Below are 57,671 nucleotides of genomic sequence, written 5' to 3'. Positions count from 1 at the left end.
CTTTCGCCTTCATATATCGGTTCCTCCTATATCAATAAATGTTATACTTATTGTTTTTTTCCTGTGATTAGTATAACATAATTAATTTTTAATGGAACAATAAAATAGGCATTTATAAAAGTTTAATTTTTCTGAATTGTACAAGCTTTAATTGCTAGTTTTCCCATATAAAGGTTACGATAAATAAAAAATGCGGACTCGAGTAAATCGAGTCCGCTCTCTCATTATGGAACGAGCTTCCAGTTATCAATCAACTGGCTTAACTGCCGCTCTGTTTCTTCAATTGAACCATTGTTATCAATAACCCAGTCTGCTCTTTTCGCCTTTTCAATTAATGCCATTTGTGAGGCAATACGCGCTTTAGCCGCCCTCTCATCAAGCGCATTTCGGTTCATTAATCGTTGGAGCTGCGTTTCTTCGTCAATGAAGACAACAATCACTTTTTCCACCATCCACAATAGATCACTTTCAAATAAAAGCGGAATATCCATAATCACTGTCTGATGTCCGCTTTCAATCGCTGTATCTTTTGCCTCAAGCATAAATGTCCGAACAGCTGGATGCACAATACCGTTCAATACTTTCCGCTTATCTTCCTGATGAAAAATAATTTCTCCTAATTTCCCCCGGTCAAGTGACCCGTCACCTAAGAGCACCTCTTGACCAAACTCTTCCACAATCTTTTGAAGTGCCGGCGTTCCGGGTTCAACTGCGGCACGTGCCGCTACATCTGCATCTACGATAACATATCCACGTTCAGCAAGCAGCGCACTGACCGTACTTTTGCCGCTCGCAATTCCACCTGTGAGTCCAATAATTGCTGCCATAAGTGATACCTGCCTTAATTAAAATTTCATCATTCCGATCACAATTAATAAGATTCCAGGAAAAAATGCCATTCGCTGCATCCATTTTACATGGGCGAACACACGGCCGCACCACAGTCCCCCGCTGACAAAAAGCAAATTCATGATAGCCACCGCTGAAGCAAGCAATAGGGGTGAGTAGCCGAGCATTGCAGCACCGATACCTGCACCAAATGCGTCGAGAGACAGGGCAAGACCTAAGAGTAATGCTTCAATCCCCGTTATCGTTCCTGATGAGTCCAAATCAGCATCCGCTGGTCTTTTTAATATTTGAATAACGACACCTAAACTTTTAATCTCTAATTGAATAAGACGCTTTTCTTCCATCGTTTTCTCTTGCTTGCCTTCATGAAAAAACTGCCATAGCACCCATACACCTAGCGCAATTAAGATAAAGCCGCCTAACCGTTCTGCAAAGCTTTCATCTAAAAAGCGGCTAATCAAATGCCCTGCTGCCATCGCTATAAGCAGAGAGCCTGCTGAGCAGAGAGAAAGAATAACGGAAGATTTAACAGGCAGCTTTAATTTCTTAAATCCGTAAGCAAGACCTGTACTGAAGCTATCAAGGCTGACAGCTGCAGCAAGCATGAATAATGAAGGGTACACACTCATACAACTGCTCCTTCCTTACCTATCTAATTACGATAGTATATGGAAGATTCTGCAGAGTGTTCTCTGATCATGCTTTAAGTCAAAGGCTGGCAAGACGGGCACACATGCGTGCCTCTTCCTGCAGCTTTCATCTTTTCGATCGGCTGTCCGCAAATTTTGCAAGGTTCTCCCGTCCGGCCATATACAAACAGAGCTTCTTGAAACGTCCCGATTTGCCCTTGGCCGTTTAGATAGGATCGGATCGTGCTTCCGCCTTTTTCTACAGCCTCCAAAAGAGTCGCCACTACCTCTTTGTGCAGGCGGACAAGTTCTTCAGGATGAAGTGAATTAGCTTTTTTGAGAGGGTGAATACCTGAGCGGAACAAGGCTTCATCCACATATATATTGCCGAGACCGACAAATACGGTTTGATCTAATAAAACAGCTTTGATTGGTCGCTGGGTTTTCATCAGCTTTTCTTGCATATACTCAACTGTGAACTCTTCTGAGAATGGTTCGGGTCCAAGCTGGGACAAAGGAAGCGAACCCAGCTCTTCGCCGCTCAAAAATAAATGCATGGTGCCGAACTTGCGCACGTCCCGATACCTTAGTTCCGTTCCATCACTAAACTTGAAGATGACATGGGTATGCGGCTCTTCTTCCTCTCCTTGATCATGAACTCTGTATTTTCCCTCCATTCGCAGATGGGAGACCAAGTTATAACGATCAAGTTCAAAAATTAAAAATTTCCCTCTTCTTTGCACTCCGCGGATCGTCTCGCCTATTAGAGCATCGGTAAATTGATCAGTCGGTTCGGGCTTTTTAATTATATTCGGCCATCGAATCTCCACGCCAGCAACCGTCTTTCCGATGACTAGCTGTTCGAGCGTCCGGCGAACCGTTTCAACCTCTGGCAGTTCCGGCATGAATGTCCCTCCTTTTACTTTGCATCATACCAAGTCGGGCCGAATGAGTAATCTACTTTTAATGGAACCTTTAATTCAACAGCTTGTTCCATCACTTCTGGCACCAGCTTTTTCATGATCTCAATTTCTTCTTCTGGCACTTCAAATATTAATTCATCGTGCACTTGCAGAAGCAAAGTCGACTGCAGATTCTCCTGCTCTAACCGTTCAGCAGCATCGATCATCGCCTTCTTAATAATATCTGCCGCACTTCCCTGAATCGGCGTATTCATTGCTGTTCTTTCTCCAAATCCCCTTAAGTTGAAATTACGGCTTGTGATTTCAGGAATATAGCGTCTCCGCTGCAGCAATGTTGTGACGTATCCTTTTTGTTTTGCTTCTTGAATAATGTCATCCATATATTCTTTTACACCCGGATAGGACTCTAAGTATCGTTCGATAAACTTACCGGCATCTTTTCTTGTAATCCCAAGGCTTTGGGACAGCCCATAGTCACTGATTCCATATACGATTCCAAAGTTGACCGCTTTCGCTTGACGCCGCATATTCGCTGTCACTTCTTCCTTTGACACATGGAACACATCCATTGCCGTCGCTGTATGAATATCGAGATCCTGGTGAAAGGCATCGATTAGCTTAGCATCGTCTGAGATATGAGCAAGAACACGCAATTCAATTTGAGAATAATCTGCCGCGAATATGACCGAACCCTCTTTAGATGGCACGAACGCTTGGCGGATTTTCCGTCCCTCTTCAAGACGAATCGGGATATTTTGCAAGTTAGGTTCAATAGAACTTAAACGTCCCGTCTGCGTGAGCACTTGATTAAAACGGGTATGAATCTTATGAGTATCTTGATCGACCACTTTTAATAATCCTTCGATATAGGTGGACTGAAGCTTTCCTAATTGGCGGTAGTGCAGAATATGTTCCACAATTTCGTGCTGCGGAGCCAGCTTTTCCAGTACATCCGCAGAAGTGGAGAATCCTGTCTTCGTCTTCTTAACCGGCGGCAGTCCAAGCTTCTCAAATAAAATAACCCCTAACTGCTTTGGTGAATTAATATTAAATTCTTCTCCAGCTAGTTCATGAATGGTTTTTTCAATGACGGAGAGCTGTTTCTTCAACTCCTCGCCCATCTGTTTCAGCCTTTCTACGTCCACACTTACGCCCACAGATTCCATATCAGCTAAGATGATGGCAAGCGGAAGTTCGAGTTCATTAAAAAGTTCTAACTGCCCGTTTTCCTCGAGTTCTTTTAAGCAAGTTTCTTTTAAAGACTGCAAGGCCTGGGCTTTGGCAGAGATATGTTCTGCATAAATAGCTTCTTCCGGCAGTTTCCGTTTGGCGCCTTTCGCATAAACAGCTTCATCAGACTGAATATTTCGCACTCCGTGAAGCTTAGCAACTGCTGAGAAATCTTCTGGAGATTCCGATGGGTTAATTAAATAAGAAGCAAGCAATAGGTCAAAGTCAATTCCTTGAAGTTCAATGCCTTGTCTTCTAAGCCCGACGATGGTCCGCTTCGCATCATAAACCGATTTTTTCATATCAGGGTTCTCTGCCCATGCCTTAAAGGCAGGACTTTGAAAAGCACTTTCCGCCGAAACGAAAAAAGTTTTCTCTTCAGTAGAAATGGCTACCCCCGGAACATCGGCCTGATGATAGTTGTCTGCAATCATTTCTAAATAGAAGCTTGAATGAGCAGGAAGCATAGAGTCGTCCAGTTCTGACACAGTCTCGTATTCCACTGCGGTATGCGCTTCTTCGACTTCTCCTTCAGGCTTCTCCATTTTATCCAGCAGAGAATTAAACCCAAGCTCTTTAAACAGATGGTAGACCTTGTCTTGATCAGGACCATCATAAGCCAGACTGTCGACAGTCATATCCATCGGCACTTCACGCAAAATCGTTGCCAGTTCTTTACTTAATACTGCTTGATCTTTAAACTCTTCCAGCTTCTCTTTTAATTTCTTGCCGCTGACTTCATCAATCGATTCCAGCAATGTTTCAAGCGTGGAAAATTGTTTCAGCAGTTTAATGGCTGTTTTTTCTCCTACACCGGGAACGCCAGGAATATTATCTGAGGAATCCCCCATCAGTCCTTTCATATCAATGATCTGCGAGGGGGTGAGTCCGTATTTTTCTTGAATATGTTCAGGTGTATAAACTTCGATATCTGTAATTCCTTTACGAGTAATACACACAGTCGTCGTCTCAGAACTCAATTGGGTTAAATCCTTATCACCGGAGAACACCTTCACTTCATAGCCTTCCTGTTCAGCCTGTAAAGCAAGCGTTCCGATAATATCATCCGCTTCATAGTTCTCAAGTTCAAATTGAGGAATGCGATAGTTTTTCAATAACTCTCGAATATAAGGAAATTGTTCTGATAGTTCAGGTGGAGTTTTTTGGCGTCCGCCTTTATATTCTTTAAATGTCTGGTGTCGAAAAGTCGTTTTCCCTGCATCAAAAGCGACAAGTAAATGGGTTGGCTTTTCCTCTTCCATGACTTTCATTAACATCATCGTAAAACCGTACACTGCGTTCGTATGAACACCCTTTTCATTATTTAATAAAGGTAAGGCAAAAAAGGCCCGATACGCAATGCTATTTCCATCAATTAACACTAATTTTTTCTTCAATGACAACATCTCCCCTTGGAGTGGTAATAAAAAAGCCGCTATTTTCTTTATCTATTCTAACACGCTTAGAATGGAAAAAGAAAATAACGGCCTTGCTTATCCTCTGCAGCAATGGTTTTAAAAAAAGGGAGGGGCAAACATTGCCCCTCTGCTAAAACAGCTGAAGAAGTAAGGGGTTGATGCTTACTATCTTATATGAAGATTATAAAGGCAGTATTAAGGAAACATAAATAGTTTGTAAACATACCACCTTTACACTTTTCAACTAGATTTTTCTAGTTCTTTTCTCAATTTCACGACAAATGTCGTCCCTTCATTTAACTGGCTGCGGACGTATATTTTTCCGCGGTGAGCTTCGATAATGTGTTTGACAATGGCCAAACCAAGGCCTGTACCGCCAGAGTTTCTGCTTCTCGCTTTATCCACGCGATAAAACCGTTCAAAGATTCTTGGCACCTCTTCTTCAGCTATACCAATTCCATTGTCTGAGACTTCAATCACTGCATAGCCTTTTTCTTCGTAACCGGTTATGCGAATGCTTCCTTCCTGCTGCGTATAAAGGATCGCATTGGTGATTAAGTTTAAAAACACTTGTTTTAACCTGTAAAGATCCCCTGTAATTGTGAGGTCACCCTTAAGATCTACAGTTACATTCATCCGCTTATTCTCCAGCCTCTTCTCCAAGGTTGGAAGAATATCTTCAATCAATTCCTCTATATTTACTTGATTGAGGGAGAGCACCATGCCTTTTTGTTCAATCTTCGACAATTCCAATAAATCCATCACGAGCGTTTCCATTCGTTCACTTTCTTTAGAAATGATCGTCAAAAACATTTCTAATGCTTCTGGGTCCGCCTTCGCTCCATCAAGCAGGGTTTCCGTAAATCCTTTAATAGAAGTAATCGGCGTTTTCAGCTCGTGCGAGACATTTGCCACAAAGTCTTTCCGCATTTGTTCAAGGTGTTTGATTTCAGTGATATCATGAAAGACAATTAATATCCCCTTCCACTCATCGTTCGTGCCAATAATGGGAGCTCCTGATATTTCAAAATGCTTTCGCTCAATAGATAAAGGCAGCACAAGCTGTTTACGGACATTGTTCTCTGTCATAAATACTTCTTCGATAATTTCAATTACTTCCTTATGCCGTAAAACTTCATGATATCGCTTTTTTATCAGACGTTCATTCTTAACATGGAAGAGATTCTTTAGCGACTGATTGACCATAACAATAAATCCGCGATCATCGATGAGCAAAAGGCCACTCTCAATATTTTCAATAATGGTTGTCAGACGGTTGTGATGAACTTCTTGCGCCTGCATCATTTCTTGAAGATTTCGGGCTAAAATATTAATCGACGTGTTCAGCACACCCACTTCATCCGGCGGAATTTCATATGTTCTCGCCTTGTAATTGCCTTTTGCGAGTTCAATGGCTACTTTGGTCGCTGACTCGATGGGCCTCGTATAGCGATTGGTAATTTTCGTACCGAACAAAATAATTAAAATAAGAGAAGCCCCAAGAGACAGCAGCAAGATCATCCATATTTGACTATATATATGATCAAGCACTTTAACCCTCGTACTGATGATTAAGAAACCCTCTTCCCCTTTTTGAGATGTGATAATTTTTTTCCAATGATATTGAACATCGAGCTTAGCGGCAAGTGAACTTTGATAGTTAGACGGTTTATCTAAGGCAGCAATTCTTTTCACAATTGTTTCATGGTTATAAACATTAGAATTCTCTGTTGCCCCGCTATCCATCACTATATTTCCAGCGGAATCCGCAATGGACATTCGAACGTTCAGCTCTTTGCTCCAATCAAGCAGCAGCTGATCGTTCAGCTTTTCAATTCCGCCTGTAAGACTGATTTGTTTAGCAAGAACGGTTGTCTCTTTATCCAAACGGTCATTTAACGCATTTAAATAGTACCCTTTAAATAGCTGGCCTAATAATATGCCCAGTGCAATTAGCACCATGACAATGAGTGAGATTAAGGCAAGGACTAGCCGAGTACGAAACTTGATCATAGCTGTTTTGGTTCCTCTAATTTATAGCCCAAGCCTCTGATGGTTTTTATGTATAAAGGCTTTCTCGTATTTAATTCTATTTTTTCCCGAAGGTGGCTAATATGCACATCGACAATGCGTGTATCGCCTGCAAAATCATATTTCCAAACCGCGCTTAATAATTGATCTCTTGTTAATACCCGTCCCTTGTTTTCAACCAAATACAACAGCAATTCAAATTCCTTCGGTGTCAACTCAAGCAAGTTGGATTGGAAATAAGCTTCATACTGTTCTGGAAAAATCTTTAACTCAGCTACTTCTACAAACTTTTCTTCAGGAAGTTCCACTTCTTCTTTTGGGATATTCTGAAGTCTGCGCAGAATCGCTTTCACCCGAGCAATCAATTCCCGAGGACTAAAAGGCTTCGTCATATAGTCATCCGCACCAAGTTCAAGTCCAAGTACTTTATCGAATTCTTCATCTTTAGCTGTCAGCATTAAGATCGGCGTACTGACTTTTCTCTGTCTTAATTCTTTGCATACTTCCATACCGTCGAGTCCTGGCAGCATCCAATCAAGTATGATCAGATCCGGAGATTCCTCCACCGCTTTATGCAAGCCTTCTTCCCCATCAACAGCAGAAATCACCTGATAACCTGCTTGCTCCAAGTTATATTTAATTAACGTAACGATGGATTGTTCATCATCCACAACAAGAATAGTCTTACTCATAAAGAGCCTCCCAAAAAAATAGATTCATCAACCCTTTTCCTATTATATAAAAAACAATGACCTATGGGAAAGAAAAGGAGGCGGAAAATGGCGAACCGGGTCAAAAATAAAAAAAACATCAGGCTATTTCTTATAAATAGCCTGATGTTTTGAGTTAAAATGATCGATGCTAAGCAAGAACGTTCATCACTTGACGGACGGAATCAGCAGACTTTTGAAGAGCTGCTTTTTCATCTTCCGTCAGTTCCAGCTCGATAATTTGTTCGATACCGTCTGCTCCAAGGATCGTTGGCACCCCGAGATAAATTCCTTCATACCCATACTCACCTTCAAGATAAGCGATAGCAGGAAGAACTCTGCGCTGGTCTTTAAGAATGGCTTCTGCCATTTCCACAAGAGATGCAGCCGGCGCGTAGTACGCAGACCCATTCCCAAGGAGAGCAACAATTTCTCCTCCGCCTTTACGAGTACGTTCAACAATGGCGTCAAGACGCTCCTTTGGAATAAGTGTTTCCAAAGGGATGCCTCCCGCATAAGAGTAGCGCACTAAAGGAACCATGTCATCTCCATGCCCGCCAAGAACAAAGCCCGTTATATCTTTAACCGACATGTTTAATTCTTGCGCGATAAAAGTACGGAACCGGGCAGAATCAAGCACACCGGACTGTCCAATGACTCGATTTTTCGGAAACCCTGATTCTTTAAATACGGTGTATGTCATTGCATCTACCGGGTTAGTTAATACTAAGATGTAGCAATCAGGAGAATATTTTACGACTTCTGAAGTAACAGACTTCATGACTTTTTGATTCGTTTGAACAAGGTCATCACGGCTCATGCCAGGCTTGCGTGCAATACCTGCTGTAATAATAACGATATCAGAGTCTTTTGTATCTTCATAGCTGGAGGTGCCTGTAATGTTTGCATCAAATCCTTGGACAGGACCTGCTTCAAGCATATCAAGCGCTTTGCCTTTTGTCGGGTCTTCTGCTTGAGGAATATCAACAAGCACTACATCTCCAAGCTCCTTTTGAGCTAGAAGGAATGCTGTTGTTGCTCCAGTAAATCCGCCGCCGATTACAGAAATCTTTTTGCGTTTTAAAGCCATTGTAAAACCCCTCCTGATTATTAGTAAATAAATTAGGTAAGACCGCCCCTCTATACGAGGAACGGTCAATGTAAATTAAAGGTTTTTAATTAATTCGTCAGCAAACTCAGAAGTTTTCACTTCAGTTGCACCATCCATTAGACGGGCAAAGTCGTAAGTAACAACTTTAGAAGCAATTGTTTTCTCAACTGATTTTGTAATCATTTGTGCCGCTTCATTCCATCCTAAGTGCTCAAGCAATAATACGCCTGATAATAGAACAGATGATGGGTTTACTTTATCTAAACCTGCATATTTTGGAGCTGTACCATGAGTCGCTTCAAAAATAGCATGTCCAGTTTCGTAGTTAATATTAGCTCCTGGTGCAATACCGATTCCGCCAACTTGAGCAGCTAATGCATCAGAGATATAGTCACCATTTAAGTTCATTGTAGCTACTACATCGAACTCACGTGGACGAGTTAAGATTTGTTGTAAGAAGATATCAGCAATAGAATCTTTTACGATGATCTTGCCAGCAGCTTCAGCATCAGCTTGCGCTTTGTTTGCCGCTTCTGCGCCTTGCTCGTCTTTAATTTTGTCATACTGTGCCCAAGTAAATACTTTGTCACCGAACTCTTGCTCAGCAAGCTCGTAACCCCAGTTTTTAAATGCACCCTCAGTATATTTCATGATGTTGCCTTTATGTACTAAAGTAACGGATTTACGTCCTTCTTTAATAGCATAATTGATCGCTGCACGCACCAAGCGGGAAGTTCCTTCTTTTGAAACCGGTTTGATACCGATACCAGAAGTTTCTGGGAAGCGGATTTTGTCTACTCCCATTTCATTGCGAAGGAAATCAAGTACTTTTTTCACTTCATCTGAACCTTCTGCATACTCGATACCTGCATAAATATCTTCAGTGTTTTCACGGAAAATAACCATGTCAGTATCTTCAGGACGCTTGATTGGTGAAGGTACACCATCAAAGTAACGAACTGGACGAAGACATACGAATAAATCCAATTCTTGACGCAGTGCAACGTTTAGAGAACGAATACCTCCGCCAACTGGAGTTGTTAAAGGACCTTTGATAGCGATTAAGTATTCACGAATTTGGTTAAGTGTTTCTTCCGGAAGCCATTCACCTGTTTTGTTGAATGCCTTTTCTCCAGCATAGACTTCTTTCCATTCGATTTTTTTCTCGCCGTTGTATGCTTTTTCAACCGCTGCATCTAGAACGCGGGAAGCTGCTGCCCAAATATCAGGACCAATTCCATCTCCCTCGATGAAAGGAATAACCGGGTTGTTAGGTACGTTTAATACGCCGTTTTGTACAGAAATTTTTTCGCCTTGTGTCATAATCCAATTCCTCCAATTTCAGAATCAAAGGTTAGATGGCAATCGCCTCTAACCTTTCGCTTACTATATTATTACACCAATTTTATTGCAATTTGTAAATATCAGAATTTATCCGCGCTTACTGATTGGTACATATTTTTGCATATCAGGACCGATATATTCCGCACGAGGACGGATCAAACGGTTATTTGAATACTGCTCTAAAATATGCGCCAGCCAGCCAGATACACGGCTAACTGCAAAGATCGGTGTGAATAAATCATGTTCAATGCCTAAGCTATGGTATACAGAAGCCGAGTAGAAATCAACGTTTGGCGGCAAGTTCTTTTGAGATGTTACAAGATCTTCAATTTGAGTGGACATTTCATACCACTGAGGCTCGCCTGTTATTTCAGTTAACTTCTTAGACATTTCTCTTAAGTGCTTTGCACGCGGATCACCTTTACGGTATACACGGTGGCCGAAGCCCATAATTTTTTCTTTGTTATTTAATTTGTTTAAGATGTACGGCTCAGCATTTTCAGGAGTGCCGATTTCAGACAGCATTTTCATAACTTGCTCATTTGCTCCGCCGTGAAGAGGACCTTTAAGAGCGCCGATTGCTGCTGTAACACCAGAATAAACATCAGATAAGGTAGCTACACAAACACGTGCCGTAAATGTAGATGCATTTAGCTCGTGATCCGCATGAAGGACAAGCGCTTTGTTAAATGCTTCTACTTCAATTTCTTCTGGCTCTTTGCCGGAAAGCATGTACAAGAAATTAGCAGCTAAGCTGTAATCTTTGCGTGGTGCAACCGGTTCCAAACCCTTACGGATGCGCGCAAATGCTGTTACGACCGCAGGAATTTGTGCTTGTAAGCGGATTGCTTTACGGTAATTAGCTTCTTCTGTCATTACATCCGCTTCTTCGTCATACAATCCTAGAAACGACACAGCCGTGCGGAGTGCAGCCATCGGATGTACTTTATCAATTGGATACATTTTGAAATGGTTGATAACCTCTTGAGGAATTTCATAGCTTTCTGCTAACTGCTCTCTTAGTTCATCCAGTTGCGCTTGAGTAGGTAGAGTGCGGTGCCAAAGTAAATAAATGACTTCTTCGAAGCTAGCGTTTACCGCTAAATCATCGATATCAAAACCTGCATATGTAAGAGTATCATCAATAATTGAACTGACTGATGATGTTGTTGCAACTACTCCTTCTAAACCGCGAGTTGTTGTCATAAAATTTTTCTCTCCTTTGCCTTTAGAATATCCCCGTTACCCCACTTTTTATCGTCTATTGACTTCTTAATGAGCGGTTGCTCAGTAAACGATAAAATAAAAAGGTTGTCCTGCTGTGAAAAGTTTGCGCTTTCATTTCCTATTATAAACAATTATCAGACTTTTGTGAATCAAAATGTCTTAAAAAATTCAAAAATTATTTATTCAGCAAATAAAAAACACAATCATTCATGTGGTATAATAATAAATTCTTTTATTCCACTACCTTTTATTATACAGGAAAATGAATATTGTTACTATTAAAACCACTCAAAAACTTTCATGGCCATGTAGGCAATGCCTGCTCCTATTAATGGCCCTACTGCCACACCATTAAATAAAGCGACGGCAGCTACTGTGCCTAATACAAGTGCAGTCGTTATATGGGGATCTTCTGCTAATAAAACAACTCCGCCTTTAGCCAGTAATGCGACAAACATCCCCGACACAATGGCGATCCATGCATAGGGCGATTTAAGTGCGCCACCCAATTCCTTAAATCCTATCTCTCCTGTGGCAATCGGAACTAAGACGGCGACAGTGATAATGGTTACACCCCAATTAATTCCTTTCGACTGAATAACAGAAAACAGCTTTCCGTCGAGTCCGAGTAATTTTATAAAAAGTAATGCAGCAACCGCTATAAGCAGCGACTGATTTTTAGCCATCAGACTGATGCCTAATAATAGCAGTAAAAATAAATATGGCTGTAACATGTTATTTCCCTTCAATTCGATTATTTTTTTAAACATTGCGAGATTTGTCAATATTCTTCTCTCGCTACTTGCTTTTATTTCCAGCCTCAACAAGTTACAATTTCAATTATATATGTGAAGCAAGGAGGCAAATGAATGAATCCTATTACTCGCGGCCGGCTAGTACGTCTTTTTATGATTATCGTTTCTGCCCTGCTGCTGATCATCTCACTTTATTATATTGCATCAGTGACTTATCCATTTATTATTGGACTAGCTGTCGCCTTTCTTATGAACCCATTCGTTCTTTTTTTAGAAAAGAATCTCAAGCTGCCAAGGGCGGCAGCTGTGGTTATTTCTATCTTTTTTATTCTCGCATTTTTGGCCGGTGTGATCACCCTGTTAATTGCCGAGATCGTGTCAGGAGCCGATTATTTAGCTTCTGTAGTACCTAAACATATTGATACAACTATCAGTTATATCGAACTGATGATTGCCGCTCAGGTGATTCCTCTATACGAGCAAGGATCAAGTTTATTCAAATCTCTCGGTTCAGGCCAGCAGGAAAGCATCCTTGAAAATATCCAAGAAACCGGACAGAAAATCGCTTCGTCAGCCGGCGACTTTCTGCAGAACTTCTTTTTAAGTCTGCCCCATCTTATTTCCTGGATTCCTAACTTCGCCACAGTGCTGATTTTTTCATTACTGGCCGCTTTTTTTATCAGCAAAGACTGGGAGCGGCTGCAGCAGCGGACCATTGCTTATTTGCCAGTGAAAGCCGCTCTTAGCTTACGGAAGGTCTTTAACTCTTTAAAGAAAGCATTATTCGGCTTTATGCGCGCCCAGCTGACACTGATTTCCATTACCACAGTGATTGTATTAATTGGCCTCTTAATCCTTCGCGTCAATTATGCGATTACCATTGCGCTTGTCACTGGCCTTGTAGATATTCTCCCTTATTTAGGAACGGGCGCTGTATTTGTCCCTTGGATCGTGTATGAATTAATTGCCGGTGATACCTCTCTTGCCATTGGACTTGCTGTTTTGTATATTATCGTCATTGTTCAAAGGCAAATTATGGAGCCTAAGATTCTCTCAGCAAGCATTGGCCTGGATCCACTCGCTACGCTAATTGCTTTGTTTGTCGGGTTTAAACTTGCAGGGTTTTTAGGACTGATTTTAGGTCCAGTCACGCTTGTTGTGATTAATTCGCTGCACCACGCGGGCGTTTTCACCGATCTATGGGCGTATGTAATAGGGAAGCCTGTCGAACCGCCACCGAAATAAATAGCGTCAGCTCTTGGGCTGACGCTATTTCATTATGATGATATTTCCATTTTGAAACCAGCGGCGAAATAATTTATAGAGCGCCGGCTTTAAATAGTGTCTAGTCTGCGGAACTAACAAAAAGAAGCCTGTAGCGTCTGTAATAAATCCAGGCGTTAATAGCAGCAGTCCCCCGACAAGAATACAAACCCCATCTAAAACAGAATCTCCGATAAATAACCCCTGCTGAAGATCTGTCTGTAACCTGCGAATCGTATGAAGCCCTTGCTTCTTTGCTAAATAGGCTCCTATAAACCCCGTTGTCAAGATGAGCATAATGGTTGGAACGATTCCTATCGTTTTTCCTGAAAGAAGCAACAATCCAATCTCAAATGCCGGGATGATAATAAAAATCGGTAATAGATATTTCACCGTCTACCTCCTCTAATGGCCAAGCCTTCTCTCTATTTTATCATATTCTAGCTAGACACACGAAATGCCAATCTCGCTGTCCAGGAGTGAAGGGCAAATAGGCTTAAGCTGAAGGATATCAGTAACTTTTGAACATTTATCAGCAACTATTTTAGATATATCAGCAACTTCCATCCAATTATCGGCAACTTTCAAAATATATCAGCAACTTATTCCCGAATAAATAACCAGGATTTTTTCCGTATTTTACCTTTAAAAAAATAAAAAGACACCTCAACGAGATGTCTTTTTATCTTAAAGAACGTTGGCATGTCCGTTATAAATAATCCCTCTGGCAGCATCTACAGTGATTTCCTGGCCGTCTGACAAAGCATGAGTAGCTTGTTCTACACCTACTAATACTGGCACGCCTAAATTAATGCCTACCACTGCGGCATGACTGGTTAAGCCGCCTTCTTCTGTAATTAACGCAGCACATTTTTCAATGGCCGGAACCATTTCTTTGTCACTGCCGATCGTAACTAAAATAGATCCTGGCTCCACTTTTTCAAGGGCTTCTTGTGCATCTTTAGCAACCACGACTTTGCCGTATGCGGATTTTCGGCCAATTCCTTGACCTTTCATCAAGATATCCCCGACAACATGGATTTTCATTAAGTTCGTCGTGCCTCTTTCACCCACTGGAACGCCAGCAGTAATGATAATCAAATCCCCATGCTTGACTAATCCTGTTTCAAGACTTTGCTGAACAGCTAATTCAAGCATATCATCCGTTGTTTTTACTTTTGGACCAATTTGAGGGACAACTCCCCATACCAGTGCCAAGCTTCTTGATACTCGTTCATCAGAAGTCACAGCGACAATTGGCGCTTGTGAACGGTATCTAGAGATCATGCGGGCTGTATGACCGCTTTCTGTAGGAGCCACAATCGCTCGCGCTGTCAGGTTATTCGCTGTATGTGCGACGGATTGGCCGATCGCATCTGTCATCGTATGTTTGCTCACTTTGCTGCGAGTAGATAGGATTTCTTTAAAATTAAGAGCTGTTTCCGCACGGGCAGCAATATTATGCATCGTCTGCACAGCTTCAAGAGGATAAGATCCTGCAGCGGTTTCACCCGAAAGCATGATGGCATCTGTTCCATCAAAAATGGCGTTAGCCACATCACTTGCTTCTGCACGCGTCGGTCTCGGGTTTCTTTGCATAGAATCTAGCATTTGCGTCGCAGTAATAACCGGCTTGCCAAGAATATTGCATTTTTTAATCAAGCTTTTTTGGACGAGCGGCACTTCTTCTGCGGGTATTTCAACACCAAGGTCTCCGCGCGCAACCATCAATCCATCGGAAACTTCAAGAATTTCATCGATGTTATCGACACCTTCTTGGTTTTCAATTTTTGGTACGATTTGAATGTGAGACGCCTGATTGCTCTCAAGCAATTCACGAATCTCAAGCACATCTGTCGGACGGCGAACAAATGATGCTGCAATGAAATCAACATCTTGTGCAATTCCAAATTTAATGTCTTCTGCATCCTTGCTTGTGATTCCAGGGAGTTTCACCGATACACCTGGCACATTCACGCCTTTTTTATTTTTCAACGTTCCATTGTTTAATACTTTGGTAAGGATTTCCCCCTGCTGTTTCTCAATTGAAACAACTTCAAGGCCAATTAATCCATCGTCCAGTAAGATCTTAGATCCTGTGCGGACGTCATCAATCAACCCATCATAAGTAACAGAGAATTTCTCCGGGGTTCCAAGCACTTCATGCATAGAAATGATGACTTCAGTTCCTTGTTTTAACTCGATCGAGTCATTCTCCATGTTATGTGTGCGAATTTCCGGTCCTTTTGTGTCCAATAAAATAGCGACTGTTTTGCCAGCAGCTTTTGCCGCTTCCCGAATATTCTTGATTCTCGCGGCATGTTCTTCGTGATTGCCGTGCGAAAAATTCAAACGGGCAACGTTCATTCCAGCATGAATAAGAGACGTTAACATCTCGACACTTTCACTGGCAGGTCCAATCGTACATACAATTTTCGTCTTTCTCATGGTTTTGCAGCCTCCTAGAGAGTAGGGATTTCCTATTTAAATGTTAAATGGATAACTCTTTTGATAAACGATACATATCTAAGTCTAATTTATGCGGCATAGCAAGCGCCTCAATAATATCATAATCAACCAATTTATTGTGCTCGATTCCAACAGCTCGTCCGCCCTTGCCTTCAATGAGAAGTTCAACAGCTCTTGCTCCTAGACGGCTCGCAAGCACTCTGTCTGCAGCAGTTGGTGAACCGCCTCTTTGCATATGGCCTAACACAGAAACTCTTGTGTCAAAATCGGTATTCTCTTCAATCTTTTTAGCGAATTCCGTTCCGCTCATGACGCCTTCGGCCACAATAATAATACTGTGTTTCTTTCCGCGTTCATGCCCTTTCATGAGACGTTCTTTCACCGACTCCATATCATATGGATCTTCTGGAATCAGAATCGTTTCAGCTCCGCCTGAAAGTCCAGCCCATAATGCTAGATCTCCTGCGTCCCTTCCCATGACCTCAACAACAAAGGTGCGCTCGTGGGAACTCGCTGTATCACGAATTTTATCCACCGCATCAATGACAGTATTAAGTGCTGTGTCAAAGCCAATTGTAAACTCGGTACCTGGAATATCATTATCAATTGTTCCCGGCACGCCGACACACGGGTAGCCTAGTTCAGTTAAAGCTTTCGCTCCGCGATAAGAGCCATCTCCGCCGATGACAACCAGCCCTTCAATACCATGAGCCTTCAACTGTTCAATTCCTTGTTTTTGTCCTTCTTTGGTGACGAATTCCGGACAGCGGGCAGACCTTAAAACCGTACCGCCGCGATGAATAATATCTCCAACAGAGCCTAGTTCAAGCTTCTGTATGTTTCCTGTCATCAATCCATGATAACCTTGGTATACGCCATATACTTCTAATCCATGATAAATGGCTTTACGAACAACCGCACGAACGGCTGCATTCATTCCTGGGGCGTCTCCGCCGCTAGTCAATACTCCAATACGTTTCATAAATATCACCTCAATGGTAGTATGTTATGTAATCCAGAGCCATGAGTCCAAACATAGTATGAACTAAAAACTATCTCTTTATTTTAAAATAACAGAAAGGTCAGACCTTCACAATGTTTAGTAGAACCTTTGCAAAAGACACGCAAAAATCAGTTAATTGCAAGCGTTTCCTCCCATAAAAATGCGAAAAGAAAACGTGCTTCCTCCTAAGAATGCACGTTACCCTAATACCCCTATCAAATTCTTTAAAACGATTATAGAGAATATTCCCCAATTTTTTTGTACTTATCATAGCGTTGTGCCAGCAGTTCATCAGGCGACAATTCAGTCAGTTCGTCCAGTGATTTAACTAACACTTCATTAATGCGTTCAGCCTGCAATTTCACATCACGATGAGCTCCTCCGCTGACTTCAGGAATAATTTCATCAATTACTTCTAATTCCTTTAAGTCTCTAGCCGTGATCTTCATCGTTTCTGCCGCTCGTTTTGCCTGCGTTGCATCCTTCCAAAGCAGTGCTGCAGCTCCTTCTGGAGAAATCACCGAATACGTGGAGTTCTCAAGCATATGCAGACGGTCACCAACACCAAGAGCCAGCGCGCCGCCGCTTCCGCCTTCCCCAATGACAATGCATATGACCGGAACAGCCATTCCTGCCATTTCGAACAGGTTTCTTGCGATCGCTTCACTTTGCCCGCGCTCCTCAGCCGCTTTGCCTGGATAAGCACCTTTTGTATCAATTAAACAAATGATCGGACGTTTGAATTTGACGGCTTGATTCATTAATCGAAGCGCTTTACGGTAGCCTTCAGGATGAGGCATGCCAAAAGTACGGCGAATATTTTCTTTTGTATCACGTCCGCGCTGATGACCAATCACTGTGACTGGCCGGCCATGGAATTTAGCCACGCCGCCTACAATGGCTGCATCGTCGCCGAACAGCCGGTCACCGTGAAGTTCCATAAAATCCGTAAACAAATGCTCGATATAATCTAATGTTGTCGGACGCTCCGGGTGTCTGGCCATTTGAACGCGATCCCACGGAGTCATGCTTTCATAAATATCATTTTCTAATTTTTTTAAGCGTTCTTCAAGCTTCGCAATTTCTTCTGACAGATCGACATCAGAATTAGAAGTAAATTCTTTTAACTCTGCGATCTTGTCCTTTAACTCAAGGACTGGCTTTTCAAATTCTAATCCTATCATGCTAAATCACCGCCCGGTTGATGAATATCTAATAAAAAGGCAATTTTATCTTTTAAGTCATGCCGATGGATCACTGCATCAAGCTGTCCATGCTTTAATAAAAATTCCGCTGTTTGGAAGTCTTCAGGGAGCTTTTCCCGAATCGTTTGTTCAATAATTCTGCGGCCGGCAAATCCGATCAGTGCTTTAGGCTCAGCGAAATTGTAATCTCCTAATGAGGCAAAACTTGCTGAAACCCCGCCAGTCGTCGGATGTGTCATGATGGAAATGATCAGTCCGCCGCCATTAGAGAACCGCTTAAGCGCCACACTCGTTTTCGCCATTTGCATTAAAGACAGCACGCCTTCTTGCATTCTTGCACCGCCAGATGCCGTAAAAATAATAAATGGAACCTGCAGACGTTCGGCTTCTTCGATGGCTCTTGTAATTTTTTCTCCTACAACGGAACCCATGCTGCCCATTCGGAATGTAGAATCCATGATGGCAACTACGGCATCATAGCCATTTACTTGGCCCTTTCCAGTTAAAATCGCCTCATTCATACCGGTTTTCTTTCGGTCTGCTTCGACTTTTTCCATATATCCAGGGAAGTTTAATGGATTGGCAGAGGTCAATTCGGCATCCAATTCAATAAATGTTCCTTCATCAATGAAAGAGCTGCATCTTTCAACCGCGTTCATTTGGTAATGATGGCCGCATTGCATGCAAACGTTTAAATTCTTTTTTAATTCTTTCGTGTACATGATTTTTTTACATTTCGGGCATTTCTGCATAATTCCTTCTGGAACGTCTTGTTTACTCGCTTCAGAAGGTATTGTGGCGTATTTCTTCTTTTTTTGCTTTTGTTTACTGAACAATTCTTTAATCAACGTACATCCTCCCCCTGTTAAGACGATCACACTGTCCCCTAACTGTACATGACCGTGTGCAAAAAAAATGTTATTTCTTGTGCTTGTCCTTCGACAAATTTTTATAGATTTTTATAGGCCTGAAAGATTTCTGTCAAATTTTTTGTTTTTACTGTATCCAGAAGCAGATGAAAGCCTTGCTTATTACCAGCCATTCGGTCGTCTTTATAAATGGCTTTTGCATAATCCGAGACAATTAGCCAAATTTTTGTCAGCAATTCATTTTGACCGTGCTTCATTAGCATTCGAAAGAACTGCTCCTCTGTGAAACTAGCCTGCTCCATTTCATCAGCCACAGCAGCTAAAATTTCTTCTAAATCCGGGTGCTCAGTCATTAATGCTAAACAGCCCATTTCTAGAATTTCTTTCGTCCGTCTGACATCCTGTTTCGTTCGGTCGTTTTGCAAAATGAATGTGCTGAGCAGCTGAACTAATTGATGATCGCTAAAGTCGCGCAGAAAAGTGCCTTCACCGCGTCTAGTTTCAATTAACCCGAGCAATTCCAGCGCACGAAGCGCTTCTCTTACAGAAGAGCGCCCGACTGACAGGCGCTCTGACAATTCTCTTTCTGATGGAATTTTATCACCGGGCAGCAGTCCGTCCGAAGCAATCATTTGTCGAATTTCATCAACGATATCAACAAATTTTGAATTGCCTCCGCTTTTACTCACTGCTTATTCACCTTTGCCGATCACAGCTAGCTGAATGGTGCGTTCTCGAACTTCTTCAGGGTCCACCTTAATACGAGAGACACCCGTTTCCATAGCTGCTTTGGCGACTGCAGCGGCTACTGCTGGTGCTACTCGCGGATCAAATGGGCCAGGAATGACATAATCTGAATTTAATTCATTCTCACTCACTAGTTCAGCGATTGCTTCAACAGCGGCCTGCTTCATTTTTTCGTTAATATGTGTGGCCCGGACATCTAAAGCTCCTCTAAAAATACCAGGGAAGGCCAATACATTATTCACTTGGTTCGGGAAATCAGAACGGCCTGTTCCAATGACTTTCGCTCCAGCCATTTTTGCCTCTTCTGGCATGATTTCAGGCGTTGGGTTCGCCATTGCAAAAATAATCGGTTCTTTCTTCATTGTCGCAACCATTTCTTGTGTCAGCGCTCCAGCTACAGATACGCCAATGAAAACATCCGCGCCTTCAATTACTTCTGCTAGACTGCCTGCCTGCTTGTCCTGGTTCGTAAACTTGGCCACTTCGTCTTTCACACTGTTCATACCTTCAGGACGGCCTTCATAGATCGCACCTTTAGAATCACACATGATCATGTTGCGAACGCCATAACTGAAAAGAAGTTTAATAATGGCAATGCCAGCAGCACCTGCGCCGTTAGCTACCACTTTTATTTCTGTCAGCTTTTTGCCTGTCAGCTTTAACGCATTTAATAATCCCGCGACTGTGACGATTGCTGTTCCATGCTGATCATCGTGAAACACCGGGATATTCGATTCTCTCTTTAACCGTTCTTCAATTTCAAAGCAGTTCGGTGCCGCGATATCCTCTAAATTGACACCACCGAAAGTCGGCTCCATTAATTTCACCGTTTCAACAATTTTGTCGACATCTGTTGTATTCAAACAAATAGGAAAGGCATCCACACCGGCGAAGCTTTTGAACAGTACAGCTTTTCCTTCCATTACAGGCATCGCTGCTTCCGGCCCGATGTTTCCAAGACCGAGTACGGCTGTTCCATCAGATACTACCGCTACTGTGTTTCCTTTAATTGTATAATCATAAACCGTCTCCGGCTTTTCATAAATTTCTTTACAAGGTTCAGCAACTCCCGGTGAATAGGCAAGGCTTAAATCTCTCGCATTTTTCACTTCTACCTTAATTCCCGTTGATAACTTGCCCTGATTAGCTTTATGCATATGCAGTGCTTCTTCTCTGATTGACATGATATTCACTCCCTAAAATTGCACAGTGGTCAGACCACGAAAATATATATTACACACAATAACCTATCACTCGTTTGTTGTAAAGTCTTAAGGTGATTTCAGCACGATACAATCTTTAGTCAAGATTTCTTCGAGTTCAGACAAGCATGCTTCAGACGGCTTCACCCATTTACTTTCTCTTAGCTGAATCGTCTGCCGAGTTCTTTCATAATGCATGACTACCGGCGTTTGCCCTTTATATCTGCTTAATACTTTATGCACATCTGCAAGCACCAGGTGTTCATCCGGGCTGTCCGGAATTTTTAAATAGAGAATCATCTGCTTCTCTTGTGATTGCTTTTTTAATTCTTCAAGGGTGACGACAGACTCTACAATGAACTGTTTCTGTCCATTTCTCTCTTCTGATTCTCCTGTCAGCCACAAGACCTCCCCTTTTTTTAACAGCAGAGACACTTTTCGATACACATTTGGGAAAATGACTCCTTCCATTTCCGCGCTTCCGTCTGAAAATGTAATAAAGGCCATGTTTTCCCCTTTCTTTGTTCGAATAGCTTTAACTTCACTGAGAAATGCCCCGCTAGAAGCTTTCTTTCTTGAATCTGATAAAATGTCTGCTACTTGCTTTCCACCCATGCTTTTAAATAATGGCTGATACGGTTCCGTCGGATGGGATGACAGATATAGTCCGAGCACTTCCTTTTCAAAAGCGAGCAAATCCTCTTCTTTCATAGGATCCACTTCCACATATTTTGGCTTAGGAAAGAAATCATCCTCCATAAACAGATCGAAGGAATCTTCATCAGGCTTAACGAGCTCGGCATGGTCAATCGCCACGTCTAAGCTTGCTAACAGCACTGCCCGGTCTTGAGAAAAATCATCAAAAGCACCTGAAAATACAAGGGACTCCATCGATTTTCTGTTGACAATTTTCAGAGGGACTCTTATACAAAAATCAAACAGATCTGCAAATGGCCTATCCTTTCGCGCTTCAAGGATCGCTTTCAGTACACTGCTGCCCATTCCTTTAATTGCTGCTAAACTGTACCGAATCCCCTGTTTCTCGGCTTTGAAAGGAATGTGGCTTTTGTTAATTGAAGGCGGCAGCAGTTCCACATTCATCAACTTAGCTTCCGCTATATATTGACTGACCTTATCCGGATTTCCAATAGCCGATGAAAGCAAAGCGGCCATGAAGTTTTTAGGGTAATGAGCTTTCAAGTAACTCAAATGATAAGCGATGAAGCTATAGGCAACCGCATGGCTGCGATTAAATCCATAGTTGGCAAACTGAACAATCAAATCATACATTTTTTCAGCCGTCTCTTTGCTATATCCATTTGCGCGCGCGCCGCTCACAAAATGCTTCCGCTCTTCATCGAGCACTTCCCGCTTCTTTTTGCTGACTGCTCTCCTTAGAAGATCTGCTTCTCCTAAAGAAAAACCGGCCATTTTTGAAGCAATCTGCATAATTTGCTCTTGATAGATCAACACGCCATACGTCGATTTTAAGATTTCCTCAAGATCTGGATGCGGGTATTCCACAGGCTTCAAACCATGCTTACGTTCTATATAAAAAGGGATATTTTCCATCGGCCCCGGGCGGTAGAGAGCATTGACCGCCACAATGTCTTCAAAGTGATTGGGTTTTAAGCGCATCAGAACTTTTCGCATCCCGTCAGATTCTAGCTGAAAGATCCCTGTTGTTTGTCCAGCAGACAGCAGCCGGAAGGTTTGTTCGTCATCAAAAGGAATGTCTTTTAACTGAATTCTTTTCCCTTCTGAATAGTAAACCGACTCAATGATTCGCTCTAAAATAGTTAAGTTGCGCAATCCGAGCAAATCAATTTTCAAAAGACCCAGTTCTTCTAGTGTATCCATTGGAAATTGCGTCAGAAAGATTCCGTCGTGACCCTCACCAATCGCAATTAAATCTGTCAGCGGCTGTTCCGTAATGACCATTCCCGCTGCATGAGTAGATGTATGCCGAGGAAGTCCTTCTAATGTGAGAGCCGTTTGAAATAACCGTTCGTTCTGTTTAGACTCCTGAACCCATCGCCTTAAAGTGTCCGATTCTTCATATGCCTTATTTAACGTCAGCCCGAGCTTTGCAGGAAGCATGCGCGACAGCTGTTCTAGTTCTTTCGTTCCGAATCCAAATACACGTGCCACATCCCTCATGACCGCCTTGGCTGAAAGTGTACCGAACGTGACAATTTGCGCAGCATGAAGCGCTCCATATTTTTCTGCGATGTAGCTAATCACTTCATCCCGGCGATGATCAGGAAAATCGAGATCGATATCTGGCATCGACACTCGATCCGGATTAAGGAAACGTTCAAATAATAAATGGTATTTCAGCGGGTCTACATCTGTAATCTTCAGCGCATAAGCAACCAGTGAACCGGCTGCTGATCCGCGTCCAGGCCCTGTTAAAATGTGCTGATTTCTTGCAAAAGTCATAAAATCCCACACAATTAAAAAGTAATCGCTAAATCCCATTCGCCCGATGACGGACAATTCATACTTCAAGCGTTCTTGATATTGCGGGAGATGATCTAAGCCTTCTTCTTTTAACCCATGAATACATAGTTCCAATAGGTACTCATCCGCTGTCTTCCCTTTTGGGAGCGGGAATTTTGGAAGGAGCTTGTTATGAAAAGATATATCTATGTCACATAAGCCAGAGATTTTTAATGTCTGTTCGAGCATTTCAGGCCGGTCAGAAAAAAGCTCGGCCATTTCCTGTTTGGACGTAAGATAGTAGCGGTCATTCTGATCCATTTGAATATCAGAAAGTTTGACCCCATCACCGATCGCCGCTAAGCATTGACGCGCAAACGCTTCTTCCTGATCCAAATACATCACTTGATGAGTGGCAGCGATTGGTATCGATGCAGACTCGCCTACTTTCATTATCTTCGCTTCTATGGATTCTTCTTCTTTTCGCCCATGACGCTGCATGGAAAGATAAAAATTCCCTGTCCCAAATAACTGCTTATAAAAATGCGCGGCCTCTTCTGCTTGATCAGTTCTGTTCTCTTGAATGAGAGATTCAATTTCCCCGCCTATTCCAGGTGTTAAAGCGATCAATCCCTCTGAATAGCCTTTCAGCCACTTAACAGGTATCCCGTCTTTCGCTTTGGTTTGAATCACACTCGATATTTTCAGAAGGTGATGATAGCCGGTATTATTTTTCGCTAACAGGATGAGCGGGTACGTTTTTCCCTCATCATATTCGCTCTTCACGTCCGCTGTCAGACCGATAATCGGCTTCATTCCCGCTTTTTTGCACGCTTTATAGAACGGAATGGCTCCATACATCACATTGTGATCAGTAATAGCCATTGCCTCATAACCAAGCTGTTTCCCCTTATGTACCAGCTTGTCCACGGAAATTGGGCTCTTTAGCAGGCTGTACCCTGTTTGTATTTGTAAATGAACATACATCATTCACCCCTCCTTTATTCATCCTCTTAATCTGTCGCTCACTTGATTAGTTTCATTATAAAGCCGCACATAAAAAAAAGAAAATATGTTCTGTTTTTCATACCTGTCCGTGCTTGGACATATATTGTGGATAAGACGGACAAACATGGAGGATCTATGGCAGAGACTTTTTTTCATGAATTGTTTAAATGTTTTTTCATTGCATTTGGCATTCTGCTGGGTGGATCATTGCTTGGAGGAATCGGCGCCTTTCTAACGGGAAAACCTCTTTATACGGCGATTTTTCAAATTAGTGAAGGATTGAGAATTTGGGCGATCATTGCGGCAATTGGAGGAACATTTGATACTTTATACAGTTTTGAAAGAGGATTTCTGCAAGGCGAGACAAAGGAATTGTTTAAACAGTTTCTATTAATTTTGTCAGCGATGGGCGGGACGCATATTGGCACGCTCATCATTTCCTGGCTGACAGGGGAGCATATTTCGCCATGAGAATTCCTCCGCTATATCAGAAAAAAAAGATTAAAGTGCTGCTAGCAGGGGCTGCGATTGGATTTTGTGTCAGCTGGCTTCTCTTTCTTTACATATTCGGTGCTATTCAGGAACAGCAAACCACTGCACTAGAACTGAAGAAAAAAGAACTGCTCGATTTACAGTCACATTTGTCCATTTGGCAAGAAGAGTTTAAAGAATTAAACAAGAAGAATCAGCAGATGCTGACTATACAAGACATTCAAATAACAATTACCAACTACGAAAAATACGGAATTGATGATTCGCAAAGCATTTTTGAAGCGAAAGAAATGATTAAGAAAGACTTATCTGTCCTCTTAGCAAAAGACTTAGAAACTGTGTACTCTCATAAAGACCTCATTGAGCAGACCATTGAAAATAAAACACTAAAGATCAATCAGAGAAGCTATTCCCTTCGTGTAAAAGAATGGCTTTTTTATACGACCATCCACATTCACCTCGAATTAGACCGTTCTTAATACAAACAAGCGAAAATCCATTTGATTTTCGCTTGTTTGCTTCTGCTGGTCTATGATTGGCGGCAAATGTCTGACAGCTCTTCTGACACTTGACTGACTTCTTCCCACGAATGAACAGAAGCGCCTGCCGCCAGCGGATGTCCTCCGCCGCCGTATTTCTTCGCAAGGCCGTTAATGATGGGGCCTTTCGAGCGAAGGCGAACTCTGATCTGATCATTTTCTTCGATATAGAAAACCCATGATTTAATGCCTTTGACACTCCCAAGCGTGCTGACCAACAAAGAAGCTTCTGATGGAGCTACTTGGAATTCCTCAAGCAATTCCTTTTTTAAGATGACAGCTGCCGCACCACTTGGCTGCAGCTTAAAGTTTTGTAGTATATAGCCTTGCAGCTTGAGTACTTTCTCTTCGGTTTCATACATCTTATTAAATAATTCACTTCTGTCGAATGAATATTGAAGAAGTTCTCCCGCATATTCCATTGTGCGCATGGTCGTGCTTGGATACAAGAAGCGGCCCGTATCACCCACAATGCCTGCAAACAAAAGCCGTGCACCCGCATCAGTCAGTTTCAGTCCCTCTGACTCACCGCTTTTAAACAAATCGTAGATCATTTCACTGACGGAGCTTGCAGAAGTATCTACCCACAGCAAATCTCCATATGGATCTTCATTTGGGTGATGGTCAATTTTAATCAATTCTTTTCCAAGTTTATACCGTTCATCGCAAATCCGTTCGGCATTGGCCGTATCACATACGATCACAAGCGCATCTTTGTAGGTATCATCGGAAATTGTGTCTAGCGTTCTTAAATAAGCTAAAGAGGGCTCCTCTTCTCCGACAGCGTAGACTTGTTTATCTGGAAAAGAAGCTTGAATCATGTCACATAGCCCACCCTGCGATCCATAAGCATCTGGATCGGGACGAACGTGGCGGTGAACAATCACCGTGGAATAGGATTTAATTTTTTCAATAATTTCTTTTTTCATAGAAACTCCTTTTTTAAACTGTGTTTTTGGGTAGAATTTCAGGCATTTTATCGTTAAAATATAATTGTTTCAAAGAAAAACTTGGAGGAATTAACTTTATGCCGGTTTTTGTATTTGTTATTGTCTTATCGTTTTCTTTTTATATTGTCTATAAAGTACAATATGCCAGAAGCAGACGTCCGATGGAGAAGAAATGGATCTCTGGAAAATCCAGCATGGCTCTAGGCCTGTTTGTCAGTATGTTCGGGCTAAATACCCTTTTTCTTCAACAGACAACGGTTGCTTATATTATAGCCGCTTTATTTATGCTGATTGGCGGGGCAAGCATGTGGGCCGGATTTAAAGCCTACCGTCACTTCCAGCCATTTGCTAAACGAGAAGCAGAAGAATTAGATGGGACGCAATCCTAATCATTTAAACATCAGGCTGATGCCTGATGTTTTTATTTATTGACGATCCAATAGCTGGCACATCATTAATGCTTTTCCAACAAGAACCCCATCATTATACGCTTCTACATCCACCTTTCCGAATTTCCTTCCCACTTCAAGAACTTTCGGATGAATTTCAAGCTGACTTTCCATTTGAACTGGTTTAATAAAATAAATCGTGATATTTTCAACGACGAGATCGCCTTTTTTATGAGCACGTAGCGTCCGGTTGGCTGCTTCTGTCACGATGGTCGTAAAGACTCCATATGAAATGGTCCCCAGCTGATTGGTCATTTGCGGAGTAACTTCAAATTTGTAAACCTCGGAAGATTTCCCATCCAGAATGTCGAGCTGATTTGTGATCGTATCATCAAGTGTTTCACCCATCTGCGGCTGCCGCTGAGTCATTTGCAACGCTTTCAGAACATCCTGCCGGCTGATAATCCCCTGCATACGATTCTGTTCATCGACTACAGGCAATAACTCAATGCCTTCCCAAATCATCATATGTGCGGCTGAGGCTACACTCGTTTTTAAGCTGACGGTAATTGGATTTTTCGTCATCACCTTTTCAATGGACAATTCTTTTTCATTGCCCATAATGTCTTTAGCTGTCACCATTCCGTGAACCTTCAGCTGAGAATCAACCACAGGGAAACGGCTGTGCAGCGTTTCTCTGTTTTTATCCAGCCAGTCTCCTACAGTATCTTTCGTTGTTAAAGCAATTGTATTTTCAAGCGGAGTGAATATATCATTCACAAGCACGATTTCTTTCTTAATGAGCTGGTCATAGATGGCCCGGTTGATCATCGTTGCTACCGTAAATGTATCATAGCTTGTAGAAATGACCGGAAGTTCTAATTCGTCAGCCAATTTCTTCACTTCTTCTTCCGAATCGAATCCGCCGGTAATTAAAACGGCCGCTCCTGCTTGAAGTGCCTGTTCGTGCGCACGGGTGCGGTTTCCAACAATCAGCAGGTTTCCAGGCCCTGTATAACGCATCATCGCCTCAAGCTTCATAGCGCCAATCACAAATTTATTCAGCGTTTTATGTAAACCGGCACGTCCTCCAAGCACCTGGCCGTCTATGATGTTCACCACTTCAGCAAATGTCAGTTTTTCAATGTTCTCTTTTTTCTTCTGTTCAATTCGAATGGTCCCTACACGTTCAATCGCACTGACAAACCCTTTTGTTTCTGCGTCTTTAATTGCACGGTAGGCTGTCCCTTCACTTACGGAAAGCGCTTTTGCTATTTGCCTGACCGAAATTTTATCACCGACAGGCAAACTTTCAATGTATTGTAAAATTTGCTCATGTTTTGTAATCAAGTTTGTCACCTGTTCCTTTCCGATCTCCATATATACCTTATTATAGATTGAAAAAGAGCTTGATTCAATTTGTTGTCGGAAACATTTTCCCCAATCAGCAAGAAGCACCACCCTTTTGTTAAAAAAACCTCTTCACCGCTGGCAGCTTTTTAGCTGTCAGCGGACAAAGAGGTTTTGTCCGTTACATCTCGATTACATCGCCGGCTTTCATGACTCTGCCGTTTTTGCTTTCTAGCTTCTTTACAAAATCTTGCGGATCTTGCTTGATTGGAGGAAAGGTATCGTAATGGATCGGCACGACTGTTTTAGCTTGCAAAAACTTTGCCGCTATCGCCGCATCATCAGGTCCCATTGTGAAATTATCTCCAATCGGCAGGAATGCCACGTCAATTGGATGCAGCTCTCCAATTAATTTCATATCCGAGAATAGACCCGTATCCCCCGCATGATAAATGGTTTGCCCTTCAATCATTAACAGGACGCCAGCCGGCATGCCCATGTATAAGAACGTTCCATCTTCTTGCTGGATGCCTGACCCATGAAATGCTTGAGTAAATTTAATTTTCCCGAAATCAAACTCACGGCTTCCGCCAATATGCATGGGGTGCGTGTTTAAACCTTGGTGCTGCAGGTAAATCGCCAGTTCATTCACAGCAATGACAAGTGCCCCGCTCTGTTTAGCTATTTCAACCGTGTCGCCGATATGGTCGCCATGTCCATGTGTCAGGACAATGTAATCCGGCTTTTGTTCTTCCACCTTTAAATCCGTTAATTCATTACCGGTAATAAAAGGGTCAATGAGAATTGTTTTACCGTTCGTTTCAATTTTGACGATGGAATGGCCATGATAAGATACGCGCATTTATCAAAACTCCTTTCTTTTTCTACTATTAACTATTTCACTATTTACTTGATCATAAAACAGAAATTCGAACCATTTTATTCACCTTCTCTATATAACAAGCTTGAAAAAGTTTACGAAGAACCTTTTATTTTGTTACTCTTAGAAAGATGAAAGTTCAGAGGAGGACGATTATGGAACACCGTTTACATAGACTAATGGAATGGATGAAAACGAAGGATATTCAATTTTCTTTCATGACCACAACTGAAAACGTATTTTATTTATCAGGTTTTAGAAGCGATCCGCATGAACGTCTGCTTGGCGTTGGTGTATTTCAGGATGCTGAACCATTTTTAGTTTGCCCGAAAATGGAAATGACTGATGCGAAAGCAGCTGGCTGGGACCACCAAATTATCGGCTATAGCGATATTGAAAACCCATGGGATATGATTGGGCAGACCATTGCCAAACGCAATCTTTTCATTCAAACAATCGCTGTTGAAAAACAGCACTTGAATGTCGAGCGTTATGAAGCCTTATCTGCTCTTTATCCAGGATCTGCATTTGTGGCGGCCGAAGAAAAGCTTCAGCAAATGCGCATGATCAAAGACGAGAAGGAGCTCAAACTCTTACGAAAAGCCGCTCAAATGGCCGATCACGCGATTCAAACCGGCGTGAATGCGATTCGTGAAGGAATTTCCGAATTAGAAGTTCTCGCTGCCATTGAATTTGAAATGAAAAAGCAGGGAATTTCGGAAATGTCGTTTTCTACGATGGTCTTAACAGGCAAAAATGCTGCCTCGCCGCATGGTGTGCCAGGAGCGACTAAAATCCAAAAAGGTGATCTAGTTTTATTTGACCTGGGAGTTGTGTATGAAGGCTATTGTTCTGATATTACGAGAACAGTGGCATTTGGCGACATCGATGACAAACAGCGCGAGATTTATGAAACGGTTTTGAAGGCGGAAGAAGCAGCTATTGCGGCCGTCCGCCCTGGAGTTACTGCGAAAGAGCTTGATCTGATCGCAAGACAAACTATTGCTGATGCCGGATACGGAGACTACTTCCCTCATCGCCTTGGCCATGGACTTGGAGCCAGTGTTCATGAGTACCCTTCGATTACGGAAACGAACGAATTAAAGCTTGAAGAAGGAATGGTATTCACCATTGAACCGGGTATTTATGTTCCTGGCGTTGCCGGTGTACGAATCGAAGATGACCTCTATGTGACCAAGCAAGGAGCAGAGTCATTGACAGCGTTTCCAAAAAAATTAACTTTTGTCTAAAAGTTTTTATATTTTTCGAAAAATTGTTATGCCAAGCCCTCACTTTTAAGGTAAAATGTAGTCAAAGGGGGAATATAAGATGAGCATGAAATATCAAAATATTCTAGTTGCTGTTGACGGTTCCAAAGAAGCTGAATGGTCTTTTAAAAAATCGATTGCTATTGCGAAAAGAAATGACGCGGCACTAAATTTGGTGCACGTAATTGATACCCGCTCTTTTGCAGCGATTGAAGCGTATGATCGCTCCATTGCTGAAAGAGCAGCAAAGTATGGCAATGAATTATTAGAAGAGTACAAGAAAGAAGCTGCTGAAGCAGGAGTGAAGCAAGTGAACACTTTTGTTGAGTATGGCTCACCTAAAGTAATTATCCCTAAAGATGTAGCGAAACAAGTAGAAGCAGACCTTATCGTTTGCGGTGCAACAGGTTTGAATGCGATGGAACGTTTCTTAATCGGAAGTGTCTCTGAACATATCACTCGCGCAGCTAACTGTGACGTGCTGGTTGTCCGTACTGATAAAGGCGAATAAAACGAAGAAGATCCTCTGCCGGAATCCGGTGGAGGATTTTTATTTTGGTGCTTGTTTTAGGAGAGATAAAACTACTTAACAGGTATTTCATTTAGACGCCTGACATTTGACTAGAAATACTTAACATAGTGATAAACATCATCATCCGTGCGCATGCCCATTTTTTCATATAATTTCTGAGCGTTTTTATTTGTCACTGCCGTCTCGAGAGTGATATACCGTGCATTATTTTGTTCACAATAATCATAGCATTGATTGATTAGGGCTTGTGCAACCCCCTTTTCACGCGCTGAAGGCAGGACATAAAGATCATTTAAGATATATGCAGGTTTTAAAGCAACGGTTGAAAAAGTAGGATAAAGTTGAACAAAACCGACTGCTTCCTCTCCAATAACAGCAATATATACAATTGAATCTTTATGATCCAGCCGTTCTTTTAAGAATTGAGCGGCTGCCTCTAAATCCGAGGGTTGTTTATAAAATATACGATATTCATTTAATAAGAAACTAGCATCTGACAATTCTTCGTGTGTTAAATGTCGTATTTCCAAATAGATCTCCTCCATATCCAATCACCGAATTGATTCCCAATTTTTTAAACAAAAAAGGCCGCCGGGTAGATCCCCGGCAGCCCAAGCGCTTACTTCTTAAGCGCTTGTTTGTTATTTAACAAGTTTTTTGCTGCATCAATTTGGAGCTGGACTTGGTCAAAGCCCGTGCCGCCTAAAGACTTCCTTCTTTTGACAGCTTCGTATGGTGACAGCACTTGATAAATATCTTCTTCAATGATCTCAGATGCAGACTTTAGCTCCTCTAAAGAAAGATCAGCGAGATAGCATTGGTTTTGGATGCAGTGAAGCACTAGTTTTCCAACTATTTCATGTGCTTCGCGGAATGGAATGCCTTTTGAGGCTAAATAATCAGCCAGCTCCGTAGCATTGGAGAAGTCATTGTGAACTGCTTCCTCTAAGCGGTTCTCATTCACCTTCATTGTCTGAACCATTCCTGCAAAGATTTTCAGGGAACCGATCATTGTATGTACGGTATCAAACATACCTTCTTTATCCTCTTGCATATCTTTGTTATACGCAAGCGGCAGTCCCTTTAAAGTTGTTAATAGGCTGAATAAATTACCGTAGACACGCCCTGTTTTACCACGGATCAACTCCGCCATATCAGGGTTCTTCTTTTGCGGCATAATGCTTGAGCCGGTCGAGAACGCGTCATCCATCTCAATAAACTGAAACTCTTGGCTCGACCACAGAATCATTTCCTCTGCAAGACGAGACAGGTGCATCATTAAAATGGAAGAATTGCTTAAGAATTCAAGTATGAAGTCACGGTCACTGACCGCATCCATACTGTTGGCATATACTCCGGAAAAACCTAGAAGATCAGCTGAAAGCTCACGGTCAATCGGGAAAGTTGTTCCTGCAAGCGCACCTGCTCCAAGTGGTGACAGATCAATACGCTTAAGGCTTTCCTGAAGACGCTCTTTATCTCTTTGGATCATCCAAAAGTAAGCCATTAAGTGGTGCCCGAACGAAATGGGCTGTGCTCTTTGCAAGTGGGTGTAGCCAGGAGCCAGTGTTTCCACATGAGCTTCGGCTTTTTCCACAATTGCTTCTTGAAACTTTTCAACCAAACCAATGATTACTTCGACCTGCTTCTTCAAGTACAAATGCATATCAGTGGCCACTTGATCGTTTCTGCTCCGTCCAGTGTGCAGTTTTCCGCCTACCGGACCGATTTCCTCAATCAAGAATTTTTCTAGATTTAAATGGATGTCCTCTTGGGCAACCGAAAAAGCTAACTCGCCTTTTGAAGCTTTCTCCTTTAAAGCTTCAAGGCCGCCCGTGATTTGATCCGTTTCTTCCTGAGTTAAAATGCCGGTTTTACCAAGCATTGTGACATGGGCAATACTTCCTTCAAGATCTTCAAATACAAGTTCTTTATCAAAGTGAATGGAAGCCCCAAACTCATCTACCCATTCTTCAGCTGATTGTTGGAAGCGTCCACCCCAAAGCTTTTTCATGACTGAACCTTCTCCTTGTCTTGCTGAACCATAGAATTAACTTTCGTTGGAAGGCCCCAAAGCTGGATAAATCCAACAGCTGCTGAATGATCAAACTCATCTTCTGTTGTATAAGTAGCTAATTTTTCATTGTATAGAGAGAAGTCAGATTTTCTGCCTTCAACAATCGCATGTCCTTTAAACAATTTCACACGTACTGTACCAGTAACGAACTTTTGTGTTTCTTTTAAGAACGCTTCTAGTGAAGTTCTTAATGGAGAGAACCAAAGTCCTTCATAAATCAGTTCAGTGATTTTCTTTTCAATGACAGGCTTGAAGTGAGCAACTTCTTTCACTAATGTTAAATCTTCTAATTCTTTATGAGCTTGGATCAGCGTCATAGCTGCCGGGCACTCATAAACTTCTCTGGATTTAATTCCTACAAGACGGTTTTCAACGTGATCGATTCTTCCTACGCCGTGTTTGCCCGCTACTTGGTTTAATTCAAGAATTAGCTCTGCTACTGAGTAAGCTTTGCCATTCATTGCAACAGGAACACCTTGTTTAAAGTCGATTTCAATAATTTCTGGTGTGTCCGGTGTGTTCTCAAGAGAAGCTGTTAAGTCGTATGCACCTTCTGGAGGAGCTGCCCAAGGATCTTCTAAGATTCCGCACTCATTGCTTCTTCCCCATAGGTTTTGGTCAATTGAATAAGGGCTATCTAAGTTGATTGGAATCGGAATATTGTTCTTTTTTGCATATTCGATTTCTTCTTCACGTGACCAGCCCCACTCACGCACTGGCGCAAGCACTTCAAGATCTGGATTTAATGCTTTAATCGAAACTTCGAAACGAACTTGGTCATTTCCTTTACCTGTACAACCGTGAGCAACTGCAACCGCGCCTTCTTGTTCAGCTACCTCTACTAGCTTCTTAGCGATTAACGGACGAGACAGTGCAGATACTAATGGGTATTTTCCTTCGTATAACGTATGAGCTTGAAGTGCGATTAATGCATATTCTTCTGCATATTCATCTTTCGCATCAACCATATAACTGGCAACCGCTCCAACCTGCAATGCTTTTTCTTTTACGAAATCTAAGTCTTTACCTTCCCCTACATCTAAGCAGCAAGCTACTACTTCATAGCCTTGATCCTTTAACCAAGGAATAGCGACTGATGTATCAAGACCTCCGGAATATGCAAGAACCACTTTTTTACTCATGTATATTTCCTCCTCTAAGTTGATATCTATTAGTATAAATATTCATTTCGTTTTATTTTTATTCTCTTAACATGTTTAAAGAATATCACTTTCCATTCTAGCTTTCAAGTACTATTTTCAAAAAAAATTGTATTTTTTTGCTTTTTTATGAATAAATGAGTAACGCAAATATTCAGACTTTTATGCATTCACTTTCTGCTTTGCAGTTCAATGAATAAAAAGGCTAGAATAGGAGAGAAAGGAGCTGTCATATGTACTTTATATTTGATCCGCGCTTAGGCATTCACATTCCTTCTTTAAGTGATCCATGGTCTGATCTCACGAAAGATCAGCAAAAAGAAATCATTTATACATGGGAAGATATTCGCGGAGAGATCCCTGATCGGATAAAAATACTTGAAACATCTATAAATGAAAAACAGGAACGGTTAAATCAAGAAGATGATTTTAACGTTTCCTGTCAATTAAACCAGGAAATCAGTGAGCTAGCTTCTATTATCAACGATTTGTGGCTGTGGTTTCGCGCCTCTCCTGCAGTCCAAGAGTAAACAGCTTTCTTCATGCATAAAAAACCGGCAGCCAGGCTGCCGGTTTTCCCCGTTTAGTCACTTTTGGTTTTCTTTTCATTTAAATACCGATATTGATAGTACTTCTCTGCATATTGAGTGACTTTTTTCGTTAAACGATAGTTAATCCCTGAACCAACCGCCATGCTCATCAGCGGCAAGTTGGACATCTTCTTATTTTTAAACGCATTAATCGCCATCAGCTTCATTATCTGTTTCATCGGCTCTTCTAGCCAGGTTGGATCGGTCAGCTGTTCCTCTCCATTATAAAAGTAAAGCTGATCATGTTCCTCTAGTTCTAGCAAAAGATTTTGCCAGCCATCGGCCTGGAGACGATTCGGAAGGACAGATGCATGAAAAACTTTAAGGGAAGTCATCATCTCAAATGGAATCTGTACATCGTATCCATAGGACATCGCCGTTTGCTGCACTGCCCGCAGATTAATTATGGCCATCACCAGGAAATCAGAGGCAACCGGCACAAATCCGCTCGTGCCTGTCAAACCGCCCTGGATGAATGAATAAAGACGGTGCCTTGAAGCTTGCTGACGATTTAAATAATTCAGCTGATCGACACGCAGTTTTTTCATATCTGCTATCGTTTGTATGTCTTCATGAAAGATGCGTGCTGAGGTCAGTATTCTCTCTCTTGCTTCCGTTTGAAACCCTGAACCCTGCAGCAGCGAATGCAGATTAAAAAGCAATTGATCCAACTGCTGAAAGAATGGAGCTTGAACGTCTTCAGGTATAGCAGAAAATGCGGAGTTCAGCCATTTCACATATGTATTTTGAAAATCATTTCCTTCGTAATCTGTAAGTGACTGCTCCCACTTCATTAACTCTTCCCAATACGCTTGATCCCGTGCTGTCCATGTCATAATCCCACCGCCTTAACTAATTTTATGCACATAACTGATGTTTTATTTTTAATGAGGCTTTGTCATGAATTAATTTTCCATCAACGGCAAGCAGATGTCAATTTTATTGCAGGTGCATAGAGAAAAGCCAGCTTCCTTGTTGGAAACTGGCTTCATGTTTGTATGTAGTGCCGCTATTGCCGTTCAAGTAATAGAGTTTTAAAACCACCACTTCAAAAAGTGGGTGTCTGCAGAAATGTTCTTATCGTCCTCGCTCGAAGGCATGATATTCCCACTTCAATGTTAAACTCCCGATTCTAGCTTAAAGGTTAAAACTTTATTAAAAACACGAACAAAGCAGCGTAGATTTATTATGCCAAAGCTTTAGATAAAAATCAATGGTTTTGCCTTCCAATTACACTTTCGCAACTTTTACTTACAACAAGCAATCATGTCTAGCGTGGCAGTTTTATCTAAAGGAATAGAAAACACCTTCTATTATTGCCGTTCACATAATAGAAGGTGTTTAAACTAAATCTTACAGTCCCGCTAAACTTAATGTGTCACGAGCAATCATGACTTCTTCGTTTGTCGGAATAATGATCACTTTTACTGGGGAGTGCGGATAGTTAACGAAAGCTTCTTTTCCGCGAACTTGGTTAAGTGATTGATCCCAGTATACGCCCATAAATTCAAGGCCTTTTAATACGCGTGCACGGATCACGTCACTATTTTCACCAATACCGGCAGTGAAGATAATCGCATCTACTCCTGACATCTTCGCAGCATAAGAACCGATATATTTGTGAATACGGCCAGCAAATACTTGCAGAGCTAATTCCGCACGCTCATTGCCTTTGTCTGCTTCTACTTCAATGTCACGCAAGTCACTTGAGAAGCCGGAAACGCCAAGCATACCAGATTCTTTATTCAGTACATCAAGAACTTCATCAGCTGTCTTGCCTGTTTTCTCCATAATAAATGGCAGTAAAGCCGGATCAATATTACCTGAACGAGTACCCATCGTTACACCCGCGAGCGGAGTGAATCCCATGGATGTATCAAGTGATTTGCCGCCTTGAATCGCTGCAATACTTGCTCCGTTTCCAAGATGGCATGAGATTAAACGAAGCTGATCCACTGGACGCTTCAATAATTCTGCTGCTCTTTCAGATACATATTTATGAGACGTTCCGTGGAAGCCATATTTACGGATGCCATACTCTTTATAGTAATCGTAAGGCAAGCTGTAAAGGAATGAATTCTCAGGCATCGTCTGATGGAAGGCTGTATCGAATACTGCTACAGCCGGCACATTCGGAAGCACAGACTTAAATGCTTGAATACCTGTTAAGTTAGCCGGGTTATGAAGCGGAGCTAAATCAGATAATTTTTCAATTTGAGCTTCCACTTCATCTGTAATTACAACAGAATCCGTAAAGACCTCTCCTCCATGTACGACACGGTGGCCAATGCCATCAATTTCATTAAGAGATTGAATAATTCCAAGGCTTGTCAGTTTGTCCAATAAGATCTTAACTGCCACTTCATGATTCGGAATATCCATTATATCTTTACGCTTTTCATCGTTTACACTAATACTGAATACTGCTTGATCCAATCCAATACGTTCAATCAAGCCTTTAGTAATAACTTTTTCTTCGGGCATTTCAAAAAGCTGGAATTTCAATGATGAACTTCCTGCGTTAATTGCAATAATTTTAGACATGTTGACCTCCTGTATGTTTCAATGATGTCTTTTAAAGTGTTCCAATTCTGTTTACCATCATTCATTTAACCACTGAGGCACAATTTTTTCAAGAAAAACTTGATTTCACACCGGGTATTGTGTTAAATTTAAATTTTTCTGATTTTTATTTCATTTCAATCATTTCTTACTTGCTCTCTTGAAACCACTTTTCAAGCTTCGCCATAATATTCTCTACTGCCTGCGAGTTCTTCATAGACGGCATATTAGCAAGGAAGACTTGCTTCGGTGCTTTAGTGTCTTCTGCCTGCTTCTGCAAAATTAATATGCTTTTAGCTGACTGCTGATTTTTAAACATGGATAGCGGCAGCTGAATCACCCCTTGGATATGGGCATGCTTCTGCAAATATTTATGCAGACCCGGAGCTAACGGTGAATCGAACAGACCATTCGGAATTAAAAAGAATAAATAACCCCCTGGCTTCGTATGGATCATGCTTTGTTCGATAAACAGATGGTGCGCATATGAATGTCCTTCTTCTGCTTTCAATTCGTAATCTGCAGCTCTCACATCATTAGGGTAGTACCCAACAGGCAGATCACAGACAACGGCATCCGCAGGGTCAATAAACAGCGGCTCAAGTGAATCTTGATTATACAATTGAACAGACTGCTCCATCATATTCGCACCGGCATAGGCTAATTTCAAAAGAAGATCGTCAATTTCGACTCCTACCCCTGCAATGCTGCGGTCCGACAGCTGGTTCATCACCGTCATTAATAAATTGCCTGTTCCGACAGCCGGATCCAAAACCGAGAATTCCTCCGCTTTCATAAATTTACCCATTAAATAGCTGATGAAAAGTCCGATTGAATCAGGAGTCATTTGGTGATTGGGCTGAACGTTTTCTTTCATGCCTTTTAAAATCGCGAGTTGGTAGGCTTTGCGAATATCTTCCTTTGGATAATCAGCAAGCTTCATTTCTTCGTACTTTTTCCATACCCTCTTTTTATAGCTTTCGTCCATTTCTTCTTGTAAAACTTGCTCTTGGAATAAATTCTCAGCTGTTTCTGCAAGTGCTTCTAAATATGTACATGATAAGCCTTCTTGAAGAATGTCTGCTGTTTCATCGAAGGTTTTAAATAATTTTTCAATTGGGGAAAATTCATTCATGACCGATTCCTCCTAATAAAATTTCGTTCGTGCGGGGAACATCGAGGTGATTTAATCCTTAAAAAGGCTGACCCGATCTCTGAGTCAGCCTTAGATGTTTTACGAATGTTTATTTGGCAGCTTTAGCTGCTTCAATAGCTGCTTCGTAATTCGGATGATCTGTTCCTTCGCCGACATATTCAACGTAAGTAATTGTATCATTGCTGTCAACAACAAAAACAGAACGAGCCAGCAAACGAAGTTCCTTCATGTGGATGCCATATGCTTCGGCGAAAGACAGATCGCGGTGATCGGATAACGTTTTTACGTTTTCAAGTCCATTTGCCGCACACCAGCGTTTTTGAGCAAATGGTAAATCCGCTGAAATCGTCAGTACATTGACATTGTCAATCTTAGATGCCTCTTCGTTAAAACGGCGAGTTTGAGCTTCACATACACCCGTATCAATAGAAGGGACTGCACTGATTAAACGCACCGTTCCTTTTGTATCCGCTAAAGTAACTTGGGATAAATCATTGGCCAGCACGGTAAAATCAGGTGCTTGATCTCCCACTTTCACTTCTGTACCTACTAACGTCATAGGGTTGCCTTTAAATGTTACGTTTGCCATTCAAAATCCCTCCTTATTGTCTTCACACCATCCATCATACTGAACAACGACAATAAATTGCAAAAAATACGCCCTGCTAATCTTAAAAGTGTTTGAAAGAGAAGCGGCAGTGGAATCATGATAAGATCAATGAAAAGCTTAAAAAGAACTGGAGGGGTCATATTATGAAAAGCTATCTGCGCCCCCTTGGCCAATCGGAGCTTAAACTGTCGCCGCTTGGTCTCGGATGCTGGCAATTCAGCAAAGGACAGGGCACTGTCGGAAAGTTTTGGCCATCAATGGATGATCAATTAACCAATGACATTATCGCCACGTCATTAAAAGGAGGCATCAACTGGTTTGATACGGCTGAAATCTACGGAGGCGGCGAATCGGAAACCGCTGTGGCCAATGCCTTATACTCATTAAATGCTTCTCCACAAGAGGCGAGAATAGCCACAAAATGGTGGCCGCTCATGCGGAGAGCCTCATCTATTTCAAAAACGATCGATTCGAGGCTGGCTGCTCTCAGAGGCCGTCCGATTGATTTATATCAAATTCACCAGCCGCTTTCTTTTTCTTCCGTTGAAAATCAAATGAAAGAAATGGCAAAGTTATATGAAAAGGGACTCATAAAAGCTATCGGCGTGAGCAATTTCAACGCCAAGTCTATGAAAAAAGCACATGCCGTTTTACAATCATACGGTTTGCCCCTCGCGTCTAATCAAGTTAAATTCAGTCTTCTTGACCGAAGTATAGAAGGTAATCATGTGCTAGAAACCGCCAGAGATCTTGGGATATCGATTATTGCTTATTCTCCTCTAGAGCAAGGCTTATTAACAGGAAAGTTCCATCACAACCCTTCCCTTGTGGAACAGGCCAGCGGAATGAGAAAGTTTCAAAAGAAATTTAGCGAAGAAGGACTAAATCAGACCCGCCCTTTAATCGATGTATTAGAGTCATTAGGCAATAAGTATGGAGTGAGCGCAAGTCAAATTGCTTTAAATTGGATCATTTCCTATCATGGCGACACGGTATTTGCCATTCCTGGTGCGTCAAAAGTGTCCCATGCCCAGGAAAATATCGGTGCATTGACTTTTCAGATGACAAAAGATGAACTAGAGCATATCTCTTATATGTCTTGGCAAGTCATCCGAAATAAACTAGCGCACAAATGAAAACAGCGGTTTGCGAAAGGGCAAACCGCTGTTTTTATTTATTGAGGGCGGTCATACGGCATCTGCATCTGGCCGCCGCCTTGAAATCCCTGTGCGCCTAATCCTTGATTTTGGTTTCTATTAAACATCCCTTGAATTTTATCTACCACGCCTGGTGCCATATCAAGAATTTTATCCAATAAATGCGTATTTTCATCTAAGTGCAGCATGCGAACGCCGTGCTGATTCACAATCAGAAAAGCAATTGGTGTAATAGACACACCGCCGCCGCTTCCGCCGCCAAACGGGCTCTTTTCTTTTTGGGTTCCGCCGTTTCCGCTCTCACTTTCAATTGAAAACTCACTGCCTCCAGCAGCAAACCCGAAGCCCACACGTGAAACTGTCATAATCACACTGCCATCAGGCGTTTCTACCGGATCGCCAATAATGGTATTAACATCTATCATATCTTTTAAATTTTCCATAGCCGTACTCATAAGTCCTTGTATTGGATGCTCACTCATATCGTTTTCCTCCCTCTATGAAATGGATTTTTACCCTTTCGTTAATAGACGCAGCGGAGTCGAATACAATTTTGCCCGAGTCCCGCGCCAGCGTTTCAGGATTTTAATTCCAGCAACTATAGCATACCCAGGTCTTAATGTGAGTATACAAAAAAATTCAGTTTGCAGAATATTTTGCCCGAAAACGGGAGCAACATGCATCATCGGCATCTGTTTCATTTTCACCACTTGACTTGCCACACCTAACAAGCTGCTTTTGACCATCCAGATGGAGCCGGCAGCTACACCTGTTAATGCCGCATCCCGTGAACCAGCCGCTGTCTTCCACTTCACCTCTTTAATGATTACTTTCTTTAAAAAGCGGCGAGCGACTGTATTCATGCCAGCCACATGCTTTAACAGTTCATTCGCATCAGAAAGCATTTGATTAAACTCTGTATACGTTAATTTTTTCTCAGCGGCGTGTTTTACAGATCCATCCTTTGCAAGATTGTCTTTTTCATACACAATCCCTGGCTCCTTCATCTTCCAGTCAATGATCATTTGAATCTTCGGAAAATCGATCGTGTAACTTATTAATCCACGCCACATTTTCAGTTTTAGTTTCATTTCTGTTCGGTCATTGCTGTGAAAGGCATATATATGAATCTGAAGCTTCGAAAACAAAATAATCATAACCAGTAACACAACAGCTACACTTGCCCATGCAATGTATTCCACTTTTTACCTTCCTTTCAATAGCCAGTTTGTCCAACCTGATTGAAAATAAACCTCTCACATGGCCCTCCTGCTGAAATGGACCGAATAAGAGACACTGTGGAAAGATTATTAGCTGTTTCGGAAAGATTATTGCTCCCTTTGGAAAGATTAATCGCCAAAACGGACGGAATTCTTCACTTTTTGGAAAGATTCACCCCGACCGACAGTACTTTGGAAAGATTATCTGCTGTTTTGGAAGGATTATTGTCCACTTTGGAAAGAATATGACTCATTTCAGAAAGAATAACCCCCAACTCGGAACGAATCCAACCCATTTTGGAAAGATTCACACCGCTCGACCGCATTTTGGAAAGATTATTGTTCACTTTGGAAAGATTATGACTCATTTCGGAAAGATTAATCCCCAACTCGGACCGAATCCAAGTCATTTTGGAAAGATTCACCCCGACCGACAGTACTTTGGAAAGATTATCTGCTGTTTCGGAAAGATTATTGTCCACTTTGGAAAGAATGTGACTCATTTCGGAAAGAATAACCCCCAACTCGGACCGAATCCTACACATTTTGGAAAGATTCACTCCCCCCGACCGCACTTCCGTACACACAAAAACCCGCTTACGAATAAGCGGGTTTTTCAAGCTGCAGGGATCTTTCGTGCACAACTGTCGTATCTGCGAAGTAATCATGCAGGCCTTGTTTTTTTGGTAAAAATGCGACTAACACATAAAGAATGAAGATCGTCGCTGAGATGTAGCGTCCAAGCAATTCTCGGAAGATGATTGTGGACCAGCTAAGTCCTGGCGCTTTTAAGGAGATTACTTTTAAACCGATAATCATTTTGCCCACCGTCTGACCGAAAAACTTTGTTGTCAAAATGAAATACAGATAAAAAATGAAGGCTGTTGCCATATTTACGGCGGAAAACATATCTCCCGAAGCGGTTTCAATGTCTAAAAAACGGAATAACGGATAGATTAGAATCCGGCTGATGCTTCCGATAACAATCAGGTCAAGCAAGTATGCCCAAAACCTCATCCAAAACCCCGCATAGTGGAGAGATGGCGTGATCGGTCTGACAGTTTGATTGGTCGTCTCCTCCTGAACGACCACTCGTTCTTCATTGGAAGCATCTGAAGCTTCTAGGGTTTCTTCACGACTTGAATTATGATCGTCATTCATTCTTCATACCTCCTTTATTCCGCATATAAATACATTAACCGCGGGGAATTTGGATTCGACAATATTTTCATTAACGCACTCACTTTATCATCACTTGAAAACATCGTTTTTGCATTCGCAGCCAAAAATGAAGGCAGACCCATATTCGACTCATAACTAACAACCTGCGCGTCCTTTAAATTCTTATCTTTCTTCAGCTGTGCAATCACATCTTCTACATAGCCGAAGTCATCAATTAAGTTCAGTTCTTTCGCTTGGCGACCATCATAAATGCGGCCATCGGCGATTTTTTTCACTTGAGTCTCAGACATTCCGCGTCCGTCTGCAATTACTTTTACGAATCCCTGGTAGGAATTATCAATCATTGCTTGTAAAATCTTTCGCTCTTCCTCGGTCATTTCTCTTGTCGGGCTCATAATATCTTTGTGCGGGCCGCTTTTAATCGTCACAAAGTCAACGCCATATTCTTTTGCCAACTTGGAATAATTAACGCTTTGCATGATGACACCTAGAGAGCCTGTCAATGTTTCTGGACTTGCGAAAATTTTATCTGCCGGAGCTGATATGTAATAGCCGCCAGAAGCTGCAATGGATCCCATGGAGACATAGACTGGTTTCTTTGTCTTTTCTTTGATTTCCATTAACTTATCGTGGATTTGCGCACTTTCTACGACGCCGCCGCCTGGTGAATTCACTTGAAGCACAATCGCTTTAACATCTTTGTCTTTCTGAACTTTATCCAGTTTTTCCATGAATAAACGATGGTTATATTGCGGGGAAGAAAATAACGATTCGGTTGTTCCCGTATCCTGGATAACACCGTCTACAGGCAGGACGACAATTTTTTTAAACTCACTGCCTTCTTCTTCTACGTTTTCCACAAACATTTCATCGCTTCCGCCCATCATGGAATCAAAAGCTTTCGCCCAATCTGTTGTAACGGCTGCTGATGCAAAATTTATGATTATGGAAACAATAAATAATGCTGCCGCTGCTACGAGGGCAATAATTCTTTTCGTATTCATTTTTCTTCCTCCCTTATGCTTATTCATGCTTCAGCTACAAAAACATACCTAAATCATGGTAAACTATATACATGCCAGTCTTATTTTAACAAAGTATTGGCAAATCTAACAATATTATCGCCACCGAGGGGGACTTCTAATGGATCGCCGTAACATTTATTTTTACCACACCAATGAACAAGGCTTGCTTGAAAAAGTCGAAGAATTGAAAGCGCTTGCTGAACGCTATGAATTCAATGTGATTGAAGACCCTAAGCAGGCTAATGTGATTATCAGCATCGGCAGCGATGGAACATTTCTACAAGCGGTGCAGAAAACCGGCTTTAGAGAAGACTGTCTGTACGCAGGCCTCTCTACTACAAATCAATTAAATATGTATTGTGACTTTTATGTAGGCGATACATCGAAAATGATTGATGCAATGACAAAATCCCAAATGGAAGTTCGCCGCTACCCGACGATCAGCATTACGGTTGATGGAGAGTCTAACTTTCATTGTTTAAATGAATTTAGTGTAAAGACGAGTGTGATTAAAACGATGGAGATGGATGTCTTTATCGATGACCTGCACTTTGAAACTTTTCGAGGTGACGGAATGATTATCGCAACACCAACTGGCAGTACAGCGTATAATAAATCCGTCAGCGGGGCAGTCGTTGATCCGCTCATCCCATGTATGCAAGTGAGTGAACTCGCCTCTTTAAATAATAATCGCTACCGTACGCTTGGTTCATCCTTTATCTTAAGCGGAGATCGTTCTTTAACTTTTAAATTCTCTAAAGATAGCAACACATACCCGATTATGGGCATTGATAATGAAGCATTAAGCGTCCAGCACATTGAAGAGATCAAAATTGAGCTAGGCGAAAAGAAAATCAAAACATTGAAGCTAAAAGATAATTCCTTCTGGCAAAAAGTTCAGCGGACGTTTCTGTAAATTATATTGACCTTCTCGAAGGATCATTCACAAAAACCAAAAAACTGCACCTTAGACAAGCTAAGGTACAGTTTTTTTATGCTGATTTTTCATTGCTTACTAGCAATTGTCTTCGTTGATACCATTTTGTTTGAGATAATGAGAAGATCGCAAGCGCCGACCAGATAAATGAAAACGCGGTCAGCTGAACAGATGTAAACGGTTCATGATAAACGAAGATCCCCAGCAGCAAGGTCATGGTCGGAGTAATATATTGTAGAAATCCGATCATATACAATGGGATTTTTTGCGCTCCTTGTGCAAACAGCAAGAGTGGAACAGCCGTAATCATCCCGCCTCCGATTAAAAGAATGTCCGTTTCGGCCGAGCCTGAAAAAAGAGATACATTCTCTTTATTAAATAAATAGCCTAAATACAGCAAGGCGAACGGCGCAACAGCTGTCGTCTCTAATGTCAGTCCAATCGCCGCATCCACTTTGATCATTTTCTTTGCCAGTCCATAAAGCGCGAATGTGACAGCAAGCCCGATTGACACCCACGGAAACTGTCCATAAGAAACCGTTAATACTAGCACACCGGCAGAGGCCAGCAAAAATGATAGAATCTGTGCTTTTGACAGCGCTTCTTTTAAGATGAACACGCCGAGCAGTACACTCATCAATGGATTAATATAATAACCCATGCTTGTTTCAATAATTCGCTCATTATTTACAGCCCAAATAAATAAAAACCAATTGCTTGTCACTAATAAGGAAGCAAGAACCAACGCACCCGCACGTTTCGGGTTCAGCTTCATGTCTTTCAGTGTTCCTTTTAAGTGTTTGACTTTACCGGTGAAAAACAGGAACAAGACCATAAACACAAACGACCATAAAATTCGGTTTGCCAATATTTCGTCCGCCGTTACATGCTCAAGCATCTTCCAATAAACCGGAAAGAGACCCCAAATTAAATAAGCCAATCCTGCATAGACAATGCCTGCTTTCAACATTGAATTCATCTTCCCACCTGATTTCTTTCTAGTCTCGAAATAAAATTAATTATACTCCCTTTGACTGACAAAACCAATAGTTTGTTTTGCACTTTTCAAAAGTTACAAAGCTTTTGTTTTCACACGAAAAAACAAAGAACGCTTAAGAGCGTCCTTTGTTTTCATACGTCGATTATTATACAGTTTCTGCTTCCATTTTCCGCAATTCTACGCGACGGATTTTTCCGGAAGTTGTTTTCGGTAATTCTTCTACAAATTCTACTTTTCTTGGATATTTATATGGTGCCGTTAAGTCTTTCACATGATTTTGAAGTTTTTCCACTAGACCAGGATCGTTCGCATCTACTCCGTCTTGAAGAACGACGAAAGCTTTTACAACATGACCACGAATTTCATCCGGGCTTCCAACAACCGCACACTCTTTGACATCAGGGTGCTTGACTAGCGCATCCTCTACTTCAAATGGTCCAATTGTATAGCCTGAGCTGATAATGATATCATCGCCGCGGCCTTCGAACCAATAATAACCATCTTCATCCATTTTCGCTTTATCGCCTGTCAGGTAGTAGTCTCCACGGAACTGCATAGCCGTTCTTTCAGGATCTTTATAATAATTCTTGAACAATGCTGGCGTATCAATGTGAACAGCGATATCTCCAACTTCACCGACAGGACATGGCTCTCCATCTTCATTAATGATTTCTACGCGGTTTCCTGGAGTTGGTTTACCCATCGATCCAGGCTTTAACTCCATCCCTTTAAGGACGCCGACTACCAGCGTGCTTTCTGTTTGGCCATAGCCATCGCGCACTTCCACGTTGAAATACTTTTGGAATGTATCGATAACTTCACGATTTAACGGTTCTCCCGCTGAAACAGCACTGTGAAGGTGCTCTAAGTTATAATCTTTTAAGTTGTCTACTTTTACAATTAACCGGTACTCAGTTGGCGTACAGCAGAGTACGTTAATTTTGTTGCGGTCTAGCAGCTCTAAATATTTCTTAGGCTCAAACTTGCCATTGTATACGAAGCCAGTCGCCCCAGATCCTAATACAGATAAGAACGGACTCCATGTCCATTTTTGCCAGCCCGGACCTGCAGTAGCCCACACAACATCTTGATCTTCAATAGCCAGCCAATGTGCTGCTGCTGTTTTTAAGTGAGCATAGCCCCATGCATGTGTATGCACGACGCCTTTAGGATTTCCTGTCGTTCCAGAAGTATATGGAAGGAAGGCGATGTCATCTTTAGACGTATCAGCCATTTCTAACTCGCTTGATGCAGACGCCATTTTTTCTTCTAATTTCATCCATCCAGCAGACTCGCCGCCAAATGCAAATTTAACCATTTCATCAATTTTATCCGTTTTATTAAACTCTTCCGTAAATGGCGCATAGGAAATGATCCCCTTTACTCCTGCATGCTCAATACGGTAGTTCAAGTCCTTTGTACGCAGTAGCTCAGAGCTAGGAATGATGATCAGCCCTGTTTTTAGAGCAGCTAAAAAGACTTCATAAGCTTCGATCAAACGCGGCACCATAATGAGTACAGGATCCCCTTTTTTCAACCCGTTCTCAAGGAAAGCGTTTCCAATCTTATTCACATTTTTCATCAAATCAGCATATGTAATCTCTTTTGTTTCCCCTGATTCGTTCTCCCATTTTAAAGCTAGTCGGTCAGGATCTTTCGCAAATTTCTCTACTTCCATGACAATATTATATTGTTCAGGAGCTAACAAATCTTCTCTTTTCATCCTAATTCCCCCTTTGTTTGTTCTTTTTGATTATACTAAATCTTTTAAAATATTGGAATATTTTTGTGGTGCATTTACAAAAAAAAAGACTAACTAGTCTTAAATTTAATTTTCATCATAAAAACAGATCCTTCTAGCTAGTACAAGGATCTGTTAAAGATGGCTATAATAAATCAGCAAATGAGTCGTTTTCACTTTTTTCTTTTGGTAGGACGAGCATCTCCGTTTGATCCACCGCTTCTTGTATCATTTCATCAAAGTCAGTAAAACTTTCATAGTACTTTACTTTTTCAAGCTTTGGACGTGTTTTAGGTGAAGGCGCTGTAAAGATCGTGCAGCAGTCTTCGTACGGCTGGATGGAGATGTCATGCGTATGGATGCTTTGAGCAACATCAATAATATCCAGTTTGTCCATCGCAATTAATGGCCTTAAGACGGGGGTGGACGTCACTTCATTAATGGCCAGCATGCTTTCTAATGTCTGGCTGGCTACTTGTCCTAAGCTCTCACCTGTAACCAGTGCTAATCCGCCTTGTTTTTCGCGGATCTTGTCAGCAATCGTCAGCATCATGCGGCGCGTCGCTGTCATGGTATAATTCTCTGGTACTTGAGCCTGAACCTTTTCTTGAATAGCTGTAAAAGGAACAATGTGAAGCTTAATTGATGTGCCGAATTTAGTCAGCACTTCAGCTAAATCAATTACCTTCTGCTTCGCTCTTTCGCTCGTATAAGGAGGGCTGTAAAAATGAATCGCTTCTATCTCTACCCCTCTTCTAAGCATATAGTAGCCTGCTACCGGGCTGTCTAGTCCCCCAGAAAGCAGAAGCATCGCTTTTCCTCCTGTGCCTATTGGAAGCCCCGCTGCTCCTTGATACTTCTCACAAGATAAATACACGCCTTCCGCACGCACTTCTACCGTTAGATTAATATCAGGATTCTTGACATCAACCTTTAATGCTTCCATATTTCTTAAAACATGCGCACCGACTTCACGATTAATCTCATTCGTTTCGTATTCGAAGCTTTTATCCGAACGTCTAGCAGTGACTTTAAATGTCATTCCTTCAGTAAAGCTTTTTTGGACGAGTGATAAAGCGGCTTCTTTGATTGATTCTATCTCTTTATCTGTCCGGACCACCGGGCTGAAAGACTGGATGCCAAATACGTTTGACAGCGAATCCTTGACTGCATCAAAAGGAGTGTCATTTAGATGAATGTACATTCTGTCACGTGTGCTCTCAATCTTAATATCTGAGTGATCTTTCAGCACATGGTAAATATTTTGGCGCATTTTCGAAACAAACTTTTTTCGGTTTCTTCCCTTGGTAGAAATTTCACCATAACGAACTAATATTCGATCATAATTCATCACTGTCACCTCTGGACTTTCGTTATTTTTGGAACGACTTCTTTTATGTGATGGATAAACATTTGTGCTTCATCTATCGTATTTTCATAAGTTAGACTTAGACGGATGCTGCTTGATGCCTCTTCTAATGAGATTCCCATCGCCATTAGCACGGTGCTTGGTTTATTCTGTTTAGAAGAACATGCACTCGTGGTAGATACATATATATCCCTTTCCTCGAGAGCATGGACGAGCACCTCCCCTTTTACTCCCGGCACTGAAAAGTTAAGAATATGCGGCGCGCAGTCAGTGTCAGGGGTGTGAACCACATTGCCCTGGTTCGTCAAATTACTTCTTAAATACTGCTGAATTTCTTTCATCTCATCAATTGAATGGATGCGGCGTTCTTCCGATATCCTTAAAGCTTTCGCCATTGCGGCAATCCCGCCTGTATTTTCAGTTCCGCTGCGCAGATTGCTTTCCTGGTTTCCTCCGGATAAAAGCGGGGAGATTTCTACACCCGATTTCTTGTATAAAAGACCCGTCCCTTTCAGTCCATGGAATTTATGAGCTGAAATGGAGCATAAGTCCACATGACATTCTTTTAAATCAAGCGGCACCTTCCCTCTCCCTTGAACATCATCTACATGAAATAAAACCTTAGGGTACTTTTTAAGCAATTGACCAATCTCTTTAATAGGCTGAATGGTCCCGACTTCATTATTCACATGCATGACAGTAACAAGGATGGTTTCGTCAGTTAAAGCCGTCTTGATATCTTGAACTGAAACTCTCCCTTTCGCATCAACAGGCAAATAATCTACTCGATAGCCAAGTCCTTCTAGCTGCTTGCAGGCATTGATGACAGAAGGATGTTCAGAGCTTGCGGCCAGAATATGTTTGCCTCTATTCTTGTAATATAGGGCCGCTCCTTTAATGGCAAGATTATTCGATTCTGTACCTCCTGAAGTAAACACGATTTCATCCGGCTTCACGTTCAACTGATCCGCTAATTGCTTGCGAGATTCAAGAATGAGCCGCTCAGCCTGCATTCCGTGCTGATGAAGAGAGGAAGGATTGCCGAAGAAGCGCTCATTGACTTTCACAAACGTCTCAAGAACTTCTTTATATGGTTTAGTTGTCGCACTGTTATCAAAATAGATCATATTAAGCACCCACTTGCTTCCGCTATTTTATCAACTTCTTATCTTATCACAGCCAAATGTGAATGAAAACCACACGATTGTTTTCTCATTATTCTTTTAATTAGTAAATTCACACCTTTATGTGATATTATTTTCTCTTGTAAAGTTTACACGTGAATTAGGAGGTCTTTATGACTAATAAAACCCTCACAACCAAAGAAATGATTACAATTGGGTTTATGCTATTCGCTCTGTTTTTAGGAGCTGGAAATATGATTTTCCCACCGTTTCTCGGACAGCAGGCGGGAGAAAATGTGTGGCTGGGGATCGCCGGATTTTTAATTACAGGTGTAGGATTGCCTTTACTCGGGGTGATTGCCATTGCCAGGAGCGGAGGAAGCGTCCAGACAATTGCCAGTCGCGTATCGCCTCTTTTTGGCATCATCTTCACCGTCGTCATGTACTTAGCCATCGGCCCGTTTTTCGGTATTCCGAGAACGGCTACTGTCGCATATGAAATTTCAGTTCTCCCTTTTTTATCTGAAAATTTAAATACTAATGGGAGTCTTTTCGCCTTCAGCGTCTTCTTTTTCGTTATCACTGCATGGCTCGCGATGAATCCCACTAAGCTAGTCGATCGAATCGGAAAGATTCTTACGCCCGCTTTACTAATCATCTTAGCCTTGCTTGCAGGGAAGAGCATCATCGATCCGATGGGAGAATTAAAAACACCTGCTGAAAGTTATCAGACTGCACCTATTTTTAAAGGGTTTATTGAAGGCTATTTAACCATGGATACGATTGCTGCTCTCGTATTCGGCATCGTGATCATTACAGCTATTAAAGAAAAAGGCATTGAGTCAAACAAAGAGGTCACTTCCTTATGTATTAAAGCGGGATTCATTGCCGCAACCGGACTGGCTCTTGTGTATTTATCTCTTTCCTTTATTGGGGCAACGAGTTTGGATGCCATTGGAGCAAAGGAAAATGGGGGGGCTATATTATCACAGGCTTCTAAGCATCTATACGGAGCCGGGGGTTCGCTTATTTTGGCTTTAGCGATATTTTTTGCATGCATCACCACCTCAGTTGGATTGGTGTCAGCATCAGCACAGTATTTCAACCGTTTACTTCCTGCTTTATCATACCGGGCTTTAGTATTGATCTTATCCATCTTTAGCCTGTCTATTGCGAATGTGGGGCTGACACAGCTTATCGCGATTTCACTGCCGGTTTTGATTGCAATCTATCCCTTAGCCATCGTACTCTTGCTGCTTTCCTTTATCGATTCATTCTTTAAAGGCTATGCCGCTGTTTATATTTGCGCATTGCTGCCTACTGCAGCCGTCAGCGTGCTAGATGGCTTTGCTACAGCTGGTTTCGATGTAAGCTTTGCAGCTAGTTACCTTGATTTCATCCCATTATTTTCTGTTGGCATCGGCTGGTTTCTTCCGGCCATTGCAGGAGCGGCAGCCGGCTATATACTTGCAGAGGGATTAGGATTTAAGAAAGTTCATCCCCGTGTTTAATCAAAAAAAGCATGCATTTGCACGCTTTTTTTGATTAACGAAACGTATCCATTCCCCAAACAAAAAACCGCCAGATGTGGCGGTTTTTCCCGTTATCTATTAGCTCGCAACTGATCCTCGAGCTGTTTGAGCCCTTTAGGATCTACTTTATCAATAGCCGTTGCACCTTGTTCAAGCGCAGTCCGGTAATCATAATTTCTAAAAGCAAGCTCCGCTTGGCTAAGCTGTGCGGCAACGTTTGGATGGGATCTTCGATATCTGTTTCCATATTGAATGATTCGCTCCGCAAGTTCCGCTTGATCGATCATTTCTTCCGTCTTTTGCTCCAAGTTTTTCACTGCTTCAATGGCCTGTCCCAGCTTTTCCTGTACCATCTTCATCGTCAATGGCTTTTCATTTAAACATTGAACCACTTCACTAATCCGATGCTGCGATTCTTCAGTTAAAGACTGGTAGTATTCAGGCACCCCTGGCATATTGCTTTTCTTGATCATGCGGAAGATATCATTAATTCTTTTTCTCAATTCATCTAATTGGTTTCGTGCTTCCATCTCGTCTTTTCTAAGCGTTTGTAAGAACTCAGCAAAACTTTTTTGTTCTTTTTTCATTTCTTTCAGCTGAACATCAATTTCTTTTAATTCATCATGTAAAAAAGAGTAGGCTGTTCTCTGTTCAGTAATTCTATGATGAAGCAGCTCATACTTTTTGCCAATTCGATAGATTTCTTCTTCAAATTTACGCGGAACGTTCCATTCGTCTTTCGCCAATTGATAGCTTTGCTGAACGGTTTCCGTTTCTGCCTGCAAATCTTCATTATCATCTTTCAAATCTTCGATGGCTTCTCTAGTCGATTGACTGTTCTGAACGACATAATGCTTAGCTTCCACTTCTTTTTCAAGAAGGTCATAAAAGAAATCAATGCTGTCTTTGACGTCATTAACTCCTGCTTCTACTTCTTCAATCTCCGTTTTGACAATATAGTCGAAGTAAGCTTGAAGCTGAGTCCGCAAACTGGTGATTTCCTTTTCAAACTGCAAGTGATCCAGCAAATACCCTTGCTGAGTCATTTCCCTGTACCCGCCTTCTATTTCATCAAGCTGGGAAGGAAGCAGACTAGTTGTTTCAGATAATAAAATCGGAATTCTCTCCATCTTATGTAAGATCTGATTCATATCATGATGAAGCTTAAGTATAATTTCTCTCGCTTCAAGATAGTTCCCTTCATCTGTTAAATGCTCGAACTTATCGAATTGAGAGGACAAAGCATCTAATTGAATTTCAAGGACTGAAGCGGCTTTACCGAACGTGTGACGATGAGCAAGCAATCTTTTTCTTGCTGCTCTCTGCTTATCCTTAATCTCTTCACTTTCTGTGCGGTTGCGTTCTTCACTTCCCATTAATTCATCCAATTCAGACAAGATGCCATTAATTTTCGCTTCTGACTCTTCTAGCTGAAGGGCTATTTGCTGGTTCTTTTCTTTTGATTTGCCAAACCTGAGTTTATCAAGGTACTCTTCTGATTCAAACAGCATTTCATCTACAGATGCGAGTTCCTCTGTCACGATCTCATCCCAAGTCTGACGCCATCTGTCGAACAGCTCCTCTGTCTGCCCTGTCATATTTAACCGCTTAATTTTTGCTAGTTCATTGTTGACCGGACGATGCATCAATTCCACTTTCTTTTTTTCAAGCTCGTCCATCTCTTTATCAATCTTTTTTCTATTTAAAAAGGCTATTATTAATAGAATGCTTACTATTAACACGGCCCCAATGACAAACTTCATCATAAGCCCCCTGTTCTTCTGCCTAAAAAATTCCGTATCATTATTAATCAGCATTAATAAATTTGTATCCTTTTACTTGTTTAAAGAATATTCTCAAAAAGTTTTCTAGTATGTTTAATGATACCATGTAAATGACATTTATTGACGAGAAATTTCTTTTTTTTTGACGTATGGTGATATTTTTTTTGATACACTTACAATATACCGCTCAAAAGGGGGAACCACAAATGAAAAGGGATGGACATATACATACTCCGTATTGCCCTCATGGGACATCTGATTCCTTTGAATCATACATAGAAGAAGCCATTGAACAAGGGTATCAGCAGCTGACTTTTACTGAGCACGCTCCTTTGCCTGAAGGGTTTGTGGATAGTACGCCGACGAAAGACAGCGGAATGAAACGTTCTCTGTTAGATTCGTATGTCTCTGCATTGCAGATGGCCAAAAAAAATTATCAAAACGAGATCGATATTAAAATCGGCCTTGAAGTAGATTATATTGAAGGATTTGAACGTGAAACGACTGAGTTTCTTAATGAATATGGCCCCCTGCTTGATGACTCGATTCTTTCTGTCCATTTCTTAAAAAAAGGGGACAGCTGGCATTGTATGGATTACAGTGCGGAGCTATTCGAGGAGATGATCCACCTCTATGGCTCAGCTACGGCCATCTATGAAACTTACTTCCACACGGTCGCTCAATCAATTAAAGCTGATCTTGGGATTTATAAGCCGAAACGAATCGGCCATATTACGCTCGTTCATAAATTTCAGCACCGTTTCCCATGCGAAAAGAACTTCACGAGTGAACTGCGGGATCTTTTGCTTGCAATAAAAGAGAAGGGATATGAACTAGATTATAATGGAGCCGGTGCAATCAAACCTTTATGTCAAGAAGCCTACCCTCCCATCCATATCGCTCAGGAAGCATATAAACTGGGTATTCCGCTTGTCTATGGCTCTGACGCTCATCAAGCAAAAGACATCGGCCAAGGCAGAAGCAAAATGGATTTATCTCTTTTAAATGAATGATATAATAATGGATCATATAGAAAGCTGGTGAAATTATGTTTCAAACATCTATGTATACTGGATCAAAAAAAGAGCAATACCAGCTCGTAATTAAACAGCTGCATGCCCTGCTTGACGGAGAAACGAACCTGATTGCCAATTTAAGTAATGCGTCTGCGCTTCTTAATCAATTTTTAGATCGCGTAAACTGGGTAGGTTTTTACTTAAATGAAGGCGGCGAATTAGTGCTTGGCCCTTTCCAAGGACTGCCTGCTTGCGTTCGCATCCCATTGGGCCGCGGCGTTTGCGGAACAGCTGCGAAAGAGCAAACGACTCTTCGGGTAGCAGACGTTCACGCATTTCCTGGCCATATTGCCTGCGATGCTGCCTCTCAGTCCGAGATTGTCGTTCCGCTTGTTAAAGAAGGACGTTTAATCGGTGTGCTTGATATTGACAGCCCAGACAAGAACCGATTTGATGAAACAGATGAAGAAATGCTAGAAGCTTTTGCTGCTGCATTAGTGACTTATTTATAACAGCTAATATTGAACGGCAAAAAGAGAACTGATGAATCGTCAGCTCTCTTTTTGTTTTTCCTTATGCAGATTGTAGCTTTCATGTACTGTCACTTTATTTTTCCCGGACTTTTTAGCCACATACAAAGCTTCGTCTGCCCGGTTAAATAATTTCTTTACGCCAATTGCTTCACTAGACGACCAATAGGATACGCCGCAAGAAATAGTAATAGCAGGCTCCGTCCGGCGAGCTACATTTTTCACTAAACTTTCCGCTGTTTCAATCCCAGACTCAAGTGAACGCCCCGGCAAATAAATAGCCAGCTCTTCGCCTCCCCAGCGTGCTGCTATATCTTCACCAGCTGAATGTTCTCTCATTAGATCCGCTACTTGAATGATGATCTCGTCACCTACTTGGTGACCATGTGTATCGTTCACTTGCTTAAAGTTATCAATATCAATAAGCAAGAACGCACCTTGACCATCTTTATTCATCGAACCGGTGATGCATTCATCGAGGTAGTTTCTTGAATAAAGCTTGGTTAAATGATCAGTGACCACCAGTTTCTCCAGTTCCTCCCTAAGCATGGCATTGCTTAGTGCGAGTGTAGAGTGATGAATCAACGACTGAAGCAATTTATACATTTCAAATGTAAATCCATACGGCTCGGTCTTTAAGACAATACAGAATCCTTTCAGACGCTCTCCTTCAACCATAGGCACAGCCATTAAAGATTGATAGTCACCTGCATCTTCAAGCTTGGCGTCGAGCTTGCCAATAAAGATGGATTCCTTCTCAACTATAATTCTCTGTACAATATATTGAACATATTTTTCCCCGTCCCGCTGTTGAAAGAGCTCACTGCTTCCCGGAAGCACTTCGTATTCGCCATCCTTTAAGAAGACAAAGCCGACAGCTGCCGCGCCAAATGACGTAGAAATTTGCTGCTGAAGAAATTGTGTCGTATCAGAAAAGCGCACACTAGAATTAAGCTGATGCGAAGTTTCATTAATAAGCTGCAAGTCCGTGATTAATCGTCTCGATTGTTCATAAAGTTTCGCTTTTTCAATTGCACTTCCGCCAGTGTTCGCTAAAATCCGAATGAACTCTTTTTCATCCTCCTGGATATTATGCTGGTTAGGCACATTTACTTGCAGGACACCATAGACCCCCTGCTTTCCTTTAAGAGGGGCATATAAAACAGCCGACTGATCACAAGACCGCACTTCGAGTTGAACAATGCCGCCAATATAGGAGGCCATTGCTTCCTCACTGGCCAAATCAAAGTTAAAATGTTCAATAGGCAGATCACGATACCGGTCATCTATAGCCAATAAAAAGGAATACGTATAGGCAGGAAAAACCCTTTGCAAGGTGGACAGAATTTCTCCCAGCACATACTCAATATTCATGGAAGAATGGAACTTTTCGGTCACATTAAACAATTCCTTATAGCGTTCTTCATCGCCTTTCGCATAATCAATGTCTTTAGAGCGCCGAGAGAAACGAACACTTTCTTCAACAAAAAGAAGCAGTTCCTTGTCAGCGACAGAGTTTAAAAACGATGATTCCACATCAAGAAAAAGATAAGCTTCCACTAATTCCTCTTCACAAATTAATTGAAACCCTGCATTCATCCCCTGAATAAATGGGAGATTCCTGTGAATCTCTTCTTCTCTTAGATAGGGTTTCTGAAAACTGGCGCGAAGAAGATTCAGCTCCTGCTCAGAAATGACTTTCCCTGAGCAAGAACCTTCAGAGCCTGATACGCATAAAAGCTCGTATCGATCTGTATGAAACAAAGAAGAAACAACCTTCAGCCATTCCTGCTCCCATCTTCCTGACTTAACTATCAGCTTTTGACGGTAGACAAAAAAATCATACAGCAATGCTTTATATTTAATGATTAATTGATTATTATTTTTATACATTCGCTGATCACCTGCATTTCATTATAAACAGATTTCTATTCACCGCCTGAACAAAAGCAGGCGCTGTATAATGTAAGTGTTAAAGCTGCGGAAAATTATTACGCACGAACCATTTCTTGTTTCTATTATAACACACATCATGCGACTAAAGTTTCATAAATGAGAGTTGTTTTATTTTCTTTTTTCTATGCTGCTTGACAGAGTCCTTCGTAAATAATATACTATTCTTTGTGTAAAATATTGCAGCCTAAGTGAACACCTTTATGAGTCATTTTGTTCCTTTTATATAAAAGGTGCATCGCGTAACCCTGAGCTGCTGGGGCGATGGTGCATGAAAACAAAATGATGTAATTGCTGTCTCACCCGGTTTTTATTTTACAACAAAATAAAAACATTAAAGGAGGAGTCATATTATGGCTCGTTATACTGGCCCAAGCTGGAAAATTTCCCGCCGCCTAGGAATCTCACTAAGCGGAACTGGTAAAGAATTAGAAAAGCGTCCTTACGCTCCTGGACAACACGGTCCAAACCAACGCAAAAAAATCTCTGAGTACGGTTTACAATTGCAAGAGAAGCAAAAACTTCGTCACATGTACGGAGTAACTGAGCGTCAATTCCGTAACTTATTTGATAAAGCTGGTAAAATGAAAGGTGTTTATGGTGAAAACTTCATGATCCTTCTTGAAACTCGCCTTGATAACCTTGTTTACCGTCTTGGTTTAGCTCGTACTCGCCGTCAAGCGCGTCAGCTAGTTAACCACGGTCACGTTACTGTGAACGGACAACGCGTTGACATTCCTTCTTACCAAGTAAAACCTGGTCAAACAATTGGCCTTCGCGAAAAATCTAGCAGCTTAACAATCGTTAAAGAAGCAGTTGAAGTAAGCAACTTCGTACCTGAATACTTAACTTTTGATCAAGACAAGCTAGAAGGAACTTTCACTCGCCTTCCTGAGCGTTCTGAACTTCCTGCTGAAATTAACGAAGCTCTTATCGTTGAGTTCTACTCTCGTTAATCTTAGACAAGTACTGAGTCACATCAGAAAAACCCTTGAAATGTCGACATTTCAAGGGTTTCATAGTGTTGAAAAACACCTTAGGCAATAGACAAAATCTAAAATTAAGATTAAAATCCTTCTCATCAACTAACATGAGAGGGATTTCCTATGTA

At 41.7% G+C, this 57,671-nt stretch carries 53 protein-coding genes and 1 other RNA gene (1 of these 54 running past the window's edge); 13 read left to right on the top strand and 41 right to left on the bottom strand.

The annotated features are described in order from the left end of the window. The 11 genes from JOC78_RS08815 to JOC78_RS08765 form a co-directional block, all read right to left on the bottom strand. Nucleotides 1-13, bottom strand: partial view of a glyceraldehyde-3-phosphate dehydrogenase gene (locus JOC78_RS08815; RefSeq protein WP_204554288.1) — the beginning only. Its footprint begins 1,016 nt before the window's first position; only the first 13 of its 1,029 coding nucleotides appear in the window; it begins with the start codon at nucleotides 11-13; its stop codon lies off the left edge, out of view. A 211-nt stretch (nucleotides 14-224) separates the two neighbouring features. Further along, complete coding sequence (gene coaE, locus JOC78_RS08810; RefSeq protein WP_204554286.1) at nucleotides 225-827, bottom strand: dephospho-CoA kinase; 603 nt, start codon at nucleotides 825-827, stop codon at nucleotides 225-227. Between the two features lie 18 nt (nucleotides 828-845). Continuing rightward, nucleotides 846-1,478, bottom strand: a complete 633-nt coding sequence (gene ytaF / locus JOC78_RS08805; protein ID WP_204554284.1) for a sporulation membrane protein YtaF — start codon at nucleotides 1,476-1,478, stop codon at nucleotides 846-848. Nucleotides 1,479-1,552: 74 nt separating this feature from the next. Beyond that, nucleotides 1,553-2,383 (bottom strand): DNA-formamidopyrimidine glycosylase, encoded by an 831-nt coding sequence (gene mutM / locus JOC78_RS08800; RefSeq protein ID WP_204554282.1) that lies wholly within the window; start codon nucleotides 2,381-2,383, stop codon nucleotides 1,553-1,555. Between the two features lie 14 nt (nucleotides 2,384-2,397). After that, nucleotides 2,398-5,034 (bottom strand): DNA polymerase I, encoded by a 2,637-nt coding sequence (polA, locus tag JOC78_RS08795; protein WP_420829931.1) that lies wholly within the window; start codon nucleotides 5,032-5,034, stop codon nucleotides 2,398-2,400. Between the two features lie 255 nt (nucleotides 5,035-5,289). Then, complete coding sequence (gene pnpS / locus JOC78_RS08790) at nucleotides 5,290-7,062, bottom strand: two-component system histidine kinase PnpS (protein WP_204554278.1); 1,773 nt, start codon at nucleotides 7,060-7,062, stop codon at nucleotides 5,290-5,292. Continuing rightward, nucleotides 7,059-7,772 (bottom strand): response regulator transcription factor, encoded by a 714-nt coding sequence (locus tag JOC78_RS08785; protein ID WP_204554276.1) that lies wholly within the window; start codon nucleotides 7,770-7,772, stop codon nucleotides 7,059-7,061. Before JOC78_RS08785 ends, pnpS begins: the two co-directional genes overlap by 4 nt. A 169-nt stretch (nucleotides 7,773-7,941) precedes the next feature. Further along, entirely contained in the window at nucleotides 7,942-8,880 is a 939-nt protein-coding gene (gene mdh / locus JOC78_RS08780) for a malate dehydrogenase (protein ID WP_204554274.1), read from the bottom strand. 75 nt (nucleotides 8,881-8,955) lie between these two features. Continuing rightward, entirely contained in the window at nucleotides 8,956-10,224 is a 1,269-nt protein-coding gene (gene icd / locus JOC78_RS08775) for an NADP-dependent isocitrate dehydrogenase (RefSeq protein WP_204554272.1), read from the bottom strand. Nucleotides 10,225-10,332: 108 nt separating this feature from the next. Continuing rightward, complete coding sequence (gene citZ / locus JOC78_RS08770; RefSeq protein WP_204554270.1) at nucleotides 10,333-11,451, bottom strand: citrate synthase; 1,119 nt, start codon at nucleotides 11,449-11,451, stop codon at nucleotides 10,333-10,335. A 299-nt stretch (nucleotides 11,452-11,750) separates the two neighbouring features. Continuing rightward, entirely contained in the window at nucleotides 11,751-12,206 is a 456-nt protein-coding gene (locus JOC78_RS08765; protein ID WP_204554268.1) for a DUF441 domain-containing protein, read from the bottom strand. Nucleotides 12,207-12,341: 135 nt separating this feature from the next. Between JOC78_RS08765 and ytvI the strand changes: the two genes are divergently transcribed. After that, nucleotides 12,342-13,472, top strand: coding sequence for a sporulation integral membrane protein YtvI (gene ytvI / locus JOC78_RS08760; RefSeq protein WP_204554266.1), 1,131 nt, complete (start codon nucleotides 12,342-12,344; stop codon nucleotides 13,470-13,472). A 24-nt stretch (nucleotides 13,473-13,496) separates the two neighbouring features. Here the strand turns inward: ytvI and JOC78_RS08755 are convergent, their stop codons facing one another. The 8 genes from JOC78_RS08755 to dnaE form a co-directional block, all read right to left on the bottom strand. Beyond that, on the bottom strand, nucleotides 13,497-13,883 hold the full coding sequence (locus JOC78_RS08755; RefSeq protein WP_204554264.1) for an FxsA family protein: 387 nt from the start codon (nucleotides 13,881-13,883) through the stop codon (nucleotides 13,497-13,499). 294 nt (nucleotides 13,884-14,177) lie between these two features. Continuing rightward, the gene (pyk, locus tag JOC78_RS08750) at nucleotides 14,178-15,938 is read right to left on the bottom strand and encodes a pyruvate kinase (protein ID WP_204554262.1); all 1,761 of its coding nucleotides are present in this window, start codon (nucleotides 15,936-15,938) and stop codon (nucleotides 14,178-14,180) included. 43 nt (nucleotides 15,939-15,981) lie between these two features. Further along, the gene (gene pfkA, locus JOC78_RS08745; protein WP_204554260.1) at nucleotides 15,982-16,941 is read right to left on the bottom strand and encodes a 6-phosphofructokinase; all 960 of its coding nucleotides are present in this window, start codon (nucleotides 16,939-16,941) and stop codon (nucleotides 15,982-15,984) included. Nucleotides 16,942-17,195: 254 nt separating this feature from the next. Continuing rightward, nucleotides 17,196-18,146: an acetyl-CoA carboxylase carboxyl transferase subunit alpha gene (gene accA / locus JOC78_RS08740; protein WP_204554258.1), complete on the bottom strand. Its 951-nt coding sequence runs from the start codon at nucleotides 18,144-18,146 to the stop codon at nucleotides 17,196-17,198. Continuing rightward, on the bottom strand, nucleotides 18,143-19,015 hold the full coding sequence (gene accD / locus JOC78_RS08735; protein WP_204554256.1) for an acetyl-CoA carboxylase, carboxyltransferase subunit beta: 873 nt from the start codon (nucleotides 19,013-19,015) through the stop codon (nucleotides 18,143-18,145). Before accD ends, accA begins: the two co-directional genes overlap by 4 nt. Before the next feature lie 101 nt (nucleotides 19,016-19,116). Beyond that, the gene (locus tag JOC78_RS08730) at nucleotides 19,117-19,725 is read right to left on the bottom strand and encodes a FadR/GntR family transcriptional regulator (RefSeq protein WP_338023191.1); all 609 of its coding nucleotides are present in this window, start codon (nucleotides 19,723-19,725) and stop codon (nucleotides 19,117-19,119) included. 3 nt (nucleotides 19,726-19,728) lie between these two features. Beyond that, nucleotides 19,729-20,967 carry an NADP-dependent malic enzyme gene (ystJ, locus tag JOC78_RS08725; protein ID WP_204554254.1) on the bottom strand — a complete coding sequence of 413 codons (1,239 nt, stop codon included), beginning with the start codon at nucleotides 20,965-20,967 and terminating at the stop codon, nucleotides 19,729-19,731. Between the two features lie 87 nt (nucleotides 20,968-21,054). Continuing rightward, nucleotides 21,055-24,417 (bottom strand): DNA polymerase III subunit alpha, encoded by a 3,363-nt coding sequence (dnaE, locus tag JOC78_RS08720; protein ID WP_204554251.1) that lies wholly within the window; start codon nucleotides 24,415-24,417, stop codon nucleotides 21,055-21,057. A gap of 153 nt (nucleotides 24,418-24,570) precedes the next feature. Here dnaE and ytrH point away from each other — a divergent pair, with 153 nt between their 5' ends. Then, a complete protein-coding gene (ytrH, locus tag JOC78_RS08715) occupies nucleotides 24,571-24,906 on the top strand; it encodes a sporulation membrane protein YtrH (RefSeq protein WP_204554248.1) in 336 nt (111 codons plus the stop codon). Continuing rightward, nucleotides 24,903-25,406 carry a sporulation membrane protein YtrI gene (gene ytrI / locus JOC78_RS08710; protein WP_204554246.1) on the top strand — a complete coding sequence of 168 codons (504 nt, stop codon included), beginning with the start codon at nucleotides 24,903-24,905 and terminating at the stop codon, nucleotides 25,404-25,406. Before ytrH ends, ytrI begins: the two co-directional genes overlap by 4 nt. A 50-nt stretch (nucleotides 25,407-25,456) precedes the next feature. On the opposite strand, the gene JOC78_RS08705 is transcribed toward ytrI, so the two are convergent. Then, nucleotides 25,457-26,395, bottom strand: a complete 939-nt coding sequence (locus JOC78_RS08705; RefSeq protein WP_204554244.1) for a DHH family phosphoesterase — start codon at nucleotides 26,393-26,395, stop codon at nucleotides 25,457-25,459. A 98-nt stretch (nucleotides 26,396-26,493) separates the two neighbouring features. Here JOC78_RS08705 and JOC78_RS08700 point away from each other — a divergent pair, with 98 nt between their 5' ends. Beyond that, nucleotides 26,494-26,805: a YtpI family protein gene (locus tag JOC78_RS08700; RefSeq protein ID WP_204554242.1), complete on the top strand. Its 312-nt coding sequence runs from the start codon at nucleotides 26,494-26,496 to the stop codon at nucleotides 26,803-26,805. A gap of 36 nt (nucleotides 26,806-26,841) precedes the next feature. On the opposite strand, the gene JOC78_RS08695 is transcribed toward JOC78_RS08700, so the two are convergent. After that, the gene (locus JOC78_RS08695) at nucleotides 26,842-28,155 is read right to left on the bottom strand and encodes a CBS domain-containing protein (protein ID WP_204554240.1); all 1,314 of its coding nucleotides are present in this window, start codon (nucleotides 28,153-28,155) and stop codon (nucleotides 26,842-26,844) included. A 181-nt stretch (nucleotides 28,156-28,336) separates the two neighbouring features. After that, nucleotides 28,337-29,017, bottom strand: coding sequence for a metal-dependent hydrolase (locus JOC78_RS08690; RefSeq protein ID WP_204554238.1), 681 nt, complete (start codon nucleotides 29,015-29,017; stop codon nucleotides 28,337-28,339). Nucleotides 29,018-29,190: 173 nt separating this feature from the next. Here JOC78_RS08690 and JOC78_RS08685 point away from each other — a divergent pair, with 173 nt between their 5' ends. Together JOC78_RS08685 and JOC78_RS08680 are read left to right on the top strand one after the other, a co-directional pair. Continuing rightward, nucleotides 29,191-30,285: a M24 family metallopeptidase gene (locus JOC78_RS08685; RefSeq protein ID WP_204554236.1), complete on the top strand. Its 1,095-nt coding sequence runs from the start codon at nucleotides 29,191-29,193 to the stop codon at nucleotides 30,283-30,285. Between the two features lie 79 nt (nucleotides 30,286-30,364). Next, nucleotides 30,365-30,814 carry a universal stress protein gene (locus tag JOC78_RS08680; RefSeq protein WP_204554234.1) on the top strand — a complete coding sequence of 150 codons (450 nt, stop codon included), beginning with the start codon at nucleotides 30,365-30,367 and terminating at the stop codon, nucleotides 30,812-30,814. A 110-nt stretch (nucleotides 30,815-30,924) separates the two neighbouring features. On the opposite strand, the gene JOC78_RS08675 is transcribed toward JOC78_RS08680, so the two are convergent. The 3 genes from JOC78_RS08675 to JOC78_RS08665 all read right to left on the bottom strand — a co-directional run bounded on the left by JOC78_RS08675 (nucleotide 30,925) and on the right by JOC78_RS08665 (nucleotide 34,060). Further along, nucleotides 30,925-31,365: a GNAT family N-acetyltransferase gene (locus JOC78_RS08675; RefSeq protein WP_239587085.1), complete on the bottom strand. Its 441-nt coding sequence runs from the start codon at nucleotides 31,363-31,365 to the stop codon at nucleotides 30,925-30,927. 89 nt (nucleotides 31,366-31,454) lie between these two features. Beyond that, a complete protein-coding gene (argH, locus tag JOC78_RS08670; RefSeq protein WP_204554230.1) occupies nucleotides 31,455-32,849 on the bottom strand; it encodes an argininosuccinate lyase in 1,395 nt (464 codons plus the stop codon). Then, nucleotides 32,846-34,060 (bottom strand): argininosuccinate synthase, encoded by a 1,215-nt coding sequence (locus tag JOC78_RS08665; RefSeq protein ID WP_204554666.1) that lies wholly within the window; start codon nucleotides 34,058-34,060, stop codon nucleotides 32,846-32,848. The genes argH and JOC78_RS08665 overlap by 4 nt, the downstream gene beginning before the upstream one ends. A gap of 245 nt (nucleotides 34,061-34,305) precedes the next feature. On the opposite strand from JOC78_RS08665, the gene JOC78_RS08660 reads away from it, so the two are divergent. Next, complete coding sequence (locus JOC78_RS08660) at nucleotides 34,306-34,602, top strand: hypothetical protein (protein ID WP_204554228.1); 297 nt, start codon at nucleotides 34,306-34,308, stop codon at nucleotides 34,600-34,602. Between the two features lie 53 nt (nucleotides 34,603-34,655). On the opposite strand, the gene JOC78_RS08655 is transcribed toward JOC78_RS08660, so the two are convergent. The 5 genes from JOC78_RS08655 to tpx all read right to left on the bottom strand — a co-directional run bounded on the left by JOC78_RS08655 (nucleotide 34,656) and on the right by tpx (nucleotide 38,969). Beyond that, entirely contained in the window at nucleotides 34,656-35,498 is an 843-nt protein-coding gene (locus JOC78_RS08655; RefSeq protein WP_204554226.1) for an EcsC family protein, read from the bottom strand. A gap of 163 nt (nucleotides 35,499-35,661) precedes the next feature. Next, nucleotides 35,662-35,844: non-coding RNA, 6S RNA (gene ssrS / locus JOC78_RS08650), on the bottom strand. Between the two features lie 171 nt (nucleotides 35,845-36,015). Further along, the gene (locus JOC78_RS08645) at nucleotides 36,016-37,206 is read right to left on the bottom strand and encodes an acetate kinase (protein ID WP_204554224.1); all 1,191 of its coding nucleotides are present in this window, start codon (nucleotides 37,204-37,206) and stop codon (nucleotides 36,016-36,018) included. Nucleotides 37,207-37,372: 166 nt separating this feature from the next. Then, nucleotides 37,373-38,359, bottom strand: a complete 987-nt coding sequence (locus JOC78_RS08640; RefSeq protein WP_204554222.1) for a class I SAM-dependent methyltransferase — start codon at nucleotides 38,357-38,359, stop codon at nucleotides 37,373-37,375. 109 nt (nucleotides 38,360-38,468) lie between these two features. Continuing rightward, nucleotides 38,469-38,969 carry a thiol peroxidase gene (tpx, locus tag JOC78_RS08635; protein WP_204554220.1) on the bottom strand — a complete coding sequence of 167 codons (501 nt, stop codon included), beginning with the start codon at nucleotides 38,967-38,969 and terminating at the stop codon, nucleotides 38,469-38,471. 164 nt (nucleotides 38,970-39,133) lie between these two features. Between tpx and JOC78_RS08630 the strand changes: the two genes are divergently transcribed. After that, nucleotides 39,134-40,126: an aldo/keto reductase gene (locus tag JOC78_RS08630; protein WP_204554219.1), complete on the top strand. Its 993-nt coding sequence runs from the start codon at nucleotides 39,134-39,136 to the stop codon at nucleotides 40,124-40,126. A 38-nt stretch (nucleotides 40,127-40,164) separates the two neighbouring features. Here JOC78_RS08630 and ytfJ read toward each other — a convergent pair whose 3' ends face one another. The 5 genes from ytfJ to sppA all read right to left on the bottom strand — a co-directional run bounded on the left by ytfJ (nucleotide 40,165) and on the right by sppA (nucleotide 43,553). Beyond that, nucleotides 40,165-40,629, bottom strand: a complete 465-nt coding sequence (ytfJ, locus tag JOC78_RS08625) for a GerW family sporulation protein (protein ID WP_204554217.1) — start codon at nucleotides 40,627-40,629, stop codon at nucleotides 40,165-40,167. A gap of 30 nt (nucleotides 40,630-40,659) precedes the next feature. Then, nucleotides 40,660-41,349 (bottom strand): DUF2953 domain-containing protein, encoded by a 690-nt coding sequence (locus tag JOC78_RS17725; protein WP_204554215.1) that lies wholly within the window; start codon nucleotides 41,347-41,349, stop codon nucleotides 40,660-40,662. Nucleotides 41,350-41,522: 173 nt separating this feature from the next. Further along, complete coding sequence (locus JOC78_RS08615; protein WP_204554213.1) at nucleotides 41,523-41,891, bottom strand: hypothetical protein; 369 nt, start codon at nucleotides 41,889-41,891, stop codon at nucleotides 41,523-41,525. 73 nt (nucleotides 41,892-41,964) lie between these two features. Next, a complete protein-coding gene (locus JOC78_RS08610; RefSeq protein WP_204554211.1) occupies nucleotides 41,965-42,528 on the bottom strand; it encodes an RDD family protein in 564 nt (187 codons plus the stop codon). 14 nt (nucleotides 42,529-42,542) lie between these two features. After that, a complete protein-coding gene (gene sppA, locus JOC78_RS08605) occupies nucleotides 42,543-43,553 on the bottom strand; it encodes a signal peptide peptidase SppA (protein WP_204554209.1) in 1,011 nt (336 codons plus the stop codon). Between the two features lie 139 nt (nucleotides 43,554-43,692). Here sppA and JOC78_RS08600 point away from each other — a divergent pair, with 139 nt between their 5' ends. Then, nucleotides 43,693-44,490 carry an NAD kinase gene (locus JOC78_RS08600; protein ID WP_204554207.1) on the top strand — a complete coding sequence of 266 codons (798 nt, stop codon included), beginning with the start codon at nucleotides 43,693-43,695 and terminating at the stop codon, nucleotides 44,488-44,490. 76 nt (nucleotides 44,491-44,566) lie between these two features. Here JOC78_RS08600 and rarD read toward each other — a convergent pair whose 3' ends face one another. From rarD to JOC78_RS08580, 4 genes are all read right to left on the bottom strand, one after another. Then, nucleotides 44,567-45,490: an EamA family transporter RarD gene (gene rarD / locus JOC78_RS08595; RefSeq protein ID WP_204554204.1), complete on the bottom strand. Its 924-nt coding sequence runs from the start codon at nucleotides 45,488-45,490 to the stop codon at nucleotides 44,567-44,569. Between the two features lie 166 nt (nucleotides 45,491-45,656). After that, a complete protein-coding gene (gene mbcS, locus JOC78_RS08590; RefSeq protein ID WP_204554203.1) occupies nucleotides 45,657-47,234 on the bottom strand; it encodes an acyl-CoA synthetase MbcS in 1,578 nt (525 codons plus the stop codon). A gap of 163 nt (nucleotides 47,235-47,397) precedes the next feature. After that, complete coding sequence (gene thiI / locus JOC78_RS08585; protein WP_204554201.1) at nucleotides 47,398-48,603, bottom strand: tRNA uracil 4-sulfurtransferase ThiI; 1,206 nt, start codon at nucleotides 48,601-48,603, stop codon at nucleotides 47,398-47,400. 5 nt (nucleotides 48,604-48,608) lie between these two features. Further along, nucleotides 48,609-49,748, bottom strand: a complete 1,140-nt coding sequence (locus JOC78_RS08580; protein ID WP_204554199.1) for a cysteine desulfurase family protein — start codon at nucleotides 49,746-49,748, stop codon at nucleotides 48,609-48,611. Nucleotides 49,749-49,918: 170 nt separating this feature from the next. On the opposite strand from JOC78_RS08580, the gene brnQ reads away from it, so the two are divergent. Next, nucleotides 49,919-51,256, top strand: a complete 1,338-nt coding sequence (brnQ, locus tag JOC78_RS08575; protein ID WP_204554197.1) for a branched-chain amino acid transport system II carrier protein — start codon at nucleotides 49,919-49,921, stop codon at nucleotides 51,254-51,256. Nucleotides 51,257-51,348: 92 nt separating this feature from the next. Here brnQ and ezrA read toward each other — a convergent pair whose 3' ends face one another. After that, on the bottom strand, nucleotides 51,349-53,040 hold the full coding sequence (ezrA, locus tag JOC78_RS08570; RefSeq protein ID WP_204554195.1) for a septation ring formation regulator EzrA: 1,692 nt from the start codon (nucleotides 53,038-53,040) through the stop codon (nucleotides 51,349-51,351). A 227-nt stretch (nucleotides 53,041-53,267) separates the two neighbouring features. Here ezrA and hisJ point away from each other — a divergent pair, with 227 nt between their 5' ends. Beyond that, entirely contained in the window at nucleotides 53,268-54,074 is an 807-nt protein-coding gene (gene hisJ / locus JOC78_RS08565; protein WP_204554193.1) for a histidinol-phosphatase HisJ, read from the top strand. A gap of 35 nt (nucleotides 54,075-54,109) precedes the next feature. Beyond that, complete coding sequence (locus tag JOC78_RS08560; RefSeq protein WP_204554191.1) at nucleotides 54,110-54,589, top strand: GAF domain-containing protein; 480 nt, start codon at nucleotides 54,110-54,112, stop codon at nucleotides 54,587-54,589. 39 nt (nucleotides 54,590-54,628) lie between these two features. On the opposite strand, the gene JOC78_RS08555 is transcribed toward JOC78_RS08560, so the two are convergent. Next, nucleotides 54,629-56,500, bottom strand: coding sequence for a sensor domain-containing diguanylate cyclase (locus tag JOC78_RS08555; protein WP_204554189.1), 1,872 nt, complete (start codon nucleotides 56,498-56,500; stop codon nucleotides 54,629-54,631). Nucleotides 56,501-56,913: 413 nt separating this feature from the next. Here JOC78_RS08555 and rpsD point away from each other — a divergent pair, with 413 nt between their 5' ends. After that, nucleotides 56,914-57,516, top strand: a complete 603-nt coding sequence (gene rpsD / locus JOC78_RS08550; protein WP_204554187.1) for a 30S ribosomal protein S4 — start codon at nucleotides 56,914-56,916, stop codon at nucleotides 57,514-57,516. Nucleotides 57,517-57,671 lie beyond the last annotated feature (155 nt).

Source organism: Bacillus ectoiniformans (assembly GCF_016908875.1).
Classification (GTDB): Bacteria; Bacillota; Bacilli; order Bacillales; family Domibacillaceae; genus Bacillus_BX; species Bacillus_BX ectoiniformans.
The sequence above is the reverse complement of the archived record's forward strand: the minus strand, read 5'-3'. Positions and strand labels throughout refer to the sequence as shown.

What these genes read in the sequence shown, in the direction of transcription:
- coaE (WP_204554286.1), bottom strand. Translation starts at nt 827, where the DNA reads ATGGCAGCAATTATTGGACTCACAGGTGGAATTGCGAGCGGCAAAAGT.
- ytaF (WP_204554284.1), bottom strand. Translation starts at nt 1,478, where the DNA reads ATGAGTGTGTACCCTTCATTATTCATGCTTGCTGCAGCTGTCAGCCTT.
- mutM (WP_204554282.1), bottom strand. Translation starts at nt 2,383, where the DNA reads ATGCCGGAACTGCCAGAGGTTGAAACGGTTCGCCGGACGCTCGAACAG.
- pnpS (WP_204554278.1), bottom strand. Translation starts at nt 7,062, where the DNA reads ATGATCAAGTTTCGTACTCGGCTAGTCCTTGCCTTAATCTCACTCATT.
- JOC78_RS08785 (WP_204554276.1), bottom strand. Translation starts at nt 7,772, where the DNA reads ATGAGTAAGACTATTCTTGTTGTGGATGATGAACAATCCATCGTTACG.
- mdh (WP_204554274.1), bottom strand. Translation starts at nt 8,880, where the DNA reads ATGGCTTTAAAACGCAAAAAGATTTCTGTAATCGGCGGCGGATTTACT.
- icd (WP_204554272.1), bottom strand. Translation starts at nt 10,224, where the DNA reads ATGACACAAGGCGAAAAAATTTCTGTACAAAACGGCGTATTAAACGTA.
- citZ (WP_204554270.1), bottom strand. Translation starts at nt 11,451, where the DNA reads ATGACAACAACTCGCGGTTTAGAAGGAGTAGTTGCAACAACATCATCA.
- JOC78_RS08765 (WP_204554268.1), bottom strand. Translation starts at nt 12,206, where the DNA reads ATGTTACAGCCATATTTATTTTTACTGCTATTATTAGGCATCAGTCTG.
- ytvI (WP_204554266.1), top strand. Translation starts at nt 12,342, where the DNA reads ATGAATCCTATTACTCGCGGCCGGCTAGTACGTCTTTTTATGATTATC.
- pyk (WP_204554262.1), bottom strand. Translation starts at nt 15,938, where the DNA reads ATGAGAAAGACGAAAATTGTATGTACGATTGGACCTGCCAGTGAAAGT.
- pfkA (WP_204554260.1), bottom strand. Translation starts at nt 16,941, where the DNA reads ATGAAACGTATTGGAGTATTGACTAGCGGCGGAGACGCCCCAGGAATG.
- accA (WP_204554258.1), bottom strand. Translation starts at nt 18,146, where the DNA reads ATGATAGGATTAGAATTTGAAAAGCCAGTCCTTGAGTTAAAGGACAAG.
- ystJ (WP_204554254.1), bottom strand. Translation starts at nt 20,967, where the DNA reads ATGTCAATCAGAGAAGAAGCACTGCATATGCATAAAGCTAATCAGGGC.
- dnaE (WP_204554251.1), bottom strand. Translation starts at nt 24,417, where the DNA reads ATGATGTATGTTCATTTACAAATACAAACAGGGTACAGCCTGCTAAAG.
- ytrH (WP_204554248.1), top strand. Translation starts at nt 24,571, where the DNA reads ATGGCAGAGACTTTTTTTCATGAATTGTTTAAATGTTTTTTCATTGCA.
- ytrI (WP_204554246.1), top strand. Translation starts at nt 24,903, where the DNA reads ATGAGAATTCCTCCGCTATATCAGAAAAAAAAGATTAAAGTGCTGCTA.
- JOC78_RS08705 (WP_204554244.1), bottom strand. Translation starts at nt 26,395, where the DNA reads ATGAAAAAAGAAATTATTGAAAAAATTAAATCCTATTCCACGGTGATT.
- JOC78_RS08700 (WP_204554242.1), top strand. Translation starts at nt 26,494, where the DNA reads ATGCCGGTTTTTGTATTTGTTATTGTCTTATCGTTTTCTTTTTATATT.
- JOC78_RS08690 (WP_204554238.1), bottom strand. Translation starts at nt 29,017, where the DNA reads ATGCGCGTATCTTATCATGGCCATTCCATCGTCAAAATTGAAACGAAC.
- JOC78_RS08685 (WP_204554236.1), top strand. Translation starts at nt 29,191, where the DNA reads ATGGAACACCGTTTACATAGACTAATGGAATGGATGAAAACGAAGGAT.
- JOC78_RS08680 (WP_204554234.1), top strand. Translation starts at nt 30,365, where the DNA reads ATGAGCATGAAATATCAAAATATTCTAGTTGCTGTTGACGGTTCCAAA.
- argH (WP_204554230.1), bottom strand. Translation starts at nt 32,849, where the DNA reads ATGAAAAAGCTTTGGGGTGGACGCTTCCAACAATCAGCTGAAGAATGG.
- JOC78_RS08660 (WP_204554228.1), top strand. Translation starts at nt 34,306, where the DNA reads ATGTACTTTATATTTGATCCGCGCTTAGGCATTCACATTCCTTCTTTA.
- JOC78_RS08655 (WP_204554226.1), bottom strand. Translation starts at nt 35,498, where the DNA reads ATGACATGGACAGCACGGGATCAAGCGTATTGGGAAGAGTTAATGAAG.
- JOC78_RS08645 (WP_204554224.1), bottom strand. Translation starts at nt 37,206, where the DNA reads ATGTCTAAAATTATTGCAATTAACGCAGGAAGTTCATCATTGAAATTC.
- JOC78_RS08640 (WP_204554222.1), bottom strand. Translation starts at nt 38,359, where the DNA reads ATGAATGAATTTTCCCCAATTGAAAAATTATTTAAAACCTTCGATGAA.
- tpx (WP_204554220.1), bottom strand. Translation starts at nt 38,969, where the DNA reads ATGGCAAACGTAACATTTAAAGGCAACCCTATGACGTTAGTAGGTACA.
- JOC78_RS08630 (WP_204554219.1), top strand. Translation starts at nt 39,134, where the DNA reads ATGAAAAGCTATCTGCGCCCCCTTGGCCAATCGGAGCTTAAACTGTCG.
- ytfJ (WP_204554217.1), bottom strand. Translation starts at nt 40,629, where the DNA reads ATGAGTGAGCATCCAATACAAGGACTTATGAGTACGGCTATGGAAAAT.
- JOC78_RS08610 (WP_204554211.1), bottom strand. Translation starts at nt 42,528, where the DNA reads ATGAATGACGATCATAATTCAAGTCGTGAAGAAACCCTAGAAGCTTCA.
- sppA (WP_204554209.1), bottom strand. Translation starts at nt 43,553, where the DNA reads ATGAATACGAAAAGAATTATTGCCCTCGTAGCAGCGGCAGCATTATTT.
- JOC78_RS08600 (WP_204554207.1), top strand. Translation starts at nt 43,693, where the DNA reads ATGGATCGCCGTAACATTTATTTTTACCACACCAATGAACAAGGCTTG.
- rarD (WP_204554204.1), bottom strand. Translation starts at nt 45,490, where the DNA reads ATGAATTCAATGTTGAAAGCAGGCATTGTCTATGCAGGATTGGCTTAT.
- mbcS (WP_204554203.1), bottom strand. Translation starts at nt 47,234, where the DNA reads ATGAAAAGAGAAGATTTGTTAGCTCCTGAACAATATAATATTGTCATG.
- thiI (WP_204554201.1), bottom strand. Translation starts at nt 48,603, where the DNA reads ATGAATTATGATCGAATATTAGTTCGTTATGGTGAAATTTCTACCAAG.
- JOC78_RS08580 (WP_204554199.1), bottom strand. Translation starts at nt 49,748, where the DNA reads ATGATCTATTTTGATAACAGTGCGACAACTAAACCATATAAAGAAGTT.
- brnQ (WP_204554197.1), top strand. Translation starts at nt 49,919, where the DNA reads ATGACTAATAAAACCCTCACAACCAAAGAAATGATTACAATTGGGTTT.
- ezrA (WP_204554195.1), bottom strand. Translation starts at nt 53,040, where the DNA reads ATGAAGTTTGTCATTGGGGCCGTGTTAATAGTAAGCATTCTATTAATA.
- hisJ (WP_204554193.1), top strand. Translation starts at nt 53,268, where the DNA reads ATGAAAAGGGATGGACATATACATACTCCGTATTGCCCTCATGGGACA.
- JOC78_RS08560 (WP_204554191.1), top strand. Translation starts at nt 54,110, where the DNA reads ATGTTTCAAACATCTATGTATACTGGATCAAAAAAAGAGCAATACCAG.
- JOC78_RS08555 (WP_204554189.1), bottom strand. Translation starts at nt 56,500, where the DNA reads ATGTATAAAAATAATAATCAATTAATCATTAAATATAAAGCATTGCTG.
- rpsD (WP_204554187.1), top strand. Translation starts at nt 56,914, where the DNA reads ATGGCTCGTTATACTGGCCCAAGCTGGAAAATTTCCCGCCGCCTAGGA.